The organism is Mycobacterium hainanense, assembly GCF_041890355.1.
Classification (GTDB): Bacteria; Actinomycetota; Actinomycetes; order Mycobacteriales; family Mycobacteriaceae; genus Mycobacterium; species Mycobacterium hainanense.
The window spans coordinates 910,896-968,566 of sequence record NZ_CP169059.1; the positions used below are offsets into that span (position 1 = coordinate 910,896).

51 protein-coding genes (2 of these 51 cut by a window edge) are annotated in these 57,671 nt (G+C 66.0%); 25 read left to right on the forward strand and 26 right to left on the reverse strand.

Features of this window, described 5'->3' with window-relative positions; genetic code table 11:
• The 4 genes in view from ACEL92_RS04370 to ACEL92_RS04385 are tightly spaced (at most 13 nt apart) and all read right to left on the reverse strand, a layout consistent with a single transcriptional unit that may run on beyond the window.
• On the reverse strand, window positions 1–884 hold the 5' portion of the coding sequence (locus ACEL92_RS04370; protein ID WP_374024414.1) for an amidohydrolase family protein. Its footprint begins 349 nt before the window's first position; 884 of the gene's 1,233 nt are visible here — the first part of the coding sequence; it begins with the start codon at window positions 882–884; its stop codon lies off the left edge, out of view.
• 3 nt (window positions 885–887) lie between these two features.
• Window positions 888–1,220 carry a hypothetical protein gene (locus ACEL92_RS04375; RefSeq protein WP_073876722.1) on the reverse strand — a complete coding sequence of 111 codons (333 nt, stop codon included), beginning with the start codon at window positions 1,218–1,220 and terminating at the stop codon, window positions 888–890.
• Entirely contained in the window at window positions 1,195–2,481 is a 1,287-nt protein-coding gene (locus ACEL92_RS04380; protein WP_374024415.1) for an aromatic ring-hydroxylating dioxygenase subunit alpha, read from the reverse strand. The genes ACEL92_RS04375 and ACEL92_RS04380 overlap by 26 nt, the downstream gene beginning before the upstream one ends.
• A gap of 13 nt (window positions 2,482–2,494) precedes the next feature.
• On the reverse strand, window positions 2,495–3,016 hold the full coding sequence (locus ACEL92_RS04385) for a carboxymuconolactone decarboxylase family protein (RefSeq protein WP_374024416.1): 522 nt from the start codon (window positions 3,014–3,016) through the stop codon (window positions 2,495–2,497).
• 435 nt (window positions 3,017–3,451) lie between these two features.
• Here ACEL92_RS04385 and ACEL92_RS04390 point away from each other — a divergent pair, with 435 nt between their 5' ends.
• The 9 genes from ACEL92_RS04390 to ACEL92_RS04430 all read left to right on the forward strand — a co-directional run bounded on the left by ACEL92_RS04390 (window position 3,452) and on the right by ACEL92_RS04430 (window position 11,144).
• The gene (locus ACEL92_RS04390; RefSeq protein WP_374024418.1) at window positions 3,452–4,750 is read left to right on the forward strand and encodes an amidohydrolase family protein; all 1,299 of its coding nucleotides are present in this window, start codon (window positions 3,452–3,454) and stop codon (window positions 4,748–4,750) included.
• Window positions 4,751–4,888: 138 nt separating this feature from the next.
• Window positions 4,889–6,055 carry an acyl-CoA dehydrogenase family protein gene (locus ACEL92_RS04395; RefSeq protein WP_374026074.1) on the forward strand — a complete coding sequence of 389 codons (1,167 nt, stop codon included), beginning with the start codon at window positions 4,889–4,891 and terminating at the stop codon, window positions 6,053–6,055.
• Window positions 6,052–6,861, forward strand: coding sequence for an enoyl-CoA hydratase/isomerase family protein (locus tag ACEL92_RS04400; RefSeq protein WP_374024420.1), 810 nt, complete (start codon window positions 6,052–6,054; stop codon window positions 6,859–6,861). Before ACEL92_RS04395 ends, ACEL92_RS04400 begins: the two co-directional genes overlap by 4 nt.
• Before the next feature lie 4 nt (window positions 6,862–6,865).
• Window positions 6,866–8,014, forward strand: a complete 1,149-nt coding sequence (locus ACEL92_RS04405; protein ID WP_374024421.1) for an acetyl-CoA C-acyltransferase — start codon at window positions 6,866–6,868, stop codon at window positions 8,012–8,014.
• A gap of 119 nt (window positions 8,015–8,133) precedes the next feature.
• Window positions 8,134–8,748, forward strand: coding sequence for a TetR/AcrR family transcriptional regulator (locus tag ACEL92_RS04410; protein WP_374024422.1), 615 nt, complete (start codon window positions 8,134–8,136; stop codon window positions 8,746–8,748).
• On the forward strand, window positions 8,745–9,260 hold the full coding sequence (locus ACEL92_RS04415; RefSeq protein WP_374024423.1) for a hypothetical protein: 516 nt from the start codon (window positions 8,745–8,747) through the stop codon (window positions 9,258–9,260). The genes ACEL92_RS04410 and ACEL92_RS04415 overlap by 4 nt, the downstream gene beginning before the upstream one ends.
• A gap of 124 nt (window positions 9,261–9,384) precedes the next feature.
• Window positions 9,385–10,656: a cytochrome P450 gene (locus ACEL92_RS04420; protein WP_374024424.1), complete on the forward strand. Its 1,272-nt coding sequence runs from the start codon at window positions 9,385–9,387 to the stop codon at window positions 10,654–10,656.
• A complete protein-coding gene (locus ACEL92_RS04425) occupies window positions 10,653–10,841 on the forward strand; it encodes a ferredoxin (RefSeq protein ID WP_067758425.1) in 189 nt (62 codons plus the stop codon). The genes ACEL92_RS04420 and ACEL92_RS04425 overlap by 4 nt, the downstream gene beginning before the upstream one ends.
• A 69-nt stretch (window positions 10,842–10,910) precedes the next feature.
• Window positions 10,911–11,144, forward strand: coding sequence for a DUF1330 domain-containing protein (locus tag ACEL92_RS04430; RefSeq protein WP_374026075.1), 234 nt, complete (start codon window positions 10,911–10,913; stop codon window positions 11,142–11,144).
• Between the two features lie 3 nt (window positions 11,145–11,147).
• Here the strand turns inward: ACEL92_RS04430 and ACEL92_RS04435 are convergent, their stop codons facing one another.
• The 8 genes from ACEL92_RS04435 to ACEL92_RS04470 all read right to left on the reverse strand — a co-directional run bounded on the left by ACEL92_RS04435 (window position 11,148) and on the right by ACEL92_RS04470 (window position 28,058).
• Entirely contained in the window at window positions 11,148–11,348 is a 201-nt protein-coding gene (locus ACEL92_RS04435; RefSeq protein WP_065031025.1) for a ferredoxin, read from the reverse strand.
• Between the two features lie 11 nt (window positions 11,349–11,359).
• Entirely contained in the window at window positions 11,360–12,565 is a 1,206-nt protein-coding gene (locus ACEL92_RS04440) for a cytochrome P450 (protein WP_374024425.1), read from the reverse strand.
• 113 nt (window positions 12,566–12,678) lie between these two features.
• Window positions 12,679–13,479 carry an NAD(P)-dependent oxidoreductase gene (locus ACEL92_RS04445; protein WP_374024426.1) on the reverse strand — a complete coding sequence of 267 codons (801 nt, stop codon included), beginning with the start codon at window positions 13,477–13,479 and terminating at the stop codon, window positions 12,679–12,681.
• Window positions 13,476–14,291 (reverse strand): NAD(P)-dependent oxidoreductase, encoded by an 816-nt coding sequence (locus ACEL92_RS04450; RefSeq protein ID WP_374024427.1) that lies wholly within the window; start codon window positions 14,289–14,291, stop codon window positions 13,476–13,478. The genes ACEL92_RS04445 and ACEL92_RS04450 overlap by 4 nt, the downstream gene beginning before the upstream one ends.
• On the reverse strand, window positions 14,288–15,181 hold the full coding sequence (locus ACEL92_RS04455) for an alpha/beta hydrolase (RefSeq protein ID WP_374024428.1): 894 nt from the start codon (window positions 15,179–15,181) through the stop codon (window positions 14,288–14,290). Before ACEL92_RS04455 ends, ACEL92_RS04450 begins: the two co-directional genes overlap by 4 nt.
• Window positions 15,178–16,833, reverse strand: coding sequence for an OB-fold domain-containing protein (locus ACEL92_RS04460; protein ID WP_374024429.1), 1,656 nt, complete (start codon window positions 16,831–16,833; stop codon window positions 15,178–15,180). Before ACEL92_RS04460 ends, ACEL92_RS04455 begins: the two co-directional genes overlap by 4 nt.
• 85 nt (window positions 16,834–16,918) lie before the next feature.
• Complete coding sequence (locus tag ACEL92_RS04465) at window positions 16,919–27,613, reverse strand: BTAD domain-containing putative transcriptional regulator (RefSeq protein ID WP_374024430.1); 10,695 nt, start codon at window positions 27,611–27,613, stop codon at window positions 16,919–16,921.
• Between the two features lie 121 nt (window positions 27,614–27,734).
• Entirely contained in the window at window positions 27,735–28,058 is a 324-nt protein-coding gene (locus ACEL92_RS04470) for a hypothetical protein (protein ID WP_374024431.1), read from the reverse strand.
• 189 nt (window positions 28,059–28,247) lie between these two features.
• Between ACEL92_RS04470 and ACEL92_RS04475 the strand changes: the two genes are divergently transcribed.
• Genes ACEL92_RS04475 through ACEL92_RS04485 form a run of 3 tightly spaced genes read left to right on the forward strand, consistent with a single transcriptional unit; the run spans window position 28,248 to window position 30,892 of the window.
• Window positions 28,248–29,168: an NAD-dependent epimerase/dehydratase family protein gene (locus tag ACEL92_RS04475; RefSeq protein WP_374024432.1), complete on the forward strand. Its 921-nt coding sequence runs from the start codon at window positions 28,248–28,250 to the stop codon at window positions 29,166–29,168.
• A gap of 11 nt (window positions 29,169–29,179) precedes the next feature.
• Complete coding sequence (locus ACEL92_RS04480; RefSeq protein ID WP_374024433.1) at window positions 29,180–29,923, forward strand: hypothetical protein; 744 nt, start codon at window positions 29,180–29,182, stop codon at window positions 29,921–29,923.
• Window positions 29,924–29,935: 12 nt separating this feature from the next.
• Entirely contained in the window at window positions 29,936–30,892 is a 957-nt protein-coding gene (locus ACEL92_RS04485; RefSeq protein ID WP_374024434.1) for an LLM class F420-dependent oxidoreductase, read from the forward strand.
• 20 nt (window positions 30,893–30,912) lie between these two features.
• Here the strand turns inward: ACEL92_RS04485 and ACEL92_RS04490 are convergent, their stop codons facing one another.
• A complete protein-coding gene (locus tag ACEL92_RS04490) occupies window positions 30,913–31,209 on the reverse strand; it encodes a ferredoxin (protein WP_374024435.1) in 297 nt (98 codons plus the stop codon).
• The gene (locus ACEL92_RS04495) at window positions 31,206–32,510 is read right to left on the reverse strand and encodes an NADH-ubiquinone oxidoreductase-F iron-sulfur binding region domain-containing protein (RefSeq protein WP_374024436.1); all 1,305 of its coding nucleotides are present in this window, start codon (window positions 32,508–32,510) and stop codon (window positions 31,206–31,208) included. Before ACEL92_RS04495 ends, ACEL92_RS04490 begins: the two co-directional genes overlap by 4 nt.
• Window positions 32,511–32,546: 36 nt before the next feature.
• Here ACEL92_RS04495 and ACEL92_RS04500 point away from each other — a divergent pair, with 36 nt between their 5' ends.
• A complete protein-coding gene (locus tag ACEL92_RS04500) occupies window positions 32,547–33,020 on the forward strand; it encodes a hypothetical protein (RefSeq protein WP_374024437.1) in 474 nt (157 codons plus the stop codon).
• Window positions 33,021–33,025: 5 nt separating this feature from the next.
• Here the strand turns inward: ACEL92_RS04500 and ACEL92_RS04505 are convergent, their stop codons facing one another.
• The 6 genes from ACEL92_RS04505 to ACEL92_RS04530 form a co-directional block, all read right to left on the reverse strand.
• On the reverse strand, window positions 33,026–33,892 hold the full coding sequence (locus tag ACEL92_RS04505) for an alpha/beta fold hydrolase (protein WP_374024438.1): 867 nt from the start codon (window positions 33,890–33,892) through the stop codon (window positions 33,026–33,028).
• Between the two features lie 14 nt (window positions 33,893–33,906).
• Window positions 33,907–34,305 (reverse strand): Rieske (2Fe-2S) protein, encoded by a 399-nt coding sequence (locus tag ACEL92_RS04510; RefSeq protein WP_374024440.1) that lies wholly within the window; start codon window positions 34,303–34,305, stop codon window positions 33,907–33,909.
• A 1-nt stretch (window position 34,306) separates the two neighbouring features.
• Complete coding sequence (locus ACEL92_RS04515; protein WP_374024441.1) at window positions 34,307–35,452, reverse strand: amidohydrolase family protein; 1,146 nt, start codon at window positions 35,450–35,452, stop codon at window positions 34,307–34,309.
• A 29-nt stretch (window positions 35,453–35,481) separates the two neighbouring features.
• A complete protein-coding gene (locus ACEL92_RS04520; RefSeq protein ID WP_374024442.1) occupies window positions 35,482–36,573 on the reverse strand; it encodes an amidohydrolase family protein in 1,092 nt (363 codons plus the stop codon).
• A 239-nt stretch (window positions 36,574–36,812) separates the two neighbouring features.
• The gene (locus ACEL92_RS04525) at window positions 36,813–37,697 is read right to left on the reverse strand and encodes an NAD(P)-dependent oxidoreductase (RefSeq protein ID WP_374024443.1); all 885 of its coding nucleotides are present in this window, start codon (window positions 37,695–37,697) and stop codon (window positions 36,813–36,815) included.
• Window positions 37,698–37,706: 9 nt separating this feature from the next.
• A complete protein-coding gene (locus tag ACEL92_RS04530; RefSeq protein WP_374024444.1) occupies window positions 37,707–38,087 on the reverse strand; it encodes a carboxymuconolactone decarboxylase family protein in 381 nt (126 codons plus the stop codon).
• Between the two features lie 187 nt (window positions 38,088–38,274).
• On the opposite strand from ACEL92_RS04530, the gene ACEL92_RS04535 reads away from it, so the two are divergent.
• Window positions 38,275–39,273 (forward strand): acyl-CoA dehydrogenase family protein, encoded by a 999-nt coding sequence (locus tag ACEL92_RS04535; protein WP_374024446.1) that lies wholly within the window; start codon window positions 38,275–38,277, stop codon window positions 39,271–39,273.
• Window positions 39,257–40,432, forward strand: coding sequence for an acyl-CoA dehydrogenase family protein (locus ACEL92_RS04540; protein WP_374024448.1), 1,176 nt, complete (start codon window positions 39,257–39,259; stop codon window positions 40,430–40,432). Before ACEL92_RS04535 ends, ACEL92_RS04540 begins: the two co-directional genes overlap by 17 nt.
• A 48-nt stretch (window positions 40,433–40,480) precedes the next feature.
• Here the strand turns inward: ACEL92_RS04540 and ACEL92_RS04545 are convergent, their stop codons facing one another.
• The 6 genes from ACEL92_RS04545 to ACEL92_RS04570 all read right to left on the reverse strand — a co-directional run bounded on the left by ACEL92_RS04545 (window position 40,481) and on the right by ACEL92_RS04570 (window position 44,917).
• The gene (locus tag ACEL92_RS04545; protein ID WP_374024449.1) at window positions 40,481–41,053 is read right to left on the reverse strand and encodes a hypothetical protein; all 573 of its coding nucleotides are present in this window, start codon (window positions 41,051–41,053) and stop codon (window positions 40,481–40,483) included.
• Entirely contained in the window at window positions 41,050–41,964 is a 915-nt protein-coding gene (locus ACEL92_RS04550) for a hypothetical protein (protein WP_374024450.1), read from the reverse strand. Before ACEL92_RS04550 ends, ACEL92_RS04545 begins: the two co-directional genes overlap by 4 nt.
• 55 nt (window positions 41,965–42,019) lie before the next feature.
• A complete protein-coding gene (locus ACEL92_RS04555; RefSeq protein ID WP_374026076.1) occupies window positions 42,020–42,415 on the reverse strand; it encodes a hypothetical protein in 396 nt (131 codons plus the stop codon).
• 144 nt (window positions 42,416–42,559) lie between these two features.
• Complete coding sequence (locus ACEL92_RS04560; protein ID WP_374024451.1) at window positions 42,560–43,924, reverse strand: cytochrome P450; 1,365 nt, start codon at window positions 43,922–43,924, stop codon at window positions 42,560–42,562.
• A 41-nt stretch (window positions 43,925–43,965) separates the two neighbouring features.
• Window positions 43,966–44,166 (reverse strand): ferredoxin, encoded by a 201-nt coding sequence (locus ACEL92_RS04565; protein ID WP_374024452.1) that lies wholly within the window; start codon window positions 44,164–44,166, stop codon window positions 43,966–43,968.
• 49 nt (window positions 44,167–44,215) lie between these two features.
• Entirely contained in the window at window positions 44,216–44,917 is a 702-nt protein-coding gene (locus ACEL92_RS04570) for an SDR family NAD(P)-dependent oxidoreductase (protein WP_374024453.1), read from the reverse strand.
• Between the two features lie 280 nt (window positions 44,918–45,197).
• Between ACEL92_RS04570 and ACEL92_RS04575 the strand changes: the two genes are divergently transcribed.
• The 10 genes from ACEL92_RS04575 to ACEL92_RS04620 all read left to right on the forward strand — a co-directional run.
• A complete protein-coding gene (locus ACEL92_RS04575; RefSeq protein WP_374024454.1) occupies window positions 45,198–46,712 on the forward strand; it encodes an aldehyde dehydrogenase family protein in 1,515 nt (504 codons plus the stop codon).
• On the forward strand, window positions 46,709–47,914 hold the full coding sequence (locus ACEL92_RS04580) for a CaiB/BaiF CoA transferase family protein (RefSeq protein ID WP_374024455.1): 1,206 nt from the start codon (window positions 46,709–46,711) through the stop codon (window positions 47,912–47,914). Before ACEL92_RS04575 ends, ACEL92_RS04580 begins: the two co-directional genes overlap by 4 nt.
• A 381-nt stretch (window positions 47,915–48,295) precedes the next feature.
• Window positions 48,296–49,114 carry an MlaE family ABC transporter permease gene (locus ACEL92_RS04585; RefSeq protein ID WP_374024456.1) on the forward strand — a complete coding sequence of 273 codons (819 nt, stop codon included), beginning with the start codon at window positions 48,296–48,298 and terminating at the stop codon, window positions 49,112–49,114.
• A 9-nt stretch (window positions 49,115–49,123) separates the two neighbouring features.
• Window positions 49,124–49,969, forward strand: coding sequence for an ABC transporter permease (locus ACEL92_RS04590; protein ID WP_374024457.1), 846 nt, complete (start codon window positions 49,124–49,126; stop codon window positions 49,967–49,969).
• 20 nt (window positions 49,970–49,989) lie between these two features.
• Window positions 49,990–51,252: an MCE family protein gene (locus ACEL92_RS04595; protein WP_374024458.1), complete on the forward strand. Its 1,263-nt coding sequence runs from the start codon at window positions 49,990–49,992 to the stop codon at window positions 51,250–51,252.
• A complete protein-coding gene (locus ACEL92_RS04600; RefSeq protein ID WP_374024459.1) occupies window positions 51,249–52,271 on the forward strand; it encodes an MCE family protein in 1,023 nt (340 codons plus the stop codon). Before ACEL92_RS04595 ends, ACEL92_RS04600 begins: the two co-directional genes overlap by 4 nt.
• Window positions 52,271–53,389 carry an MCE family protein gene (locus ACEL92_RS04605; protein ID WP_374024460.1) on the forward strand — a complete coding sequence of 373 codons (1,119 nt, stop codon included), beginning with the start codon at window positions 52,271–52,273 and terminating at the stop codon, window positions 53,387–53,389. Before ACEL92_RS04600 ends, ACEL92_RS04605 begins: the two co-directional genes overlap by 1 nt.
• A complete protein-coding gene (locus ACEL92_RS04610) occupies window positions 53,386–54,804 on the forward strand; it encodes an MCE family protein (RefSeq protein WP_374024461.1) in 1,419 nt (472 codons plus the stop codon). Before ACEL92_RS04605 ends, ACEL92_RS04610 begins: the two co-directional genes overlap by 4 nt.
• Window positions 54,801–56,159: an MCE family protein gene (locus tag ACEL92_RS04615; protein WP_374024462.1), complete on the forward strand. Its 1,359-nt coding sequence runs from the start codon at window positions 54,801–54,803 to the stop codon at window positions 56,157–56,159. Before ACEL92_RS04610 ends, ACEL92_RS04615 begins: the two co-directional genes overlap by 4 nt.
• Window positions 56,160–57,671: the 5' portion of an MCE family protein gene (locus tag ACEL92_RS04620; protein WP_374024463.1), read on the forward strand. The gene runs 246 nt beyond the window's last position; only the first 1,512 of its 1,758 coding nucleotides appear in the window; it begins with the start codon at window positions 56,160–56,162; its stop codon lies off the right edge, out of view.

Consider the following 57,671-nt stretch of genomic DNA (forward strand, 5'->3'; position numbering starts at 1 on the left):
GCCTTGGCCTGCAGCTCGGGCGGGGCGTGCGCGACGTCCATGGCGTCCCCGTCGGCCAGGCGCCGGGTGCTCACCAGGAAGGTGCCGTGCTCGACCAGGGCGGCGATCGCCTCGTCGTCGATCAAAAATCCGTGCTCGATGCAGTCGATGCCGGCGTCGACGGCGTGCTTGACCGCCTCGGCGCCGTGCGTGTGCGCGGCGACGCGCAGGCCGCGCCGGTGCGCCTCGTCGACGATCGCGCGCAGTTCCTCATCGGAATAATGTTGCGCACCAGGCGGACCGGTCAGGGACATCACCCCGCCGGAGCAACAGACCTTGATCAGCTCGGCCCCGTGCTTGATCTGGTAGCGCACCGCCTTGCGGATCTCGTCGATGCCGTTGGCGATGCCCTCCTCGACCGTCAGCTCCAGCGCGTGGGGGGCGAACGCCGCGAACATCGTGGGGTCCAGGTGGCCGCCGGTGGGCGTGATCGCATGCCCGGCCGGCACCACGCGCGGCCCGTCGATCCAGCCCGCGTCGATGGCCTTGCCCAGCGCGACGTCCAACAGGTAGCCGCCGGTCTTAACGAACAAGCCGAGGTTGCGCACGGTGGTGAATCCGGCGCGCAGCGTGCGCCGTGCGTTGCCGACAGCGCGTAACACCCGCGTCGGCGGGTCATCCTGCACCTGGGACAGTCCGGGCTTTTCGCCGCGGCCGCCCATCAACAGGTTGACCTCCATGTCCATCAGCCCCGGCAGCAGGATGTGGTCGCCGAGGTCGATGAGTTCACCTTCCGGCTCGCCGCCGACCCCGACGATCCGGTCGCCCTCGACCTGGACGACGCCGGGGGAGACGATCTCGCCGGCGTCGACGTCAAGCAGCCCGGCGGCCCTGAGCGTCAACACCGGTTAGATCACCGGCTCCCGGATGCACTCCACCCAGGCCGCGCCGCTGTCGGGCACTCTCGGCTGTTTCCACGCCTCGATCGGAAACGACACCATTACGAGCGACTGCATCATGTGCATGAGAGCCTTTGCGTCCTCGGGGAGATCGTCGAGTGGGTACTTGTCACAGTAGGCGATCACGTCGTTGAGGCGGGGGAAGGCCACGTCGTAGAAGGCCTGCATTTCGGCCATCGTCGAGGACAGCCGCTTGGCGTAACGCTCGGGTTCGGTGGCCAGGTCCCAATCCAAAAAGGGCTCGAGGTCGGCGAATTCAGCGGGCAGCAGCGACGTGGCCATTGTTCTGATACTCCTTCACGTAGTCGCCCGTGGTCTTGTGCAGGTGACGGATCAAGACTTCCTGGTCGCACAGCAGGAATTCCTTGACGGCCCGGGTGCCGATCATGGTCTGGGTGGCCTCCAGCGTGTTGGCGTCCTGCAGCGCGTACTCCTTGAACGTCACGGCGGCCAACTCCTGGGCCAGCCGCTCCCGCGCATTGCGCGGCGGGACGAAATACAGCGTGCACTCGAAGATGTGCTTGTCCACCGCGGTCGGCCAGTAGTGGTAGGTCAGGTACCAGCCCGGCTCCCAGATCAGCAGCATGAAGTTCGGGTAGAAGAGCCACGAGTCGATGCCCCACTGCGGCACCCGCTTCACGTTGACACCCGGTGGCAGCTCGAGGTTTTCGATGATCTCCGGCTTGTCCCAGGGGCCGAACAGGCCGCTGCGCAACACCTGGTCCATCGGCTTGACCATGGACATGTCCGGGGGCGGGGCCTGGCCGCCCCAGGTCGACTGCAGGTTGTGCGGGCCTGCCAACTCGTAGTGCAGCGCCTCGTAGCCGTACTTCTGGATCTTGGCGGCCTCCTCCTTGGTGTACTGCCCCTGGTGCAGGATCGGCGCGTGGTAGAACTCGACGAACGCGTCGATGAACAGCTTCCAGTTGCTGCCGACCTCGGCGCGGTAGGAGTAAGTCTCGGTCATCTCGCCGAAGGGGTAACCCTCGATGCTCTTGGCCAGTGGGCCGAGGTAGTCGATCAGCGGCGCCGCGCCCGAGTCGAAGTTGATGAAGATGAAGCCTTCCCACACCTCGCACCGCACGGGGGCCAGGCCGAAGTTGCCCTTGTCGAGGTCGAAGAACTCCTCTTCCTGTTGAACGAAGGTCAGGTCACCGTCGAGGCTGTAGCGCCAGGCGTGGTACTTGCAGGTGAACTGTCGGCAGGTGCCCGAGGTTTCCTCGTTGGGAAAGTCGTTCCACACCAACTTGTTTCCGCGGTGCCGGCAGACGTTGTGGTACGCCTTGACGGTGCCGTCCTTGGTCTTGACGATGATCACCGACGTGCCCTTGCCGGCCGACGGCAGCTCTTTGGTGAAGTAGCTGCCGGTGCGTGGGAGCCGGTTGACGCGGCCGACGTTGAGCCAGGTCTTCCTGAAGACGGCGTCGCGCTCGGCTTCGAAGAACGCCGGATCGATCGAGTCGGTGTAATCGACAGGCGCCGTGCCGAGTTCGGGGTAGTTCTCTGTCCAGCTGCCTGCGGCTGGCTTGGGGAAGTGGGGCACCTTTCTACCTCTCCTAGTGGTTCTGATCGGCGTGCTCGAGCTGTACGCCAAAAGTGTTGAAGGCCATGGCCAGCGTGGTGTAGCAGCCGACCGTGAAGACGAAATCCATCCGCTGCTGGTCGTCGAGGCGCTCGCCGAGCGCCGCCCAGGTCTCGTCGGACATCTGCGATTTCTCTTCGAGCTCGTCGACCGCGGTGATCACCGCACGATCGAAGGGATCGGCAGCCTTCCCATTTTTGACCGCCGCGATCTGGTCGTCGGTGATGCCCTCGTCCTTGGCCATGCGGACGTGGTGGGACCACTCGTAGGCGCAGTCGCGACGGTGCGCCACCCGCAGGATGGCCAGTTCGCGGACGCGCGCGGGCAGCGGGGACGAGGTCAAAAGATGAACGTTGAACCGCAGAAACGCCTTGGCCAGCGCCGGGTGGTGGGCGAAGGTGCTGAGCGCGTTGTTGGCGGCAGGGTCACGCATCGCCGAGAGCGCCTTGTGGGTCGCTTCGTCCCACTGATCGGCCGGCAGCGGCGGCAACCGCATCCGTGCTCCCCTCTCGCCATCCTCCCGGCCACCTCTCGGACTAGGAGAATCAGATTCTCATTTCCAACCAATAGAGTTGCACGAATCGCGCGGCGGGTCAATGCCGGCGGGCGACGCCGCGCCCGGCCAAGGTGCCGCGTGCGCGACCCGGTGTTGAAACGGCGGTGTGCCAGCGGAAACGTCGTAAGCCGGCCCGGGCGCGGTCGCGACGACGCGGGCTACCCCGGCGCATCCTGGCCCCGCTGCGGGGCCGAGGATGGGCGCGTTTCGTCGCCGGTGGGGCGGGCAAACGCCGGCCGGGCCGTCGGCTGGATGTTGATTCTCGCCTGGCGAGAAGATAGTTTTCAATTTAGTGATCTTGGCACGGGACAGCGATTCGCCCAGGCTGCGTGGGAGCGGAACCGGATAGGCGGACCCGACGGAAGGGCAACGGCCATGAACAAAGAAGACATGATTCTGATCAGCGTCGACGACCACACCGTCGAGCCGCCGGACATGTTCAAGAACCACTTGCCGAAGAAGTACCAGGACGACGCGCCGCGGCTGGTGCACAACGCCGACGGTTCGGACATGTGGAAGTTCCGCGACACGGTGATTCCCAACGTCGCGCTGAACGCGGTGGCGGGCCGGCCGAAGGAGGAGTACGGCATCGAGCCGACGGGTCTCGATGAGATCCGGCCGGGTTGCTACAACGTCGACGAGCGCGTCAAGGACATGAACGCCGGCGGCATCCTGGCGTCAATCTGCTTCCCGTCCTTCCCGGGCTTCGCCGGGCGGCTGTTCGCCACCGACGACAACGACTTCTCGATCGCGCTGGTGCAGGCCTACAACGACTGGCACATCGACGAGTGGTGCGGCGCCTACCCCGCGCGCTTCATCCCGATGGCGATCCCGGTGATCTGGGATGCCGAGGCGTGCGCCGCCGAGGTGCGCCGGGTGTCGAAGAAAGGCGTGCACGCGCTGACCTTCACCGAAAACCCCGCCGCTATGGGCTACCCGAGCTTCCACGACGAGTACTGGAACCCGCTGTGGAAAGCGCTGGTGGAGACCGACACCGTGATGAACGTGCACATCGGGTCCTCGGGTCGGTTGGCCATCACCGCGCCGGACGCGCCGATGGACGTGATGATCACGCTGCAGCCGATGAACATCGTGCAGGCCGCCGCGGACCTGTTGTGGTCGCGGCCGATCAAGGAGTACCCGGACCTGAAAATCGCGCTGTCCGAAGGCGGAACGGGCTGGATCCCCTACTTCCTCGAGCGCGCCGACCGGACCTATGAGATGCACTCCGCCTGGACGCACCAGAACTTCAAGGGCAAGCTGCCCAGCGAGGTCTTCCGCGACCACTTCCTGACCTGCTTCATCAGCGACAAGGTCGGCGTGGCGCTGCGCAACATGATCGGCATCGACAACATCTGCTGGGAAGCCGACTACCCGCACAGCGACTCGATGTGGCCGGGAGCGCCGGAAGAGCTCTGGGATGTGTTGTCCCTCAACAACGTTCCCGACGACGAGATCAATAAGATGACGCACGAGAACGCCATGCGCTGGTATTCGTTCGACCCGTTCACCCACATCTCGCGCGAACAGGCGACGGTGGGTGCGCTGCGCAAGGCGGCCGAGGGGCACGACGTGTCCATCAAGGCCAAGGGCCACGACAAGGACGCCAGAGGCGGCTCGTCGTTCGCGGACTTCGCGGCCAACGCGAAGGCGCTCACCGGCAACAAGGACTAAGGGCGTCGCCGGTCCCGCGAGCAGACGCGTACTCGCTTAACTCCGGTGGCGATGATGCGAGTTTGCGTTCCCCCGCAAGCGGGCGGTGTGCCCAGCTCGCGCTGAAGAAGAGGAGACCCAGCAGTGCCCGGCGCCGGAATGAACTTCGAGCTGACCGACGACCAGGAGTTGATCCGCCGGTCGGTCGCCGAGCTGGCGCGCAAGTTCGACGACCAATACTGGATGGAAAAAGACTCCGCACACGAATTCCCTTTCGAGTTCTATCAGGCCATCGCCGACGGCGGCTGGCTGGGCATGACGATCCCCACCGAGTACGGCGGCCATGGCCTCGGGATCACCGAAGCCACGATCCTGCTGGAAGAGGTGGCGAAGTCGGGCGGGGCCATGAACGCCGCCAGCTCGATCCACCTGTCGATCTTCGGCATGCAACCGGTGGTAGTGCACGGCTCCGACGAACTCAAGGCGCGCACGCTGCCGAAGGTCGCCACCGGCCAGGTCCACGTGTGCTTCGGCGTGACGGAACCCGGTGCCGGGCTTGACACCTCGCGCATCACCACCTTCGCCAAACGCGACGGCGACCGCTACATCGTCAACGGCCGCAAGGTGTGGATCTCCAAGGCGATGGAGTCGTCGAAGATCCTGCTGCTGACGCGCACCCAGAGCTATGAGGAAGTGACCAAGAAGACCGACGGGATGACGCTCTTCATCACCGACCTCGACCGCAACAGGGTCGACATCCGCCCCATTCGCAAGATGGGCCGCAACGCCGTCAGCTCCAACGAATTGTTCATCGACAATCTCGAGGTTCCGGTCGAGGACCGAATCGGCGAGGAGGGCAAGGGATTTCAATACATCCTGGACGGGCTGAACCCGGAGCGGATGCTGATCGCCGCCGAGGCCCTCGGCATCGGTCGGGTGGCGCTGGACAAGGCGGTGAAATACGGCAACGAGCGTGAGGTCTTCGGCCGGCCCATCGGCATGAACCAGGGCCTGCAGTTCCCGCTCGCCGACTCGCTGGCACGCCTCGACGCCGCCGAGTTGATGCTGCGCAAGGCCACCTGGTTGTACGACAACGGCAAACCCTGTGGGCGCGAGGCGAATACCGCGAAATACCTGTGCGCCGACGCCGGGTTCACCGCAGCGGACCGGGCGCTGCAGACTCACGGGGGCATGGGCTACGCGGAGGAGTACCACATCACGCGGTACTTCCGCGAGGCCCGGCTGATGAAGATCGCGCCGGTCAGCCAGGAGATGATCCTGAACTTCCTGGGATCCAACGTGTTGAAACTGCCGAGGAGCTATTGACCGCGCCCGACGAGCCCGTGCTGCTGGCCGAGGACCGCGACGGAGTACGCACGCTCACGCTCAACCGCCCGCGCCGCAAGAATGCGATCAACCCCGAACTCTGGATCGCGCTGCGCGATGCGCTGCATGCCGCCGGTCACGACCGCGGCGTGCGCGCGCTCGTGCTCACCGGCTCCGGCGGCAGCTTCTGCTCCGGAGCCGACATCTCGGTCCCCGACGACATTCATCCCAACTACAAGCTGCAGCGACTGACCGACGTGGCGCTGGCCCTGCACGAGCTTGCGATACCGACGATCGCCAAGGTCACCGGGGTGGCCGTCGGGGCGGGATGGAACCTCGCACTGGGATGCGACCTCGTCGTCGCAACGCCGGAAGCGACGTTCTGCCAAATCTTTTCCAAGCGGGGTCTGTCGATCGACCTCGGCGGATCGTGGCTGCTGCCGAAACTTGTCGGCCTGCAACAGGCTAAGCGGCTCGCGCTGCTCGCCGAGACGATCGGCGCCGAGGAGGCGCACGCGTTGAACTTGGTGACGTGGCTGGTGCCGGCAGCGGAGATCGACGCCTTCGTCGACGATCTCGCCGATCGGCTGGCGGCCGGCCCGCCGGTCGCCCTGGCCCACACCAAAGCGCTGCTGAACGAGGGCGCGCACAGCACGTTGCGCGACGCGCTGGCCAACGAGGCCCGCGCCCAGGTCGGCAATTTCGCGACCGCCGACGCGGCCGCCGCCTATGCCGCCTTCGCGCAGCGGCGCGAGCCGTCGTTTACTGGCCGGTGGGCATTGTCGAAATCCAAGGAGGCGGAGTAGCGATATGCGCGAAACAGTCATCGTCGAAGCCGTGCGCACCGCGGTGGGCAAGCGCAACGGCGGCCTGTCCGGAATGCACGCCGCCGACCTGTCCGCCGTCGTCCTCAACGAGTTGCTGGAACGCGCCGGTGTCGGCCCGGAAGTCGTCGACGACGTGATCTGGGGATGTGTGTCCCAGGTCGGCGACCAGTCCAGCAACATCGGCCGCTACGCCGTCCTGGCCGCCGGTTGGCCGGAGACCATCCCCGGGACGACCGTGAACCGCGCGTGCGGGTCCAGCCAGCAGGCGCTCGACTTCGCCGTGCAGGCGGTCATGTCCGGCCAACAGGACGTCGTGGTTGCCGGCGGCGTCGAGGTCATGAGCCGCGTCCCGCTGGGTTCGGCCAGGGCGACCGGCATGCCGTACGGCCCAGAGGTCCTCGCCCGCTACGACGACTTCTCCTTCAACCAGGGCCTGTCGGCGGAGATGATCGCCAAGAAGTGGGGTTTCTCCCGCACCCGGCTCGACGACTACTCCACCCAGTCCCACCAACGGGCCGCGGCGGCCCAGGACGCCGGCGCGTTCGCCGACCAGATCGTACCGGTGTTCACCGGCGACGACACCGTCGTCGCCGCCGACGAGGGCGTGCGGCGGGGGACCACGGTCGAGAAACTCAGCGGACTCAAGCCGGCCTTCACCGAAGACGGCGTCATCCACGCGGGCAACTCCTCGCAGATCTCCGACGGCGCGGCCGCGTTGCTCGTGACGACCGCGGAGATGGCGGTCGAGCTGGGGCTCACCCCGCTGGTGCGCTATCTGGCCGGCGCGGTGACCGGGGCCGATCCGGTGCTCATGCTCACCGGGCCCATCCCGGCGACCGAGAAGGTGCTGAAGAAGGCCGGGGTCGGCCTGTCCGAGGTTGGCGCGTTCGAAGTGAACGAGGCCTTCGCGCCGGTGCCGCTGGCCTGGATGGCCGAGACCGGGGCCGACCCCGACCGGGTCAACCCGCTCGGCGGCGCCATCGCGCTGGGTCACCCGCTGGGCGCGTCCGGGGCGGTGTTGATGACACGGATGGCGCACCACATGCGCGACAACGGAATCCGCTACGGGCTGCAAACCATGTGCGAGGGGGGCGGCACCGCCAACGCCACCCTGGTGGAGCTGGTGGGCTAGCTCCGGCGTTCACCGCACGCCGAAACGGCACCGCTGGGTGACCCTTGTCGCAGCGGCCAAATTAACCTACTGTGTGTTCACTAGGTTGGTTCGACCCGCCGATCGGTCAAAGGAGTCCGGTGCCCGACGCACGGCGTTACGACGCGTTGCTCGCCAAAGGCGAGGACCGTAAGCAACGGATCCTCGACGTCGCGCAACGGCTGCTCACGCGCAACGGCTGGCGGAGCACCACCCTCGCCCAGATCGCCGGCGAGGCCGGCGTCACCCCCGCGGGATTGCTGCATCACTTCGAGTCCAAAGAGCAGCTCCTGCACGCCGTCCTCGACGCCCGCGACCTCGACGACGACCTCCACGCCGACCGAACCGGCGATCTCTTCGCCCAGATCGCCCAGGTCGCCGACCGGTTCAGCCGGGCGCCCGAGCTGGTCGGAATGTTCACGGTGCTGCTGGTCGAGAACATCCTCCCCGACGCTCCACTGCACGACCGGATGCTGACGCGGCATCGCGCCGCGACGGACATCGTCGCCGACCTCATCCGCCGCGGGCAGGCCGATGGCCGGTACCGAACGGACATAGACCCCGCCGTTAAGGCGATAGAAATCCTCGCCTTCGTCCACGGAATGGAAACCACATGGTTGCTCGATCCATCGATACCGCTCACCGAGGTGTTCAAGCAGTACGCCGAGACGCTGGCGCGGGACTTCGCCCCGCAGAAGAGCCCCGCCAGGACATGAGATACCGGCTCGACGTGGTCGCCGCCACCGCGCTCGACGTGGTGCGGTTCGCCGGTGGCTGGCTCTTCGACCGTGCCATGGCGGGATGGGACGTCACCGTGCTGCTGGCCGACCTGGCCGGCCACGCCGACGATCGGCCGCTGCGGATCCTCGGCGCCCGGGTGGTCGACCTGGAAGACGCGTTGGCCTCGGCGCACTCCCGGCCCCGCCCGCAGGCCCTGGCGGCCGCGGCGGACTTGTTCGGCTGCGACTCGCGGGTGCGGCAGGGGGTGCTGCAGGCCCTCGACCATGGCGTCACCGAGGTCACGCTGTGGGGGGAGGCATGGCCGTCCGAACTCGACGACAGCGTCGGCCTGGTGCAGCACCGGCTGAGCATGGCCGCCCGCACGTTCAAGGCCCAGGCGCTGGCCGCCGCCGCTCTTCCCGACGGCTCGATCGGTCCCGTCGAGACCTTTCGCAGCGGGCTGCTGGCGTGGCCGTCGGTCGCCGCCGACCTGATCCCCGCCGGCTAACCCCGCGCAGGCGTCGCCCCGCGCTTCGATGCGCCCCCTCGTTGACGACCACCAGGCCGTGTGGAAATGTAATGCTCATCTTCGAGAGGCACGTTCTCACTAGCCGAGATTCAAGGAGCAGGAGATGGCTAACGAATTCTCCGAGATGGACTTCTTCCGCGGCAGCGAGCTCATCGAGGACCCGTACCCCTATTACGAGGCGCTGCGCCAGCGGTGCCCCGTCACGCGGGAGAGCCACCACGACGTCACGATGATCACCGGGTGGGACGAGGCGTGCGCGGTTCTCAACGACGCCGAGACGTGGTCCTCCTGCATCTCGGTGACCGGTCCGTTCCCCGGCTTTCCGGTACCGCTGGACGGGGACGACATCACCGAGCTGATCGAAAAGCACCGCGACGAATTGCCGTTCAGCGACCAGCTGCCCACCCTCGACCCGCCGACCCACACCAACCACCGCTCGCTGCTGATGCGGCTGATCACCCCGAAGCGCCTCAAGGAGAACGAGGACGCCATGTGGGTGCTCGCCGACCAGGTGCTCGACACGTTCCTCGCGCCGGGCCGCGGCGACTTCATCAAGGGCTTCGCCAGCCCGTTCACGCTGCTGGTCATCGCCGACCTGCTCGGCGTGCCCGACGAGGACCGCGACAAGTTCGTCAAGGGCATCCGCGACCACTCGGGTGGCGGCGTTGGCGGCACCAAGGGCTCGCTGGCGCACAGCCCGCTGGAATTCCTCTACGACCTCTTCTCCGACTACGTGCGGGACCGCCGGCGGGAGCCGCGCGACGACGTGCTGACCGGCCTGGCCACGGCCACCTACCCGGACGGCTCGACCCCCGACGTCGAAGACGTGGCCCGGGTTGCCAGCAACGTGTTTTCCGCGGGCCAGGAGACCACCGTGCGGCTGCTAGGCGCGGCCCTGCAGACGCTCGGGGAGCGGCCGGACATCCAGGCGCAGCTGCGCAAGGACCGCAGCCTGATCCCCAACTTCATCGAGGAGTCGCTGCGACACGAGAGCCCGGTCAAGGGCGACTTCCGATTGAACCGGGTGCCCGTCAACGTCGGCGGCGTCGACCTGCCGGCGGGAACCACGGTGATGGTGGTGCAGGCGGCCGCAAACCGTGATCCCCGTCGGTTCGAAGACCCGGCCACCTTCGACCCGGGCCGCAAGAACGCCCGGCAGCACATCTCGTTCGGGCGCGGCATCCACAGCTGCCCGGGCGCCCCGCTGGCGCGCGCGGAAACCCGGGTGGCGATCGAGCGGCTGCTCGACCGGACGTCGGATATCCGGATCGACGAGAACGCGCACGGGCCGGCGAATGACCGTCGCTACCAATACGTCCCGACGTACATCCTGCGCGGCCTGACGGAGCTGCACCTGGAGTTCACGCCGGCATGAAAGTCACAGTCGACGACCAGCGCTGCCGCGGCCACGGCGTGTGCACGACGCTGTGCCCGGAGGTGTTCAGCCTCACCGACGATGGCTATGCCGAGGCAATAGCGTCCGACGTACCTACGGAATTCGAAGCGGCCACCCAAGAGGCCATCGAGTGCTGCCCCGAGCAGGCCATCAGCAAAACCTAATCCAGTCAAGGAGATCCAGTGGCGAAAGGGTACGTCATCCTCACGGAGGCCATCAAGGATCCGGACGGCATGAAAGCTTATGCGCAGGCCGCCGGTTCCGCTATGGCCGGAGCCACCATTCTGGCGGTGGACACCGCCCCCAAGGTGATCGAGGGCACCTGGCACGGCGACCAGACCGTCGTGCTGGAATTCGAATCGGTAGACGCGGCCCGCGCGTGGTACGAGTCCGAGGGCTATCAAAAAGCGGCGAAACTGCGGCAGGCCGCAGCGGACTGCAATGCCGTCATCCTCTCCGGATTCTGATCGCTACTCGCCCACGATCGAAATGGCCTGCCGCGGGCACTGACGGACGGCCTCGCGGACGTCCGCCTCGTTCTCCGGGGTGACCTCTTCTTGGTGCACGGTGAGCATGTCGTCGTCGCCCAGCTCGAAGATCTCCGGGTTGATGCCCATACAGACGCCGTTGCTTTCGCAGAGCCCCCAGTCGACTTCGATCTTCTTCGTCACGGCAACCCCCTTTACCGAAATACCTTGACGGGCACGTTCTTCCAGCCCGCGACGTTTTGCATGGTCACCCGTTGGCAACCCGCCCAGTCCACCTCGTAGCGCGGCATGAAATCGAGGAGCCGCTCGAGCGCGATCCTGCTTTCCATGCGTGCCAGCGCGGCGCCAAGGCAACTGTGAATCCCATACCCGAGCCCGAGGTGCTGGGCCTCGGTCTGGTCACGCTCGATGTCGAACGTGTCGGCGTTTGTGAAGGCCTCCGGATCGCGGTTCGCCGCTGCGCCACACAGAAACACCGGCTTGCCCGCGGGGATCACGCCACCGCTGACGTGTGCCTCTTTGAGCGTGTAGCGGACGTTGTACTGCACCGGTCCCTCGTAACGCAGCAGCTCTTCTACCGCCCCGGGGATTTTGTCGCGGTCCTCCTGTAGCTTCTGCCACTGGTCGGGGTGACGGGCGAAGATCACCGCCGCGTTGCCGAGCAGCTTGGTGACGGTCTCGGCGCCCGCCCCGCCCAAAAGGGTGGCGAACCCGCAGATCTCGATGTCGTCGAGCTTGCGCAGCTGCCCGTCTTCGCCCGGGACCTCGGCCGCGATCAGGCGGCTGATCATGTCGTCCTGTGGTTCCTGGCGGCGCTCCTGCACCAGGCCGAAGTAGTACATCGCCGTGTCGATGTTGGCCTGCATGCCGGCTTCGCTGATCTCGATCTGCCCCGGTTCGTGCGACAGGCTGGTGTCGATCCAGTGCCGCACCTGCTGGCGGTATTCCTCCGGCACCCCGGCCATCCGGGTGATGACTTCCACGGGGAACGGCCCGGAGAAGTCCTGGACCACGTCGAAGTTTTCCGGGTCGGCGGCCCCCAGGTACTTGTCGATCACCTCGATGACGGTGTCGCGCTGCGATTGGATCGCCCGCGGGGTGAACGCCTTGTTGAGCAGGCTGCGCATGTGGCGGTGCTCCGGCGGATCCATGAAGATGATCGACTTCTGCTCGGGGGAGATGCCCCTGCGCACCATCGCCAGGTCGCAGCCGCGTGCCGAGGAATAGGTCTCGAAATCCTTGAATGCCGCCGCGACGTCCACGTGGCGGGTCAACGCGTAGAAGTCCTCTTTTTCGTCGTAGTACAGCGGCGCGTCCTCGCGCATCCGTCGATAGATGTCGAACGGATTGTTGTAGTAGTCCTCGGAGTACGGATCGAAGACGACCTTCGGTTTTGTCACTGAATCCTCCTCAGCGGCGAGGGCGGGGCTGAAACCGTTACAGCCGAGTCGTTGACTGTAACGGTAACGGTAATACCTTCGTGACGAACCGGAAAGACCGAAACGCTGGCATCTCAGACCCCGTTCGAGGCGCCGACGGCGTTGATCGCGTCATCCAGGGCGCCCAGTTCACTGCCGAGTTCCTGCGCGATGCGACGCGCCACGCTGACGTCTTTGTGGACGAATTCACCGGCGACCCCGATGAACGACGCGACGGAACCGCTCGCCGCCGCCAGGCTCAGGACCCGGCTGGTCGCACTGCCGTGCGACAACGCCGGCAGCAACGTCGACTCCGCCACGCCAAGTCGCTCACCCAACCGCACTGCCTCCGAGAGCAGCCCGATATGGCCCGCGAACAACGCGTTGTTGACCAGCTTCACCTTCTCGCCGGATCCGCACGGGCCCACGTGCAGAACCGGATCTCCGTAGCAGGCGAGCACCGGCCGGACCCGCGCCACGGCGTCTTCCGTGCCGCCGACGAACAGCGTGAGCCGGCCGGCCGCGATGTCATGCGGGCCGCCGCTGACCGGGGCGTCGACGACGTCGACGCCTTCGGCGTGTGCGGCGAGCGCGCCGACCGTGTTCGGGCCGGCGGTGGTGTGCACGACCAGCACGGAACCGGGCGGCATGGCGGCCAGCAATCCACCTTCCAGGCATACCTCCCGCACCTGCCGATCGGTGAACACGCACAGCACCACGACGTCGGAGCACCTACCCGCCTCGGCCGGCTCGGCGACCGCATGCGCGCCGAGCTGCTCGAGATCGCTTCGCTTTTCGGCGGTCCGGCCCACGACCCGGACGTCGTGTCCGGCCGCCACCAAACGGGCCACCATGGGGCGTCCCATCCGTCCCGCACCGACGAACCCGATCGTCACCTCGGATGGCCCATCAGGCCCAGCGCGGCGTCGGCCGCGTCCAGCACGGCGCCGCCGTTCGCGCCGGCCCGGTCGGCCAAGTCGACCACGAGGCGGACGTCCTTCTGCAGCAGCGTCCCGGCCACACCGGCGAGCCGGTCCAGTCCGCCGATGCCGCCGAGGGCGTTGAGCGCGAAGCTGTTCCCGCTGCTGCGCGAGACCACCTCGGTGAGCCGGTCCGGGTCGACGCCGAGGGCGCCGGCCAGCGCTAGCGTGGTGGCGGCGGTGGCCAGGTGGGCGGTGAAGAGCAGATTGTTGAGCAGCTTCGTGGTCTGACCGGAACCGAGCTCGCCGAGGTGCACGACCGGATCGGCATACGTGGCGAAGACCGGGCGGCACCGCTCGACGGCGTCGGCGTCGCCGCCGACCATCACCAGCAGACGCCCTTCGGACGCGGCCGAGCCGCCGCCGCTCACCGGGGCGTCGACGACCGAAACCCCGCTTGCCGCAGCGCGCTTCGCGAGTTCCCGGCAGGTGTTGGGGTGCACGGTGCTGTGGATCGCGATGACACCGCCCGGCTTCATCGCGGCCAGCACGCCACGGTCGCCCGACGTGATCTCGTCGACGTCGGCGTCGCCCACGACGCAGAGGCAGACCAGGTCGCTGGCGGCGGCGAGCTCGGCCGGCGACCCGGCGACCTTGGCCGAGGTGTCGGCGAACGCCTCGACGGTTGCGGGTCGGCGCGCCCACAGCGTCGTCTGGTAGCCGCCCTCGACGATCCGGCGGGCCATGGGGCCGCCCTGGCTGCCGAGGCCGATGAATCCGACTCTCATCCGGCCTCCAGGTCGCCTTGATTTTCAGCGGCATCCGCACGACCGGCCACACAGTCCGCGACGAACGCGAAGACCTTCGCGTGGTAGTCGGCAGCGGCGTGGCCGAGGCTCATGTTGTGTCCTGCATCGGGCTGCCGATGCACGGTGAACCGCGGCGCCCCGGAAAACAAGCTCTCGATCTCGGTTACCGCCGCAGCGTCGTTCTGCCAGACCTTTTCGTGTTCCGCGATGCTGAACTGCACCGGGACGCGGATAGCGGGGGCGAGTGCCGGAAAGTCCTGGCGCGCCCAGTCGGACACCATCTGATCCTCGTAGGAGGGCGCGGTCGGGGAGACCGTCGTCCCGCTGAGAACCTCGGGCGGATAGAGGTGGCTCGGATGCCACAGCAGCTCACGCAAGCCGGCCGGGCGGCGTTCGCGGGTCGCGGTTTTCAGGATCTCGCGGGCCGCCGGGTGGTAGCGCCGGCCCGTACCGGCCAGTTCGATGCCCAGCAGATCGGCGCCGCGTTCGTCGGCGCCCATTCGCATCACGAGTTCGCATCCGCCGGAATGGCCCATCAGGAACAGCCCGGCGCCGCGCGGGCGGTCCCCCAGGATGCGATCCACCGCGCCATAGGCGAGGTTGGTCCGCTGCTCGGGCAGGGTCATCGCCTCCGGATACGGCGCGGAGCTGCCGTAGCCCGGACGGTCGAGCGCCACCACGGTGAACCCGGCGGCCGCGCCCGCCCGCAACAAGGACAGCGACGGGTGGCCCGGGCAATCGAAATACGTTGCTGTGGTGCCGCCGCCGTGAATGGCCACGATCACGGCCTTGGGTTGGGCGACCTCGGCGATCAGCGCCGACATCGGCACCCCGTCGACGATCACCAACCGGGGCCGGGGGGCACTCATGTATCGGCCCGGAGCAGCAGCACACCGCTGGGCGTGAGGCCGCCGCTGCTGACGACCCCGACGCGGGCGTCGGCGACTTGGCGGTCACCGGCCTCCCCGCGCAGCTGTGTCACGGCCTCGTGCAGCAGGCCCATGCCGTGGGTGCGGCCATGCGACAGCTGGCCGCCGTGCGTGTTGAGCGGCAGCTGCCCGTCGCGGGCGATGTTCTTGCCGCCGTCCAGGAACTGCTTGGCCTCACCGATTCCGCAAAATCCCAGCGCCTCGATCCAGGACAGACAGTTCATCGTGAAGCCGTCATACAGCTCGGCGACGTCGACGTCGTCGGGGCGCAGGGAGGTCCGCGTCCACACGTGTGCCGCCTGGCCCAGCACCTGCGGTTCGTGGGTGAGAGTGCTTTGGTCCCAGTCGATTCGCTCGATGATCTGCGTGCCCACCGCCTCGACCAGGACGGGCGGCTTCGCAAGGTCACGCGCGGTGTCGACGGCGGAGACGATGACGGCGATCGCGCCGTCGCAGGGTATGTCGCAGTCGTAGAGGCCGAACGGCGTGGTGATGGGCCGCGCGTTCAGGTAGTCGTCCATCGTCATCGGCGACCGGTAGATGGCGGTCGGGTTGAGTTCGGCATTGGCCCGCTGATTCAACGCGATCCAGCCCAGGGTCTCTTTGGTGGTGCCGTAACGGTGGAAGTGCCGCTGCGCGTTCATCGCCAGGGTGTGCGCCGCGGATGTGGCCCCGAATGGCATCTGCCAGCCCGACATCCGGCTCATCGACGGGCTGATTTTGCCCTGCTTCATGAGCTCGCCGTGGGTGGCTTCCCACACCGTTCGGAAGCACAGCACGTGCCGCGCCAGCCCGCCGGCGATCGCCAGCATCGCGGCGATCACGGAGCCACCCGGGCCGAACGTTTCCATCGCGCCGTTGTGCCAAGTCGGCCGGATGCCCAACGCGGCTTCCAGGGCGGTGGTGCCCCCCTCACCCATTCCCGCCACGTTGAGAGCACCGGGGTAGGTGGACAGGCCGTCGATGTCGGCGAATGTCAGGCCTGCGTCGGCGATGGCCGCTTCGCAGGCCTGCACGGTCAGCGCCAATGGCGGCTGCATCAGCCGGCGGCCGATCGGCGACATGCCGATCCCGGTCAGCGCGACCTTGTCTTCGAACTTCTCCTGGGTGAGCATGGGGCGCACGTGTTCGGCGAAGCGCTCCGGCGCAATCTCGTCGGCCGGCAACGGGCCGGGGTTGGCATCCTGTACCGGGCGGAACAACGGAAACCAGACGTCCTCGACGTGTTCGAAGACCACCTCGACCTGTTGGCCGAGTTCGAGCCGATCGGGGTCGCATTCGATGATGTTGGTGGTCAACCGAATTCGCGGATCTTCGGCGATCGCCACCTGGGCGATCACGTAGGGTGCGACCAGCCCGGGCAGGCTGAACCGTTCGTTGATGGTGAACCCGGCCAGCGTTGCCCTGCCGGAGACCGCTCGCACCCCGACATCCAGTGAGCGGCAGTACCGGCACACCGGCGCGGGCGGATGGATCAGCGATTGGCAGGCCTGGCATTCCTGCAGTCGGAGCTTGCCGTCGGCTCCTGAGGTCCAGAAAAACTCGTTTTCCTGCGTGACCAGGGGCAGCGGTCGGCCCGGTGCTGCTGACACGTCACCTCCGGTGCGTCGCACGGCCATTCCGGTAGGGCCGTTATACGAATCGGAGAATCACGTTATCACTGCCAGCAGGCACGATCTAGACCGTAGGCGCCCGCCTTTCGAGCTCGCCGAATCGTGCGAGCGCGGTGTCGAGGTCCGTTTCGTCGAATATTTCGATGCGGTTGATCAGGGCGCCTTCGACCGTGACAACAATGATCTCCCGCCACTCTCCGTCGAAGCCCTGTTGCGAGGTCCCCCGCACTGCCTGTGTGACGACCGCTCCGAGGTTGTTCAGTCGATGCACAGCCTCGACGTAGCTATAGACGTCCGGGGCCATCTCCCACGTGGCGTGTATGTAACGGATCAGCTCGCCGGGCGCGAAGGCGATCGCGCGCCGATGGTCGATACTTACCCAGTCTTGCGTCGTCGGGGGTAACTCGCGCCGGTTGGTCGCGGTGTAACCAGCCAGGATGGCCGACCAGGCGTGCGCGTGGGCGGCCCCTTCGCCGGCAAGATACCGGGCGTCGAGTTCCGCCAGCGCGGCGTCCAGGTCAATGGCGTCGAACAGAACGCGTGCCAGGATCTGGTTTTCGGCGTTGACTTCAAGCACGCATAGTGTCTCAGACGCCGTGGACTCGGACCATTGGCCCCAGACGCTGTGACAACCGAGGAACAAGCGCTGCCCACGCACCGCGATCACGGTTAACGTTGCGTTGACGACGCCGACTGCGGCGATTGCCCTCTGGCTTGCGATCTCCGCATCTCGACCGTGCCGGGTGCCGGCGTTCACGGTGCGGCGACGGTCATCTACGCAGATGTCGTCGGCGACCAATTCCGCAACGTCATCCCAGTCGCGGGCCGCGAACGAGGCCAAGAAGCATTGCTCCACTTGACTTGCCGCGTTTTCCAGAGGCGGTGGCTGCGGTTGCAATTCATCGAAGCGGGCGAGCGCGGCGTCGAGGTCGGCCTCGTCGAAAAGCTCGGAGCGGTCGATCTTGCCGCCTCTATACATCGTAAGGTCGATCGTGCGCCACTCGGCATCAAACCCTTCCTGTGAGGTCCCTTGCACCACGTGGGTGACGACTGCGCCGATCTCGCTCAACCGATGCACAGCCTCGATGCGGATGTTGGATTGCGGCGACAGTTCCCAGGTTGCAAGAAGGTATGCGCTCAGATCGCCGGCTGCGATGGGTGCGAGTCGCCGATGATCGATATTCACCCAGTCCACCGTGGTCTCTGGGAGTTGGCGTCTGCTGAGCGCTACATATGCGCGTCTGACGTGCGACCATGTCTGCGCGTGCGGGGCGGCTTCACCGGCGAGGTAGCGAGCATCGAGCTCTTCGTAGGCGGCGTCGATGTCGTCGACGTCGAATGTGACTGTCGCGACAGCGCGCTCGTCGGCATCAATCTCGCCGATAGCGAGCGCCTCTGTGGCAAATGGCTCAGGCCCTTCATCGCGCTCCGACAGACCGATGCGCATGAGGACGAGGCGCTCCCCGCGGATCGCCATGACGGTGGATTCCAGATTCGTGTTCCACAGCTCGGCCCTCGCCCGCATGTCTGCGATGTGGGCGTCTCGACCATGTCGGACTCCCGAGCCGATAACCGGACGGCGATCGTCACTGGAATAGTTGTCGGCCAGCATCTGCGCCATCCCCTGCCAGTCGCCTGCCGCGTAGTACTCCAGGAACCGCTCGTGGACACGGCTTGCCGCGTTTTCCAGACACCGCGCAGGCAAATGGAGTTCTTCGAACCTCGCGAGCGCGGCGTCGATATCCGCCTCGTCGAACAGCTCGACGCGGTTGATCAGATCGCCTTCGACCGTTAGGAGTTCGATCATCCTCCACTCGGCGGCGAATCCCTCTCGCGAGCGTCCGTGCACCGCGTGGGTGATGATCGCTCCGACGTCATCCAGGCGATGGACGAGCTCGACGTAGTAATTGATGTTTTGGTGGATATCCCAACCCGCACGGAGATATTCGAGAAGGTCACCGGGAGCGAAGTTTGCCCCTCGGCGGTGGTCCACGTTAACCCAGTTCGATGTCACTCGCGGCAGCTCGTGCCGGTTGAGTGCGGAATACATCTGCGTGATGCTCGACCACGTCCGCGTATGGGCGGCCGCTTCGCCGGCGAGGTACCGGGCGTCGAGCTCCACGATGGCAGCCTCGAGGTCGTCGGCGTCGAACACGACGACCGCCGCCATCCGTTCGTCGGCGTCGACCTCGACGACCACAAGCATCTCGATGCCGAACGCGTCAGGCTGCAGGTCGTCGTCCGAAAATCGGTAGCGACTTAAAACGAGGCGCTGCGCGCGCGTAGCCACCACCGTTGCGGTCACATTCTGGGATCCGAGAGCGGCGTACGCATGCACGATGCGTTCAGCATCTCGACCCTGCAGGTTACCCGCATTCACGACTCGACGCCGATCGTCAACGGCAAAGCCGTCGGACAACATCTCGGCCATTGCATCCCAGTCGCGGGCGGCGAAACACCCCTGAAAGCGCTTATCCACTCGGCTTGCCGTGTTTTCCAGTTGTGTTGCCGCACGGCTCAGCTCTTCGAATCTCGCGAGTGCGGCGTCGAGGTCTTCCTCGTCGAAGAGTTCGCAGCGACTGACGAGTTCACCATCGACCGTCAGGATGCTGACGCCCCGCGATTCGGCCTCAAAGCCCTCTCGCGAGGTCCCATGCCCTGCCCAGGTGACAACTGCTCCGAGTTTGCGCAGCCGATCCACGGCCTCGATATAGATGCCGCTGTCGGGTGAGAGGTCCCACGCGGCCCGGATGGATGCCGTCAGATCACCCGCTTCGATCATCGCGAGTCGTCGGTGGTCGACGTTCACCCAGTCTTGCGTCGCCGCTGGGAGTTCGTGCCGATTGAGCGCGGCGTAGGCCTCTGCGATGACCGACCACGTGCCCGCGTGGACGGCGGCTTCGCCGACGAGGTAACGAGCATCGAGTTCCGCCACGGCGGCATCGAAGTCTTCAAGGTCGAACACGGCATTGCCCGCGATTCGCTCGTCGGCGTCGATCTCGACGACGTTGAAGGCGTCGTTCTGGATCGTGTCGGCGTCACGGCCGGATACGCGAACGCGCAACAGGGCGAGGCGCTCGCCGCGGGTCGCCAGGACGTCCAACATCTTCATGGTGAAGCCGACATCGACTGTTGCCCTTGTGCTTTCGATATTGGCCTCCCGGCCGTGCAGCACCCCGGCGTTCACCACCCGCCGACGATCGTCGACGGAAACATTCTCGGCCGTTATTTGAGTCACGGCGCTCCAGTCACCGGCCGCAATGTACGAAAAGACGTGCTCTTGGACACGCGTTGCGGTGTTCTCCAGCCGGGGCGTCCGACGGCTGAGTTCATCGAACCTTGCGAGCGCGGCGTCGAGGTCCGCCTCGTCGAATACCTCGCAGCGGTTGAGCATGTCACCTTGCACCGTTCCAACGGTGACCACGCGCCACTCGGCATCGAAGCCTTCTTGTGAGGTCTCATGCGACGCGTTGGTGACGACAGCTCCGAGGTCAGTCAGCCGATGCACACTCTCGATGGAGTGGCTGACATCCGACCAGGCAAGTAATGCGGGCAGTTGACCAGGCTCAAACGACACCCCACGCCGGTGGTCGATGTTCACCCAATCTGGCGTCGTCGGCGGCTGTTCGTGCCTATTGAGCGCGGCATAGGACCGAGTGATGACCGACCACGCGTGCGCGTGGGCGGCTGCTTCGCCGGCGACGTACCGCGCGTCGAGCTCGGCGCGCGCGGATTCCGAGTCGTCGGACTCGAACACGACGAATGCCACTATCCGCTCGTCACTGTCGATCTCGGTGACGACGAGAAAGTCCCCTCGAATCGCCTCGGGGTCGGGGCCCGAGGCCTCAAGGTGCGCAAGGACAAGGCGTTCGCCGCGGGTCGCGACGACGTTCGGCGTCAAGCTCGTAAAGCCGACATCGGCGGCCGCACGCCAGTTTTGGATCTCGGCATCTCTTCCGTGCCGGATTCCCGCGTTGACGGTCCGACGGCGATCGTCGGTGACGAAGTCGTCGGCCAGTATCTGACCAATCGCCTCCCAGTCGCGGGTCACGAAGTGGCCCAAAGCGCGTTCGTTGACTCGGCTTGCCCCGTTTTCCGGCCGCCGTGCCAGGCGGTTAAGTTCGTCGAACCTTGCCAGCGCGTCGTCGAGATCCGCCTCGTCGAATACCTCGCAGCGGTTGATCCTGTCGCGCTCGAACGTGAGAAGAGCGACGTCTCGCCACTCGGCGTTTAACCCCTCTTGCGTGGTCCCGTGCGCCGCATGTGTGACGACCGCTCCCGAGCTGCTCAGCCGATGTACAGCCTCGAGGTAAATGGTTGCTTGCGGTGCGAGCATCCATATGGCTCGAAGGGCTATGCCAAGATCACCCGGCTCAATCGCCACGACCGCTCGATGATCGAGATTGACCCAGTCCGGCGTTATCGGCGGAAGTTCGTGCCGGCCAAGCGCGGCGTAGCTGGTCGCGGTCAGCGACCACGTCTGCGCGTGGGCGGCAGCTTCGCCTGCGAGGTACCGGGAATCGAGTTCGGCCAGTGCTGCATCGATGTCGTTGGAGTCGAACACGATTGCTGCCACCAACCGCTGTTGAGAGTCGATCTCGCCGACGACGATACTCTCGTCGACGAGTGGCTCGGGCCAGTCGGGGTTAGTGAAGGAGTGACGTGAGAGGACAAGGCGCTCCCCGCGGGTCGCGATGGGGGTCGACGTTATGCCGACATAGCCGATCTCGGCGATCGCCTGCATGTTTGCAATTTCGGCATCGCGACCGCGTCGGATGCCCGAGTTCACCACCCGGCGACGATCGTCGCCCATAAAGTCGCCGGACAATACCTCTGCCAGCGCGTCCCAGTCACGAGCCGCGAAGTGCGCGAAATAGCGCTCGACCGCTCGGCTTGCCGCGTTGTCCAGCCGCTGCGCCCGCGGGCGCCGCTCCTCGAAGCGGGCAAGGGCGACGCTGAGGTCTGCCTCTTCGTAAACCTCCACCTTCGGTCCGTCGGAAAGATACAAAAAGGCGCGCCCCCACTGCAATTCGTTTCCGTGTGCGTCGGTGCCTTCGATAGCGAGGGTAGAGACGAGCCCGTGGGTGTCCAGCGCATGCACCGCCCGCATCCAATAGCGGGCATCGGGAACCAGTGTCCACAGCTCCTCGATCGCTCGCCCGTAGTTTTCCGCCGACCCAAACGGGACGCGTCGATGATCGGCAAACGAAAGCCGCTCGAGCATCGGCCCCGGCTTGTGACGATTGAGCTCCCCCACCGTGTCGATGACGGGTTGCAAGACGTGTGCGCACGATGCAGCCTCACCGGCAAGATATCGGGCGTTGAGCTCGGCGATGGCGGCTTCGAAGTCGTCGGGGTCAAACACGACGATTGTCGAGATCTGCTTCTGGAAATCGGTTTCGATGATGCCCAGCACCTCGTTGCGGAATTCCAAGGACCCACCTTCGCCGCCCGAGACGCGCGCGAGCACGAGTCGCTGCCCACGGACTGCGATGACGACCGACGTGAAGTAGGTGATCCCGACGTCGGCGGCCGCGCGCAGGTTTGCGATCTCGGCATCCCGACCGTGTGTGGTCCCTGCATTAACCACCCGACGGCGATCGTCGACACAAATGTGCTCGGACAGTACCTTCGCGAGCTCATCCCAATCGCGGGCAGCGAAGTGTGCCATGTAGCGCTCGGATGCTTGGCTTGCCGCGTTTTCCAGCCGCGGTGCCGGGCGGCTGAGCTGCTCGAACGTGGCAGTCGCGGCGTCAATCGCGGCCTCGTCGAATAGCTCCCAGCGGTTGACCAAGTCGCCCTCGACCATGAGAACGTTGATGCCCCGCCACTCGGCTTCGAAGCCCTCTCGCGAGGTCCGATACCCCACATAGGTCGCAACCGCTCCGAGGTTGTTCAGCCGGTGCACAGTCTCGATATACATGCCACCAGTGGTGCCATCCCACGACTCATGGACGTATGCAAACGCATCATCAGGTGCGACGGCTGTTGCCCGACGGTGGTCGATATTCACCCAGTCGCGCGTCGTCGCGGGGAGTTCCCGCCGGTTGATCGAGGCGACGATGCGCGTGATGGCAGACCATGTCTGCGCGTTAGTGCCCGCTTCCCCTGCTAGGTAACGAGTTTCGAGCTCTGCGATCGCAGTTTCAAGGTCGTCGGGGCCGAACACGACCCTGGCTATCATTAGTCCGTCGGTGTCGACCTCGGTCATCTCCAGCGTTTCAACGACGAACGCATCGAGCCGCGGGTCACGCTTCTCGAACCGCACACGGCTGAGGCAGAGCCGGTCGCCCCGCAGAGCGAGAGGCGTATTCGTGATATTCACGCCCAAGGCCGCGATCGCCAGGACATTGTTGACCGCTGTCTCACGGTCGTTGCTCTCACGGCGGAGCCCGTGCCGCCTGTCTTCGAGGCGGATGTCTTGGGCATACAGCGCGCTGATTTCATCGCAGCGGTTGTCGGCAAAGAGGGAGAACGCCTGGTCGGTTATCCGAGTCGCGGTGTTCTCCAGTTGCGCACGAGAACGTACCACCTCGAATCGTGCATGCGCCGCGTCGAGTTCAGCGACGGCGGCATACATGTCTTCGAGGTCGAACCACACCTGCAGCGCTATTCGGCCTTCCGTATCCAGGCCTGCGAGATGGAGGAACTCGTCTTGTGGCGCGCCAGAACTCAGATCTTCAGTGCTTATCTCTAGTCGTGTGAGAGAGAGACGTTCGCCACGCACGGCGACAGCCGTGTGACGGTAGCGGACCATACCCGTCTCCAAATAGCGCCTCATATCCTGGGGCCACTGGCTCGCCGGGAGGTCGATCCGTGGGAAGCCGACAATCTTCCGGCGACTCTCGACGGACACGTATGGGGCTAACAGCTGCTTTACCTCGTCCCAGGCCGCGCGATTGACTGCATCGATCAACCGGCTGCCCGCCTGCACACAAGCGTTAGTTGGCTCGACACTCGGCGCTACGGGAGGAGCTACCGGCGCAGGACGCTGACCGACGACACGCCGCGCTCTGTCCGCAAGCGCCGCAGCCCCTTTCCGCTCATACAGATCAACGGCCCGCTCGGCAGCAGCGCGCGCACCCGCAGCATCACCTCCAGCGTCCAAAACCGTTGCCAGTGAGGCACATGCGTCGCCGTGATCGACCAATGCGTCGGTTCGCTCGGCCAGGGCGACGGCGGCCTCGGCGATGCGCCGAGCCTCGCCGTGTTCACCGCCGTGCGAAAGCAGCCGCGCGCGAAGAGTGCGCCACGCTATCGATGCCTTCAATGCGTGCCCGGCAAGTCGCTCACTCTCCGTGCATAATTCCTCGGCCTCGGCGTGCCGGTCGAGCGTTAGACACGCGCGGCCCAGCAGCGCGGCCGTCTCCGCGGTATCGGCGTCCAGGCCCATGCGACGAAAACCGTTGTAGGCCTGACGCAAATGCGGTTCGGCTGCGGCCGGATCGTCGGCGATCAACTCGACGATACCGGCAAACTGCTCGACCTCAAGCAGCGCGTGCCGCAGCCCGAGCTCGGTGACGGTACGCCGTGCCGAGTCGATCATCCGCCGCGCTGCCTCGGCGCGTCCCCGGAAGGCCTCCAACACGGCCTGGCACCGCGTCGACGTCGCCTCGACCGCGGGCGACTCGGTCGTGATTCGCAACAGCCGAACCACGTCGAGACACCGCCCACCCGCACGCGGAACCGGGTTGGGGCCCCACAGCGCGGCAAGTGGTGCGCCCGCCAGCACCGCGTTGACCCGCCGGTGATCACGCGCACGCCGCGCCGCCGTGAGGGCATCGTCCAGCGCGACCTCGCCGTCGCCGATTCTGCCGAGCCGGGCCAGGCACGCGGCCCGCACGGTATGAGCGTTGGCTTCGCCTGCGGCATCGCCTAATTCGGCCAGTTTCTGCGCGGCCAAGCCTAAAGCGGTTTCAACTTCGTCGAGTCGCTCGGGATGGATGAGCATCGACAGCTGGCCGTCGAAGCACGTCGCCCACGCCGCCAACCGCGCCGAATTGACCGTCGCTTCCTGCAGTTTGGAGACCGCGCCTGCCGCCGAGGTCACGTCACCAGCCGCCAATAAAGCCTCGCAACGCGCGACTAGCAGTTCGGCCGCCTGGTCGTCGCGGTCGGGCAACTCGTCGTCGATCTCGTCCAGCGCGTGTAGGGCTTGGCCGTAGAGATCGGCGGCGCCTTCGTAGCCGAGTCGGGCCACCGCCTGGTCCCCGGCACGCCGGCAGTATTCGACGGCCTTGGCCGCGTTTCCCGCCCACGCACACTCGAAGTAATGGTGGGCCAGTTCGGCCAGCAGCTCATCGTCGGCGCCGGGCTGGGTCTCCAGCGTCGTGGCGATGCGCTGGTGCAGCCGCATCCGCCGCACGGACGGCAGCTCGGCAAGCAGCGACTGCCGGACGAGAGCGTGGTTGAACCGGTAACGGCCGCCCGGCTCCTCGATGACGATGCCGGCCTTGCAGGCTTCGTCGAACGCGTTGACGAGATCATCCTCGACCACGCGCTCGACCAGTTCTACCGAGAATCGGCTGCCGACGACCGCCGCCGCCGCAAGCGCATCGTTCGTCTCTGCCGGAAGCCGAGAAAGGCGGCGGCTCACGGTTTCCCGGACACCTTGTGGCAACGTGGTCGGATCCCACACACCGCCGGTCTCGTCCACATGGCGTAGCGCTTCGATGAGGAAGAACGGGTTGCCACCGGTGACCGACGCCAACGCCCGGGCCAGTTCTTCGTCGTGGTAACCGGCCTCGGTCACATACGCGCTCACGTCGTCTTCGTCGAGGCCACTGAGCGTAAGGCGGTTGAAAGTGCCAGAACCGGCGCCGCGGTGCAGGTCTGCGAGCATCGCCGCCAGGGGATGCGAACGGTCGAGATCGGTGCTGCGGTATGTGCCGACGATCTGCACCCGCGCGCGATCGCCGAACCGCAGCAGATGCCGCAACAACAGCAGCGTGGGCTTGGCGGCCCAATGCAGGTCGTCGAGGATCAGCGCGACGGGTGCGTCGGCGGAGGCGACTTCCAACAGTGCGACGACGGCGTCGAACAATGCGTAGCGCTCGGTTTCCGGGTCGGCGCGGGTTGGCGCGGCGAGATCGGGTAGAAGTTCGGTCAGCCCTGGAACCAGAGGAAGCAATGCTTCGGCGCCGCGCATTGCGCGGAGCCTGGTGCTACCGAGGCATGGCATGAGCGAACGCAGCGCCTCCGCGAAAGGCTGGTAGGGCGCGCCGAGATCTTCATCGCAGCGGCCGTAGAGCACGATCGCTTCTAACTGGTAGGCCTGCTGCGACCACTCGCCGGCCAACCGTGTCTTGCCCACTCCTGGCTCACCCGCAATAAGCACCAGATGGGTGCCGCCCGCCGTCGCGGTTTGCCAGGCGGACACCAGCCCTGCGAGCTCAGGGCCGCGTCCGACGAACGGTCCGGGGCCGGTCAGCACCGCCGGGAGGTCTGGGCGCTCAATCGGTGCGTCGTTTGCCTTTTGCGGCGGTGCGGCGGTCTCCAGCCGCAGCTCGAAAACATGCTCCGGGCGCGCCAGGTTCTTGAGCTGACGCATCCCCAGATCGGCGAGCACAACATCGTCGGGCAGTGAGTCGATGACCAGTTCGGCGATCGCACCCGAGCACAGGATCTGGCCACCTATTGCCAGCGATCGCAGGCGCGCGGCGCGGTTGACCGCCCGACCGAAGTAGTCGCCGTCGCGCAGCTCGACCTCGCCGGTATGCAGTGCCACGCGGATACGCATCGGGGCTTGGAGGGCCCACGGTTCGTGGAAGATTGCGTCCTGCAATTCGATTGCGGCGTTGGCCGCCGCCGAGGCCCGTTCGAAGACGGAAAAGGTGGCGTCGCCCTCACCGCGCGTCTTGATCAGCCGTCCGCCGCGGGACGTGACAACCTGTTCGACAAGCTCATCGTGACGCGCGAGTGCCACCGCCATGGCGTCCGCGTCGGCCTCCCAGGCGGCAGTCGATCCTTCGATGTCGGTCAGCAGGAACGTGACGGTGCGAGTTACCGTCGGAAGATCTCGCGCGGCGAGTATTTCCAGCGCATCATCCTGAGCGACGATCGCGGCCTCGAGCCGGCGAAGCTCCCGTCCCGGGTCGACTCCGAGTTCGTCGGCGAGCAGCGCCCGGGCCCGCTGATAAGCGCCAAGGGCTTCACCCTGCCTGCCGGCGCGGTAGAGGGCGAGCATCAATTGGCCCCAACGCCGCTCACGCAGCGGCGCATCGCCCACCGCGGCCTCCAGCTCGCCGATGATCTCCGCGGCGCGCCCCGTCGCCAGCAACGCGTCGGCCCGATCCTCCACTAGCGCCGCATGCGCTTCGATCCAGCGCGTTTTCTCGGATGTTCCCCGCCGGCTATCGGGCAGTTCGGGAATTCCGCGCCAGAGTGCAAGCGCCTCCTGGAACCGGACGACGGCTTGGCTGGTGTCGCCGGCGGCAGCGGCGTCGCGTGCCAGGCGGGCGGCCGACTTGTAGCGCGAGGCATCAACCTCACTGTCGGCGAGGGACCAACCCGCTCCTTGGGTCAAAACGAAGCCGTCGCCCAGCGCCCGGCGAAGCGAGGAAATGTGGGTCTGCACGGCCTTTGCGGCGGTGCGCGGCGGATCGTCGCCCCAGAGCAGCTCGATGAGCGTGTCGGCCGGTACAACGGAACCGCTGTGCAAACCCAGCAGCGTGAGAATGGCACGTGGCTTTGCGCCCGGAATCGCGACGGGCGCTCCGCCTTGCCGGACCTGCAGAGGCCCTAAAACCCCCAGTTCCACAGATGGAAGCGTACTCACGTGGTCTATCGTCGGCGAGGCGATTCAATACTTGGTCAAGATCGGGTAAAGCTACCCGCCCGGCTACCTAGCTAACTTCAGCATCGGCAAAGAAGTGGCACCGTCAGTAGGGCACCCAGGTGCCGGTGAAATAGGTGCCCCATTGGTGAAAGCCGGCATTCCACATCGGTTCGTTCGGTGACCACCAAGGCCGCGGCGGTGGCGGCGGCGGCACATCCTGTGCGGCGAACGGCGGCGCATATACCGGCGGAGCGGTGTACCAGTCCGCTAGGGCCGGTGGCGGCGTGCACGACCGCGTCGTCGGATTGAACGACATGTTCGATTCGCAATCCGCCGAGCTTATCGCCGGCGTCGCCATCGCAGTGACCGCCATGAACGCGAACGCGACCGCTATGACGGCGGTTAGGCGAGCAGTAAACCACCTCATGGTGTGCCTCCCGAGAGGCCATCGTGATCCTGGCGGGTTCAGTTTATTCCGTTGAAGCCGCCACGACCATGGTCGAAAGGTTCGCAGAACCCTGCCGGCGGCGCGCGAGATTTCCTTTCATTCGGGCGTTATGCTGCCCAACGGAATATCAAGTACTTCACTTTGCCTCGATCAAGATCGGAGGGCTGATTGCTCGAAGCGGAGAAGATCCTGATCACCGGGGCGACGGGCAAGATCGCGTTTCCCATCGGGCGCGCTCTGGCGGCATCGAACGAGGTATGGGGCGCCGCGCGCCTCAAAGACCCCGCCGGTCGCGAGAGGCTGGTCGCGGCCGGCATCAAGCCCCTCGCGCTGGATGTCGGGGCGGGCGACTTCGCCGGTCTCCCAGACGATTTCACCTACATCTTCCACGCCGCGGTGGACCCCGGTGCGGACGATTGGAACCGCTGCCTCGAAACGAACGCGCAGATGTCCGGCGAGCTGCTCTACCACTGCCGTACCGCCAAGGGTTTCGTGTTGTGTTCGACCGGCTCGATCTATGCCTACCAGGGACAGCGCCCATTGACCGAGGCCGACCCGCCCGGCGTGCCCCTGCGCGCGAATTACAGCTTCTCCAAGGTTGCGGCGGAGGCCGTGTGCACCTGGGTCGCCAGGCATTATCGAATCCCGCTGACCATCATCCGGATCTGCTCCACGTACGGGCCCGAGGGCGGCGCGCCCGCCGACCGCCTCGATGCGATATTGGCGGGCACGCCCATCCGCCTGCACCCGGACAAGCCGAACAATTACAACCCGATCTACGAAGACGACTACGTGGAACTCGGCATCCGCGCCATGGAAGTCGCCGCGGTGCCGCCCGTCGTGGTGAACTGGGCCGGCAGCGACACGGTCAGCGTCGAAGAGTACTGCGCCTTCATGGGCCGGTTGGTGGGTATCGAACCGCTCTTCGAATACACGCCCGCGGCGCACACGCCGCTATGGCCGGACGTCACCCGCATGCACGAGGTGCTCGGCCGCACGAAAGTTCCCTGGCGCGAGGGCTTCCGGCGCATGATCGCGGCCCGGCACCCCGAAATCGCGCTGGCTGACCACGATTCGACGACATCGTGAGGACCTGAGCCATGCAGCTTCCCGGCACGCCATCGGACGAGGTCGCCGAGATCCTCGCCGCCGGACGTGGCCACATCACCACGCTGTTCGTGTCCATGGCGACCCGCCACCCCGACGGACGAGACGCCGAGTACCTGCGCTGGCACACCCTCGACCACCGGCCCGAGCAGCACCGGCTCGCCGCGGTGCGCGCCTCGCTGCGCCTGGTGTCGACGCCCGCCTGCCGCTCCGCCCGGACGATCGACGGGGGACCGTTGGACGCGGTCGACCACGTGATGACGTACTTTTTCACCGACCCGGCCGGACTGCGCGGATTCAACGAGCTGTCCACGGCACTCGGGAACGCCGCCCGCAAGATCCCGCTGCTGCCTCCGGTGGAGCGCGGCGTCTATGAGGTGCGGGCCAAGGCGGCGGCGCCGCGAGTCAAAGTGGGATCGGACGTCCTGCCGTGGCTGCCCGTGCGGGGCGCGTTCCTGTTGCTCGAGCGGGGATCGGCATCGCCGGACCGACTGCTGGAAGTGGCCGGCGTCGCCGGTGTCTGGTCGGCCGCGTCGCGACAGGTCGACGCGAATCTGGCCAACGCTCCTGGGGGACAGCGGATCACGTATTGCTTCCTCGATGACGATCCGGTCGGCACCGCGGAGCGGCTGCGGCCGGTGCTGTCGGACCGCTGGGAAGCGCCGGGTGTCGAACCGCTGTTCGCCGCACCCTTTTTCGCGGTGGTGCCGTTCGAGTGGGACCGCCATGTGCCGTAGGCGTGGGGGCGCATGCGCGTCGGCATGATGGTCGGCTCCGACAAGGAGCGCCCGCGGGCCGAGCGGCTAACCGGGGTGGTCGGCGACGCCGTCGCCGCCGAGGCGGCGGGTTTCACCACGTTCTGGATGCCCCAAGTCCCCGGGTACCTCGACGCGCTGACCGTGGTGACGCTGATCGGGCAGGCCACCGAGCGTATCGAGACCGGAACGGCGGTCGTGCCGATTCAGACCCGCCATCCGATGATCATGGCGCAGCAGGCGATGACGACCCAGCTCGCCTGCGGCGGGCGGTTCACGCTCGGGATCGGGCCATCGCACGACTGGATCGTCAACGGCCAACTCGGATTGCCGTACGACCGCCCAGCGCGCGTGATGCGCGACTATCTCGATGTGCTCGATGCGTCGTTCGCCGGTCCGGGTTCCGTCGATATCGACAACGACACCTACCACGTCCACGCTTCGGTGGATGTGACTGACGCGCAACAGGTTCCGGTCCTGTTAGCCGCGCTCGGGCCGACGATGCTGCGACTTGCCGGCGAGCGAGCCGGCGGCACGATTCTCTGGATGGCGGACGAGCGGGCGATCAGCGACCACATCGCGCCCCGCATCACCGCGGCGGCCGGCCGGGTCGGGCGGCCCGCGCCGCGAATTGTGGCGGGTGTGCCCGTCGCGCTCTGCTCGGCCGACGAGACCGACGACGCCCGCGCGTACGCCAGCGAGGTGCTCGGGCATGCGGAATTCTCCCCGAACTACGTGCGACTGCTCGAGCACGGGGACGCCGAGGACGTCGGCGACACCATGGCGGCGGGCGACGAGTCGGCCATCCTCGCGCGGCTGCGCCGGTACCGCGATGCGGGCGTCACGGATCTCGCGGCGCGGATCGTCCCCCTTGGCAAGGACGCAACCGACCGTGCCGCGTCGCGGCGGCGGACGCACGACTTCCTGTCGTCGCTCTGTCCTGCCCTGTGATCATCGCGACGGGGCAACGTTCAGCGGGTGAACCCCCACTCCGCCTCGTTCTCTTCGGTTTTGAGATGCTCGGCCGGATCTTCGGAGTCGGTGAGCGGCGGGTGCGGGGCGGGGGAGGTGCGTTCCCCGATCTCGGCGATGGCGTGCACCGGGCAGTCGAGCAGCGCGCGCATGACCGCGTCGCGATCCGCCTCCGCCACGGTCCCGTCCCCGATAAGCGACGCATAGCCCCAATCGTCCAGCGAGAAATAACCCGGCGCGTGCTTGGCGCAGATGCCGAAACCGTCGCACACGGTGCGGTCCAAGCGGATTTTCATGCTTGCCTCACAGCCTCCGCCTCGTAGGGACGGTCGGCGCGGAACGCGCCGCGAGAGCAGTCCGGGCACGCGCCGTCCAGGTGCGCGGTCACTTCGCCCGGGAACTGCGCCAGCAGGCTGGCGGCCATATTCGTGGCGGCATCCAGCGTCGCGCAGGCGCCCCGGCCGCGCAACAGCACCGACCAGCGGCGCAACCGTTGCAGGTCTTCCGCCGTCGCGGCGCCGTCACGCAACGCACAGGCAACGGCGGCCATCGCCGCCGTTCCGTTGAAGCATGACCCGCATTGCCCGGCGTTTTCGCGGTCGAAGTAGGCCAGCACCGACGCCGCGACCGCAACCGGGCAGTCGTCGGTGATCACCGAGACCGCACCGCAGCCAAGGCCGCTGCCCAGGCGGCGCATCGCCTCATGATCCAGCGTTGTGTCGAGCACCGAGCGGTTGAGCAGGCCGGCGAAATAGCCGCCCATCAGGGCGCCGCGCACATGGTCCGGCGAAACGCCGTGTAGGGCAAGGAGTTCGACGAACGGCAGGCCGAGCGGGAGCTCGTAGAGAACCGGCGGCCGGCCGGCCCCGGTGATGGTGGCCAGAAACGTCCCCGGGGATAGCGATGTGCCTTGCCCACGGAACGCCGCCGAGCCGTGGCACTGCAGGAACGGCAGGTTGGCCAGCGTCTCGACGTTGCTCACCAACGTCGGCCGGTCGTCGACGCCGGATTCGAAGGGGCGTGGTGGCTTGTCGGTCGGCTTGGCCGGACCGCCGTTGAGCGCGCGCACGGCGGCGGTCTCCTCGCCGGCCACATACCCGGGTTGCACGGCCGACAGGCCGACCGTGACGCCGACGGCGTCTGAGTCGAGCTCGCCGAGCGCGGACTGGACACTGTGCTCCGATTCGGGGTCCGACACGTAGACGTGGGCGCGGTCGGTGCCCACGATCGCCGCCGCCAGCCGCAGGCCGTCCAGCACCAAGTGCGGGCGATTGCGCAGCAACCACCGGTCTTTGACCGAGGCCGGTTCTCCCTCTTCGCCGTTCGCGACGACGACGGCGCCGCCGGCAACCCGACCGTTATCACGCACCGCGCGCAACTTGATCGCGAGCGGAAAGGCCGCACCGCCCCGACCGACCAGTCCGCTGGCCTGCACTTCGCTCAGCAACCCAGCGGCGTCGGCGAGCGGCCGATATCCGCCCCGCTCTCGATACGCCGCGAGGTCCTCGTGCGCCTGGCCGGTTCCCCCGAACAGCAGCCGGGGTTCACAGCCGGGCGCGGTGGCGGTGGTGATGGGGGTGGACTGCGCGGTGCTCACGGCCGGCCCGCCATTGCCTTGGTTACGCTTGCGCACATGCGAACTGCGGTGGTGCGCGTCAACGTCGACCCGGAAAGCGTGTCCACGGCGGAGCGGCTACGAGACGGCATGGCGGCGCTCCTTGAGCTCGCGGCGCACGCGGGCGCCGGCGTGGTCGAGAACGATCTCGCGGCCATGCCCGCGGACCGCCGGGAAGTCGAATTGCTGATCACCGCCGAAGACGGTGACGCGGCGAAACACGTCGCAATGGAACTGTGCGGCAAGGTGTTCGGCGGCGCCCCCGTGCCCGGGGTCGTCACCTTCATCAGCCGGGGCACCGACGACGACGCCCACGGTGTGCTGTCCGGCTTGGGGCTCACCGGTGATATCGAACGGGCTGCGGGCGATGACGGATTCGACATCGTGTACGTGACGCTGCGCGAGCAGGACCTGGAACGCATCCCGGAAAGCCGGGTCCACACGGCTCTGGAGGCCTCGCTCAACTGCGAGGTCCACATTCGCACCGTCTGACGCCTTCACGAGCCCAGGAACTCGAGGATCGCGGGCGCCGCCTGCACCCACGTGTCGAACATGTTGAAGTGCTGCACCCGGCCCGCCGCGCGGTCTTCGGATGCGCGTTCCCACGCATCCTCCGGCCACGGCGGATCGATGAGCTTCGATCCCTTGATCAGGCAACTGACCTCGAGCGACGTCCGCTTCGGGTGATCCATGTCGTTCTCGCCGCCGCGAATGATCAACGTGGGGACCTTGATTCGGTCGAACATCTCGTCCTCGACGCCCGGGATCGTCTGTCCCGGCTTGGAGACGAACGCGTTCAGCCAGCGCAGCATCACCTTGAGGAACTCGTCTTTGTCGAAGTCGAGGAACCGCTGCTTGTTGTTGGGGTTCTCCTCGATGCGGTCGCGCCATTCGGCCACCTTGACCACGCCGTCCATGCCGGCGCCGCGCACGGCGAGGATGCTCGGGATGATGTAGAACGAGCCGAGTACGAACGTGCCGTAGATGCCGCCGACGATGTTCCACACCACCAGCTTGGTGACCATTTCGGGGTAGAGCATCGTGGTCAGCATGGAATCCCTCGCGCCGCCGGATCCTCCGGCGAGGATGCAGCGCTCGAAGCCCAGCCCCGTCACCAGCTTGTGCAATGTCTCGGCGCGCATGTGTGATTCGCTCTGCCCATAGAACTGCACGTCGGAGGCGCCGCAGTTGGGCCGGTCCCACAGCAACACGCGGTAGCCGCCGGCCGCCAGCGCGTCGGCGAGCGGCCGCAAGCCCTCGATCTCCTTGCTGAACCGGCCGCCCGGCGTCAGGGCAATGAGATCGCCTGAGTCACCGAGGATCTCGTAGACGACGTTTCCCCCGTTGATCTCGATAGAAGACACGCGATTCTCCTGTGTTAGGCCTGCACCAGAACGTCGTTGCCGACGACGCGCACCGGATAGGTGCGGATACTCCATTCCGGTTTGACCGCGGTCGTCCCGGTGGCCAGCTCGAAACCCCATTGGTGCCAGGGGCAGTAGATGTACTCCAGGTCGCGCACCATCACCGAGTCACCCGGAGCGGTTTCGTCGACGACCGTGCGCCCCCTCGCGCGGCCCGAGCACAACGGACCGCCTTGGTGCGGACAGTAATTCGCGATCGCGTAGAAGCTGCCGTTGACGTTGTAAACCCCAACGCCGTGCCGCCCGATGGGAACCAGCTTGTGTTTGCCCGGCGGGATCTCGTCCACGGTTGCAACGACATGCTCACGGCCCTGGGCGAGACGGGGCTCGGGCCGTTTGGTCTGTTCGGTCAATTCAGAGCACCCGGGCCTGACCCTCGAGGACCGGGACGGTCTCCGGCAGGTGGTAGGTCGCAATGCCGTTCTTGTACATCACCGCGTCGCGGGCGTGCTTGGGAAGGTGCTTGACCAACCAGCGGGGGTCGTCGAACGTCCAGTGTGGGTAGTCCGAGGAGAAGAGCAAGATCTTCTCGCACTCCATCCATTCCAGCGCTCGGGTCAGCTCCGTCTTGTCTTCGGGGTAGTCCAGCGGCTGGGTGGTGAACTTGATGTGGTCCTTGACGTACTCCGACGGCTTGCGCTTGATGTCCACCCACGACTTGCGCGCTTCGTAGATCGCATCCATGCGCCACATCAGCGGCAGGATCCAGCTGAATGCGTGTTCGACGAAGACGATTCGCAGCGTCGGGAACCGGTCGAAGACGCCGTCGAAGATCAGGCTCATCACCTGATTCGCGGCCAGCAGCGAGTAGGTCACCATGAAGTCGTGGTTGTAGCTGGGGAAGCCCACCGGGGGGATCGGTAGCTCGTCGTACTGGCTGCGCGACAGGTGGCAACTGACGGTGATGTCGTGCTTGGTGGCCGCGGCCCAGATCGGGTCGTATTTGGGATGTCCCCAGGACGGCTTCGGCTCGGCCTTGATCAGTATCTGCGCCATGAACGGATGCCCGGCCCACCGCTCGATTTCGCGCACGGACGCTTCCGGCTCCTCGATGGCGAGACAGATCGACCCACGCCACCGTTCGTGCCAGTTGTTGTGGCTGTCCAGCCAGTGATTGGCCTGCCAGTCGTTCAGCGCGTACGACATCGCGTGCTGGGCCTCGGGCAGCCGTGCCGGGTAGGCGGCCGGTTCCAGGATCGCGATGTCGGAACCCGCCTCCATGATGAGCTGACGGAACGCCATATCCGGGTCGCTGCAGGGGAATTCGCCGTTGGCGGGGAACGAGTCCACGCGCATCGCGTAGGAGTGCGCGTAGTCGGGCGCGTCGTAGTAGATCAGCTCGCCCACGTTGCGGTTGAGGAAGTACTTGCTGCGCCAAGGCTCAGGGATGTAGGGAACCAGCTCACCCCGCTTGGGTGCGGGGTGGACATCCGAGTCGACGCAGCGGACGGCTATGCGCTCGGTCGCGGGAACCCGCTCCTGCGAATGGGTCAACGTCATGTGGAACTCCTCGGTCTAGCGTCCTGCTTCTACTGTGCGCCCACTTCGGCGGGGATGTCTATGCCGTAGAGCTGCGCCGCGTTGCGCCAGCAGACCTTCTCGCGCTGCTCGGCGGAGAGCGCACTCGGCAGCTTCTTGGCGTCACCGAACTGCCAATGCGGGTAACTGGAGCCGAACATCACCATGTCATCCTTGCCGGTGAAGCCGAACCACTCGCCGGCGAAATCGACGTCACCGGGCCCATCGAGGCTGCCCTGGACGAAGTAGACATGCCCCGGGAGGTAGTCGCTGGGGATGCGCGGCGCCCAGGGCGTCTGCTCCAGGTGCGGCCGGCCGAACGTGTCCATTCGCCAGATGAACGGTGTCAGGAAGTCGGCGGCGCCGTCGGCCCAGACGAACTTCAGGCCGTCGAAGCGCTCGAACACGCCCTCGGCAATCATGTTCATCTGGTGGTAGATGTAATTCAGCGCCATGAAGCTGACGTATTGCTCATACGTGCGGGTGTTGCCGGACGGCGTCGGCGGGAACATGATGCCGTTGCCCACTTCGATGTGCGCGGCCACCGGAAGGGCCGCGTCGGCCGCGGCCTCCCACAGCGGCCAGAACTGCGGCTTGCCGTAGAGCTCGCGGGATTGCAGGGGCACGCCGATTTGGACGACGCGAGGATGCGCCCGCCACTTCTCGATCTCGCGCAAGGCGCCGGGGATGTCGTCGGGATTCACCCGGATGGTCCCGCGGAATCGCTCGCCGAACTCGCTTGACTCCAACCAATCCGACACCATCATCTCGTTGTGCGCCGCGTGCAGCGCGCTGCCCAGGTGCCGGTCGGGCATGATGCCGCGCCCCATCGGATGCAGCACCGCCACGTCGACTCCGCGCTTCGAAAACAGTTCGTGGGCAACAAATTCCGGATCGGAGCCGGGGTACTGCCGGTCCGGTCCCTCCGTGTTGGGTGCGTACTCCCCGCCCGGGGCGCCGTACCAGTCCATCTCGTAGTCGGGGAAACCGCGGCTCTTGAACGGCTCGCGCAGCACGCTCCGCAGCGCCTTGTTGGACCGGAAGAAGATGTGCACGCTCGCGTCGATCAGCGGCGTGCGGGTTCCGTCAACGTGTTCGATCACGAAAGCCGCCCTTCGGCTCGGGCAGCCAAAGGGAGCCCGGTCGGGTCATAGGATAGATAACCTAACATTCTTCTCAGTGGCCGATCAATGGGTTTCCGGTAAGCGTTTCGTTTATTCATTGTCGCTGGTAACGGGCGGTTTCGGGCGCTTCGTGCAAGTATGGTTCTTAATTCCGGATAATACCATTCTCCGATCGGTTGATGGGTGGCATCCACCCCCGGGCCGCCAGGAATGCGCGGCTAGGCGGGGGACGGGCCCACGGTCACCCCGGCGGCCTTCTCCAGCGGTCTGATCACCGTCGTAAAGTCCGAATCGGGTCCCTGGTCCTGCGCGGTGGTCTCCCACAGTCGACCGATCGCTGCGGCGACCTCCGTGGGCACGCCGAGCTCTTGCGCCTCGTCGAGATACAACCGCACGTCTTTGACCATCAGGCCGGTGGCGAACCCGTAATCGAACGTCCGCGGGAGGATCGCGCGGGGGAACTTGTCCCGGCTCGCGCTCGTCGCGCCCGAGCCGGCGTTGAGCACTTCGATCATCACGGCGGGATCGAGGCCGGCCTTGACGCCCATCACGACGACCTCCGCGGTGGCGGCAAGCACGTTGGCCGCCAGGATGTTGTTGGCGAGCTTCATCGTTTGTGCCGAGCCGGGTTTGGCCCCGACATAGATGGGCCGGCCGATCGCCTCGAGCGCGGGCCGGATGGCCTCGTATGCAGCCCGCGGACCCGACACCATGACCGCGAGCGCACCCTTCTCGGCCCCACCCACGCCGCCGCTGACCGGGCTGTCGATCGCCGCGATGCCTCGTTCGGCGAGCCGCTGATGGATCTGCGTCGCCGTTGCGCTGCCCACCGTGGACAGGTCGACATAGCGCTTGATCCGCGCGCCCGCGGCCACGCTCGTTGCCACCTCCAGCGAGGCGATCGGCGTCGGGAGGCTGGCCAGGACGGTCTCGGCGCCGTCGGCGACCTCCTTCGGCGACGACGCGGCGCGTGCCCCCGAGGCCACGATGCGCTCGAGCGCGGTGCTGCGCGTATCGAAGGCGATGACGTCGTGGCCGTGCTGAATCAGGCGGCGCGCCATGGGAAGACCCATGTTTCCCAGGCCGATGAATCCGACCTCCATGACGAACTCCTAGTCCCGCTCGAGATCGGCGAACGCCTCGCGCGCGATGCGGAAGCTGTCCACCGCGGCCGGCACGCCCGCGTAGATGGCGACCTGCAAAAAGATCTCGCGCATCTCGTCGCGGGTGACGCCGTTGGTCAACGCCGCCTTGACATGCGTGCGCAATTCGTTGGGCCGATTCAGCACCGAGATCATCGCCAGGTTGAGCATGCTGCGCGTCTTGCGGGGCAGTTCCTCACGGCCCCACACCGCGCCCCAGCAGTACTCGGTGACAAGGTCCTGCAGAGGCTTGGTGAAGTCGTCCGCGTCGGCCAGGGCGTGGTTGACGTACTCCTCGCCCAGCACCTCGGAGCGGATTTGTAGCCCCCGCCGGTAAGTTTCGCGATCCAATGGTCTTCTCCTTCGTCGTGGGAGCATCGTCTGAGCGCAGTCTCGCATCGCCTCCCCTGGGCACGGTTTTCAGTCGGGGATCCCCGCGAGCCCTCCGTGGTCAGCTCATAACCCATTTCCGAGATTATTACTTCCGCGTGCGAGAATGATATTCTCGCAGCGACGGTGGTGACAGGAGGCGGCCTTCATGCTGTTGGAGTTCGATGCCGATCAACGGCTGTGGCAGAAGACCGTTCGCGACGCCGTCGGCAAGCAATGTCCGCCCTCGCTGGTGCGCAGCGTGGCCGAGGACGGCGTCGACCCCACCCCATTGTGGAAGTCCTACGTGGATCAGGGCTGGACCGAGTTGAGCGATCCCGAGAGCGCCGTCGAGCTGGCCATCGTGCTCGAAGAACTGGGGCGGGCGACCGATCCCACCCCCTTTCTGGCGACGATGAGCCAGTACGCACCGTTGGCGGCCGAACAGTTCGACCCCCACGAGTCGGGCACCGCCGTCCACGCCGGGGTGGCGGCGCACCGCGACGCCGAGGGCTGGGTGTTGGACGGCACGGCCCGCCATGTGCTCGACGGCGACCGTGTCGACCGCCTGGCGGTGGTCACCGACGCCGGGGTGTTCATCATCTGGGCGAACCAGGTGTCGGCGCGGCGCGCCGCGGTCTTCGACCCTGTCCTGCACGTCGCCGACCTGTCGTTCAACGAAGTCCGCGTGCCGGACACCGCTCGGCTCGCCGTCGACTCCGAACGCGCGCACCAGATCGCCCTGACGGGCATGGCGATCACCATGGTGGGCGCATGCCAGCGCATCCTCGACCTGGTGCTCGAACATGTCGGGAGCCGGCAGCAATTCGGGGTGCCGATCGGCTCGTTCCAGGCCGTCCAGCACAAGGCCGCCGACATGCACGTCGCGGTGGAACGCGCCCGGGCGCTGGCGTACTTCGCGGCGCTGACAATCGCCGCCGACGATCCCCGGCGTCGGCTGGCGGCGGCGATGGCCAAGGCATCGGCGGGGGAGTGCCAGTCGCTGGTGTTCCGGCACGGCCTACAGCTCCACGGCGCAATGGGATTCACGTGGGAGAACGATCTACAGTTCGCGCTGAAACGGGCCAAGGCGGGTGAGCTGATGCTCGGCGGCGCCGCCGAGCACCGGGCGCGGATCGCGGAGGAGTACCGTGCAGCTGACTTTTGATGCCGACGTCGAGGAGTTCCGCGCCGAGTTCTCCGTCTTCCTCGACGAGAACCTGCCTGTCGCAAGCGAAACACTCGAGCGGCCCAGGTCGGTTTCGCACATGCCGCAGTGGGCGCGCGACTGGCAGCGGCTGCTGTTCGACAACGGGTGGCTGTTGCCCAGCCAGCCGCCGGAGTTCGGTGGGCGCAACGCTACGGTCATCCAGCAGTTCGTCTACCTCGAGGAACTCAGCCGCCGTCGCATCTACCACAGCTTCAACCCGCAGGGCGTGAACATCGTTGCGGCGTCGCTGTTGTCGTTCGGCAGCGACGAGCAGAAGCGGCGCTGGGCGGTGCCGATCCTGCGGGCCGAGATCACCGCGTCGCTCGGGATGAGCGAACCCAGCGCGGGCTCCGACCTGGCGTCGTTGCGCACCCGCGCGGTGCTCGACGGGGATCACTTCGTGGTCAACGGGCAGAAGGTGTGGACCTCGGGCGCCCACGACGCCGACGTCCTGCTGACCTTCGTGCGCACCAACCCGGATGCGCCGAAACACAAGGGAATCAGCGCGCTGATCATCCCCACCGACACCCCGGGGCTGGTGCGCCGGCCGTTCCCGTCTATCTGCGGTGCCGACGACCTGGACTTCAACGAGGTGTTCTTCACCGACGTGCGGGTGCCGGCGGAAAACCTGGTCGGTGAGCTCGACCAGGGATGGCGGGTGGCCAACGGATCGCTGGGGCACGAGCGGACCATGATGTGGCTGGGTTTCGCCGATCGACTCGAGAACATGATCGACGACTTCCATCCCGGCAACGACGTCGAGCGCGACCAGTACGCCAGCACGATCATGGACAAGCAGGCGTTGCGCCTGTTGGGTTCGGTGGCCCTGGCCCGTGCGGCGCGCGGCGAAGACGACGTGGCCGCGATCTCCGTGCTCAAGCTGCTCGGCTCGGAGGCCGAGCTGCGTGGCATGGAGCTGGCGCTGACGTCGGCGGGATCCGACGGGCTTGTGCATCCCGGGCTGACCGGACCGTACGCGCACATGAACTTGGACCACTACTTCGCCAGCTGGTTTGAGCGTTACGCCCGCAGCTTCTCCGGGACGATCGCCGGAGGCACGTCGGAAATCCAACGCAATATCATCGCGCAGCGGGTGCTCGGCCTCCCGCGGGGCTAGCGAATCGTAGCGAGTCGCCTTACCGGCGGAATCCTGTTCGCCGGACTGCTAGACGGGGTCGAACTTGGTGATCAGCCAGGCCTGGTTGACTCGAGACAGGCTGACCAACACGCTGCTGGAGGCCATCGCGGGGTCGGGGTTGTCCTTGCTGGTGGTGCTCTGATCGACCAAAACGAGCACGACCGCCGAATCCGGATGTAATTCCTGTACTGCGGCCCCCAGCACCCGGGCGTTGGTCTTCAGTGCCTTCTGTTTGGCTGCCGGAGCCACGATTTGTTCGGTGAACTGGTTGTAGTACGACAAAAAGTCGCCGGAGAGGTGAGTCTTGGCGTTGGCAAAGTCTTTGTCGAGCGACTCGGGCGAATAGGACAGCAACGCCACCGTTCCGTCGGAGGCCGCCTTGGCGACCGTGTTCGCGACGCTGGTGTCGGTCTGCTTATCCGGGCGGTACTGCTTGAAGTACAGCCACGTCGCCGCGCCGCCGGAAAGCAGCAGCAGCACCACCAGGACCACGGGAAAGACTTTCACCCTGCGTCGGCCGCCTGCAGCGCCACTTTCATTGCGGTCGGTTTGTTCGGCGGAGTCGTCGGCGGTGCCGGTGCTGGGCTCGTCCTGGCTCATGGAATGAACTCCACGTTCGACATTTTGTATTGGCCGCCGTCGTCTTTGACGGTCACCTTGAGCCGCCAATTGCGGGGCGCGTCTTTGGCGCCGGCGGCGTTGGTGACATGCGATGTGGCTGCGACGAGCACCAGCGCGAAGTCCCCGTTTATGGCTTGCACGGCTGCCGCATTCACGGTTCCTTGGGTGACCACTTTGGACTGTTCGACGACGGTCGTGAAATCTTTTGCACGCGCCTGAAAGTCGTCGTGGAACTGGCCGGTCGAGCTGTCGATGACCCGCTGGACGTCCTCGTTGGCCTTGTTGAAGTCCATGGAGATCAGGTTGACGACACCCTGCCGGGCCCCCGCGACGAAGTTCGCGGCGCGCTGGTTGCGTTCGACGGTTTCATGGCGGTTCCACATCATGTATCCGCTGGCCGCGACGAAAGCACAGATGAGGACGATGGCGGACGCCTTCCACGCCACCGACCACGACGGCAACCGCAGACGTCTCCGCGTGCGAACCCGCGTGCCTTCCGCTTCCGCCCCTTCGTCGGCTTTGTCGGAGGCTTCGTCGGCCTCTGTCGAATCTTCGTCGGTTGCATCGTCATCGACGACGCTGTGGGTCTCCGCTTCGGCGCTCTCCGCTTCGGCGCTCTCCGCTTCGGCGCTCTCCGGCTCGACGCTCTCCGGCTCGGTGGCGGCGGCCGCCTTCTCGCCGGCGTCTGAGCCTCCTTCGGCGGCCTCGGTCGTGGCCTCCGCCTCGGCTTGGGCCAGAGCCTCACGCCGGAGCCGGGCGGCACGGGCGCGTGCGCGCGCTGCGGCCGCCAACGCTTCGGCTTCGGCGGCTTCCGCCTCGGCTTCCTCGAGCAACGCCATCACGTCGGTTTTCGCGGTGGCCGAATCTTGCGGTTCCTTCGCCTCAGCCATCGTGCTCACTGCCCGTCGCCCTCATGATGGACCGACTCCCATACCCCTCACGCGGCTACCATCGCACGAGCGAGAACGGCCAACTGTTGGAGCCCCCCGGCCCGCCGCCGCAACCGGTGTCGAACGTCGAGTCGACCTGACCCGCCAGCGTCACCGCATCCCACGAGTAGACGTCATGCGAGGGAAAGAACTGGACCACGCAGCGCACACCGAAGGGATCATCAACGGTCAAGGTGTATCGGCCATCGGATAGGTGTGCGTCTGCCCGCCAGGGCGCCGCTTGCCCGTTGGGCTGCGGAGTTGCGTAAACAGAGAGGCATCCCGGCGCTGGGTGGGTGCACGGATTGATCGACCAGATCCAGCTGTGGCCGGAGTCCCGGTTCGTGTCCACCCTGTAGTTGGAATAGATCATGTCAGCGTGGGCGCTCGGCACGACAGTCAGCGCGGCCATGGCGAACGCAACGCTCACTGCGAAAGTCTTCACCGTTGCGTCTCCCTTCCTGCGCAGGTGCTGGCCTGAATATAAGGCGCTGTCACGCTGAACAGGCCTACTCGGAAAAATTGCGGGAGTCAACGACCGTTTTGTCCAGGCCTTCTAGTCGATGACGGCGGCTTCCTTGCGCTCGGTGATCGGCCGCGCGAGTTCTTGCTCGTCACAGATGCGTTGCAGCTTTGCCAGCGTCTCGTCCAGTCCGGCTCCGACCTTGCGGCCGGGGGTGAAGGTGGCCGGCAGTTTGCGCATGCCCTGGATCACGCCGATGGTCTCGTAGTGCACGGTGCCCTCCGGGTCGCAGCGGTAGTCGGGCATCCGGTCGAGGACCGCGGTGAGCATGGACTTGAACACGGTGCGCGCCACGTTGGAGCCGATGCAGCGGTGCACACCGAGACCAAAGCTGAAGTGCCGGTTACCTTTGCGGTCGAGCACGATGTCGTCCGGTTCGTGGAACACCGACGGGTCGCGGTTGGCCATGGCCCACGAAATCCACAGCCGCTCACCCTCTTTGAAGTGCGTGCCGTCGAGCTCGACGTCGTCGGAGAAGGTCCTGCCGTCACCCGGCGCCGGGGTGAAGTAGCGCAGGAATTCTTCGGTCGCGGAGTCCAGCAGCGTCTTGCGCTGGTCACTGAGCAACTGTCGTTGTTCGGGGTGCTCGGAAAGCCACTCCAGCGAGTGGGCGGTCAAAGCGGTCGTGGTGTCGAAGCCACCGCCGATGACCAAACCGAGGTTGCCCAGGATTTCCAGATCGGGAGCCGGCTCGCCGTCGATGCGCATCTGCAGCAGGGCGTTGACAATTCCGGGGCGGGGATTTTCGCGGATCTCGATCATGTTGTTGACCATGTCGAGCCCCATCTGCCGGTGCATCTCGGTCACCCGCTCGATGTCCGGCGAATGCTCCGGGGTGTACACGGCGGCGTGGACCGGCTCGCTGTATAGGTTCCACTTCTTCAGCGGGATGCCCAGCATCGCGAGCGTGAGGACGGCCGGGACGATGTTGGCCAGGTCGTCGACGAAGTCGATATTGCCCGTCTCGATCTTCTCGTCGAGGCAGGCGCGCGTGACGTCGTCGATGAACGGTTCCCAGCGCTTGACCGCGGCCGGTGACAGGTAGGGGTTGAGCACATTGCGGTAGGTGCGGTGCTCGGGGTCGTCCATCTCCAGGATGCCGCCGCGCACGGCGCTGACTCGGCTGGCGGTGGGAATCGAAATTCCTTTGTAGCCACGGCGTTCCCCGTGGATGTCGTGATCGTTGGAGACGGCGGGACAGCGGGCCAGCTCGAATACCTCGTGACTGCCGGCCGCCACCCAGTGGCCGCCATACGTTTCGCTCCATGCGATGGGGCACTTGGCATGCATCTCTTTGGTGATCGCCTTGAACTGCGACCGGTATTCCGGGGAATGCCGATCGAAATGGAACTGGTTTTTCTTGCGGTCGCCGTCGCTGACCACGTCGTCTGCACTCAAGTCTGTAGTCTCCCTACCTGTTTCGTCGGTCAGCACCGGGCTCAGGCGTCGTCGGTGATCATGATGGCCTGCTCGGGGCACGATTGCGCGGCTTCGCGGACCTGGTCCTGCTGATCGGCGGGTACCACTTCGTTGACTGCCGACGAACTGCCGTCGATGTCACTGAGCTGAAACGACTCCGGCGCGATCATCGAGCACAGGGTGTGGCCCTGGCAGCGTTCTGAATCAACCCAGACCTTCACGGTGTCTCCTTGCGGTTGTTCGTTGCGGGTGAATCACTGTTGTCGCCGCTCAGGTGTTTCGTCCGCCGTTGACGCCCAAGATCTGGCCGGTGATGTAGCCCGCTTCCTCAGAGACCAAGAAGGCGCATGCCGCGGCGATGTCTTCCGGCTTGCCCATGCGGCGCACCGGGGTCCGCGCGATGGTCTCATCGATGTCGCCCAGGAACCCTTTCTCCGCGGCTGCGCGCAGCATCGGGGTGTCGATGAAACCCGGGGGCACGGCGTTCACCGTGATGCCGCTGGGACCGTACTCGAGGGCGAGCGATTTCGTGAGTCCGTTCACCGCGGACTTGGCTGCCACGTAGTGACTCATGTACGGCGCGCCCGAATGTGTGCTCGACGAGGAGATGTTGACGATGCGGCCCCACTTCGCCTCGACCATGTCGGGCAGCACCGCCTGAATGGTGTGGAAAACGCCGTTGAGGTTGACGTCGATCACGCGCTGCCAGTCGTCGAACGTGATGTTGTTGAAACGCTTGAATCCGTCCAGGCCAGCGGCGTTGACCAGAACAGTGATCGGCCCCAGCTTGGCGCGGATCGCCGCGAAGGCCGCGTCCACCTGGGCTCGATCGGTGACATCGGCGGTGAACGAGTGGTCGCTGTCGGACGGTCGCAGGTCGACGGTCGCAACGTCCAGACCGTCGGCGCGCAGGCGTTGCGCGACGGCAAGCCCGATGCCGGATCCACCGCCGGTGACCACCGCAGTCTTCACGTCGAGACCTCTAATCGATAGGTGACCGTCTCAGCCACAAAGAATGTCGCTTGCAATTATGAGAACCTTACTCTCACGGCAAAGCGCGTCGCAACAAACCTGGGAAACACTGTTTGGCCTGCGTTGAACTGCCTGGCCCGGCAACCCACTGGCACTTACGTCGCTGGTCAGGGGCTCGGTTGCATTCCTGAGAGTTTGTTGAATTATCGAGATGCGAATGTAAGATTCGCCGGGGAAGAGAATGAAATTATCGTGACCGTCACCACACGAGGGGGTTGGAATGCCTGCCCAGGACACGGCAGAACCCGCAGCGACCATCGCGGATGCCGCGCCCGAGTCACGCGTCGACCGTCGACTTCTGATCGGTGGCCGACTGGTCACGGCGGGCAGCACCTTCCCGTCCAGGAATCCCGCCACCGGCGCGGTGATCGGGCATGCCCCGGACGCCGGCGTCGCGGAGGCCGAAGCGGCGATCGCGGCGGCCCGGCGCGCGTTCGACACCACCGGTTGGCCGACCGACGTCGAGTTGCGCGTGCGCTGTCTCGAGCAACTGCATCAGGCGCTGATCGACCACGCCGAAGAGTTGCGTGAGCTGACCATCGCCGAGGTCGGCGCCACCCGAGCGCTGACACAGGGCGCCCAGCTCGACGAACCCATCGGCATCGTGCGCTTCTACGCCGACCTGCTTCGGCGCTATGAATTCTCCGAAGACCTCGGCGAGAGAGAGTCGCGCGGCATGCTCCATCACCGCTGGGTGGAGAAAGAGGCCGCGGGGGTGGTCGCCGCGATCATCGCCTACAACTACCCGAACCAGCTGGCGCTGGCGAAGCTGGCTCCCGCACTGGCGGCCGGATGCACTGTGGTGCTCAAGGGCGCACCGGACACGCCGCTGGTGACCTTGGCGCTCGGCGAGTTGATCGCCACTCACACCGACATCCCCGGCGGCGTGGTGAACGTGCTCAGCTCCTCGGGCTCCGAGGCGGGCGAGGCCTTGACCACCAGTCCCGACGTCGACGTCGTCACCTTCACCGGTTCAACGGCGGTGGGGCGCAAGATCATGGCCGCCGCGAGCGAGACGGTCAAGCGCGTGTTCCTGGAGTTGGGCGGCAAGTCCGCGGCGATCGTCCTCGACGATGCCGACTTCGCCGGGGCGGCTATGTTCGCGGCGTTCAGCATGGTGACCCATGCGGGCCAGGGCTGCGCGTTGACCTCGCGGCTGTTGGTGCCCCGGTCGCACCACGACGAGATCGTCGAACTGATCGCGCAGAACTTCGCCAAGGTCCGCCACGGCGACCCGGCCGATCCCAAGACCTATATGGGGCCGCTGATCAACGAGCGCCAGCGGGACAAGGTCGACGGGATGGTCCAGCGGGCCGTCGCCGCGGGGGCAACCCTGGTCACCGGTGGCAAGCGGTTGGATCCGGGCTACTTCTATGCGCCCACGCTGCTCGTAGGCGTCGATCCCGACAGCGAGATCGCGCAGGACGAGATCTTCGGGCCGGTACTGGTGGTGATCGCCTTCGACGATGACGACGACGCCGTGCGCATCGCCAACAACTCGATCTACGGCCTTGCGGGCGCCGTCTTCAGCCGCGACCAGGACCGGGCGCTGGCGGTGGCGCGCCGGATTCGGACCGGCTCGTTCTCGATCAACGGCGGCAACTACTTCGGCGCGGACAGCCCGTTCGGCGGCTTCAAGCAGTCGGGCGTGGGTCGGGAGATGGGGGTGGCCGGTCTCGAGGAGTTCTTGGAGCGCAAGACGTATGCCGTGCCGGCGCTGGGGGCACCGGCGTGAGGCCGCTCGAGGGCATCCGCGTCCTGGAAGTCGCCATGTACGGGTTCGTCCCGTCGGCGGGCGCCGTGCTCGCCGAGTGGGGCGCAGACGTCGTCAAGGTCGAGCACGCGGTGACCGGCGACCCCCAACGCGGCCTGCGGCAGACCGGAATGTTGCGCGTGGAAGGGGACCCCAACCCCAACATCGAGCACGCGAACCGCGGCAAGCGCAGCATCGGGCTGGACATGTCGGTGCCCGAGGGCAAGGAAGTGCTCTACGAGTTGGCCCGCCGAGCCGACGTTTTCCTCACCAGCTTTCTTCCCGGTCACCGGAAGAAGTTCGGCATCGACGTCGACGACATTCGTACGGTCAACCCGAACATCGTCTACGCCCGGGGCAGCGCGCTCGGCCCGCGCGGCGCCGAGTCGCAGAAGGGCGGCTACGACATGACCGCCTTCTGGTGCCGGGCCGGAACCGCCGCGACCATCACCCCGGCCGGGACGCCGGGGATGATCGCGCCGCCCGGACCTGCCTACGGCGACACCATCTCCGGTACCAACCTTGCCGGGGGCATCGCGGCGGCATTGCTCAAGCGCGAACGCACGGGTGAACCGTCCGTTGTCGATGTGTCGCTGCTCGGCAGCGGTCTGTGGTCGATGGGGCACACGGTCGCGCTGACGAACCATCTGGGGCAGCGACTCGAGACCCCGCCCCCCGGCGTGCACGGCGCACCGAACAATCCGTTGGTGGGCCTGTACCCGACATCGGATGGGCGCTACATCTCCTTCGTGATGATGCAGCCCACCAAGTTTTGGGCGGACGTGTGCCGGCACGTCGATCTGCCGGAGCTGGCCGACGACCCACGCTTCGCGACCATCGAGGACATCGCCGCCAACACCGCGGAGGCGGTTGAGCTTTTGACCAAGGTCATCGCGACCCGCACGCTTGCCGAGTGGAGCGACCGGTTCGCCACCCTGGCGGGACCGTGGGCCCCGGTGCAGGACACGCTGCAGGCGGCCGAGGACGCGCAAATCCGGGCCAACGAATACCTGGTCCGCGCGGGCGAGCTGGAGCTGGTGGCCAACCCGGTCCAGTTCGATGTCACGGCGCCGCAAACCGGTCCCGCGCCCGGATTCGCTGAGCAGACCGACGAAATACTGCTGGAACTCGGCCTCGATTGGGATCGCATCATCGAGCTCAAGACGGCCGGCGCCGTCACTTAAGACTGGAGCTGCTTGTCTATGTTGGTGTTACAGCCCGCCGTCGTTGTTGCCGCGACCCGCTCGCGGCGCCATGAGCTTGCGGTTACGGGCTGTTGCATAACGGTTAAGCGTTTTTTGCTCCACCTGGACTCGGCATGAGTCATAATCGCCGAACGCTTCAAGGCGCGGAGCACTCTGCCTTGCAGCGTCAACTCACGCGACTGAACGGAGGCACCGGCGTGAGGATCAGAAGCGCTACCACGCCGGCCGAATTTCGGCTGTCTGCTGGGCGTTTCGCGGTCGGCGGCATCTCGATGGAATCGCCGGTTCGGCTGAATCTACCGCAGTCCGTGCGGCACAACAAGACTGTCAGTCTCGTAGCGTTGGAAGGGGCTGGCGCCGATGGCAACTAAGGGCGCCGACCATTGGTCAGCGGGATTGCCGCAGCTGAAACTGAAGTGGGACATGTCGGGGTCGATGCAGGCCGTCGGGGCCCTGTTCGCCATGTCGGCCGACGCCTTCAAGTATCTGTTCCGCCGGCCCTTCCAGTGGCGGGAGTTCTTGGAGCAGTCCTGGTTCGTCGCGCGGGTGTCGCTGGCTCCTACGCTATTGGTCGCAATCCCCTTTACGGTGCTCGTCAGCTTCACGCTCAACATCCTCCTGCGCGAACTGGGTGCGGCGGATCTATCCGGCGCGGGCGCCGCGTTCGGCGCGGTGACCCAGCTCGGGCCACTGGTCACGGTCCTGATCGTTGCCGGCGCGGGGGCGACAGCGATGTGTGCGGACCTGGGCGCGCGGACGATTCGTGAAGAGATCGACGCGATGGAGGTGCTGGGCATCAACCCGGTGCAACGGCTGGTCACACCGCGCATGTTGGCTTCCGGTCTGGTCGCGTTCTTGCTCAACAGCCTGGTCGTCATCATCGGCGTGCTCGGCGGCTATGTCTTTTCGGTGTTCGTCCAAGACGTCAATCCCGGGGCGTTCGCCGCGGGTATCACCCTGCTTACTGGCGTGCCCGAGGTGATCATTTCGTGCATCAAGGCGGCACTTTTCGGCCTCATCGCCGGCTTGGTGGCCTGCTATCGGGGCCTGTCGATCACCGGCGGGGGCGCCAAAGCCGTCGGCAACGCGGTGAACGAAACCGTGGTCTACGCCTTCATGTCCCTGTTTGTCGTCAACGTGGTCGTCACCGCGATCGGCATCAAGATGACGGCGAAGTAGGCACTGGCGATGGCGCTGAGGGCAACATATCCGCGGCTGGTCCGCCAACTCGAGAGGCCGGTCGCCTTGATGGGCCGGATCGGCGACCACACCCTGTTCTACGGCAAGGCGCTCGCCGGAATGCCGTTCGCGGCTACCCGGTACACGCGCGAAGTCATTCGTCTGGTCGCCGAGATCAGCATGGGTGCGGGCACTTTGGCGATGATCGGCGGAACCGTGGTGATCGTCGGGTTCCTGACGCTGGCGGCGGGCGGCACATTGGCGATTCAGGGCTACACGTCGCTGGGGAATATCGGCATCGAGGCGCTGACGGGCTTTCTCGCCGCGTTCATCAACGTGCGCATCGCGGCACCGGTGGTGGCCGGGATCGGCCTGGCGGCCACCTTCGGCGCCGGGGTGACCGCCCAGCTGGGTGCCATGCGGATCAACGAGGAAGTTGATGCGTTGGAGAGCATGGCAATTCGGCCGGTCGCCTACTTGGTGAGCACCAGGATTCTGGCGGGAATGCTGGCGATCACGCCGTTGTACAGCATCGCCGTGATCCTGTCGTTCGTGGCCAGTCAGTTCACGACGACGTTCTTGCTCGGACAGTCGCAGGGTTTGTACCAGCACTACTTCAACACGTTCCTCAACCCGATCGACCTCTTGTGGTCGTTCCTGCAGGCGATTTTGATGGCGCTCACGATCCTGCTGATCCACACCTATTACGGCTACTTCGCTTCGGGGGGCCCTGCGGGCGTGGGCAATGCGACCGGTAACGCGGTGCGCACCTCGCTCATCGTCGTGGTGTCGGTAACGCTGTTGGTTTCGCTGTCTATTTACGGTACGAACGGCAACTTCAACCTGTCCGGTTAGCTTCAGGAGGTGGTAGGGCAGTGACGCAGAGTGTTCCGGCGGGTCGCGGCGCGGTCGCGGGCCAACCGCCGCGTACCGGCCATGCGCGGCCGCCGGCCGGGCGGAATTACCTGCCGCCCCTGCTCGGGCTTGCCACCGTCCTCATCATCGGATTGATTTTCGCCGTGGCGGTCGGCCTGTTTCAGGGCTCCTTCACCGAAACCGTTCCGGTGACCGTGGTCTCGCAACGCGCCGGCCTGGTCATGAACCCGGACGCCAAGGTGAAGCTGCGAGGGGTGCAAGTCGGCAAGGTCGCCTCGATCGAGCCGCTGCCCAACGGCGAGGCCGCCATTCACCTGGCGATGGACCCGTCGCAATTGCGGTTCATTCCCAGCAACGTGCTCGTCGACATCGCGTCGTCGACGGTATTCGGCGCGAAGTCCGTCCAGCTGGTGGAGCCCGCCCAGCCCTCGGCCCAGCGTCTGCACGGTGGCCAGACGCTGCAAGGCCAGCATGTCATGGTCGAAATCAATACCGTGTTCCAGCAACTGGTGTCGGTGCTCAGCCACATCGACCCGCCGAAGCTCAACGAGTCACTGGGCGCCCTCGCCCAAGCGCTTAGCGGGCGCGGCCCACAGCTTGGCCAATCCCTTAGTGACCTGGATTCGTTTTTGGCCAAGCTGGAGCCGAGCCTGCCCGCGTTCCGTCATGACTTCTCGGTCTTACCGGCGGTATCCAACGCCTATGCCGACGCGGCGCCCGACCTGGTGAGGACCGCGGCCAACGCGACTCGGATCAGCAAGACGATTGTCGACGAACAGCACAACCTGGATGCATTGCTGATCAGCGCGATCGGCTTGGCCGACATCGGCAACGACGTCTTGTCGACGAACCGCCAACCGCTGACGGACGTCATGCATCTGTTGGTGCCAACCACCGATCTGACGAATGAGTACAACCCCGCACTGACCTGCGCTCTTGGCGGCCTCGTACGCCTATCGCACGGGGCGCCGTTGTCGGAACCGAGCATCAACATCTCGGCGAGCCTCACGTGGGGCGCCGAGCGTTATCGGTATCCGACGAACCTGCCCAAGGTTGCGGCGACGGGCGGCCCGCGCTGCGTGGGTCTGCCGGCGCTGCCGTTCAATACGGCGCCACCGCAATTGATCGCCGATATCGGCGCGGACCCGGTGGGGTACGGAAATCCGCAGCTGCTGATCAACTCCGATCTCCTCAAACAGCTGTTGTACGGCCCGATCGCGGGCCCACCGCGCAACTCTGCGCAGATCGGCGAGCAGGGATGAGAACGCGCGCAACACTGGTCAAATTCGCGATCTTCACGGTTGTGATGTCGATGCTGACCGCCTTCCTGTTCTTCATCTTCGGCCAGTACCGGACGGGTGCGACCACCGGGTATTCGGCGGTGTTCACCGACGTGTCGCGCCTGAAGACGGGGCAGTCGGTGCGGGTAGCCGGTATCCGGGTCGGCACCGTCAACGGCGTCTCGCTGCAGCCGGACAAGAAAGTGGTGGTGGATTTCGACGTCGACCGCAGCGTCGTTCTCACCGAGGGCACCAGGGCGGCGGTGCGTTACCTGAACCTGGTGGGCGACCGCTACCTCGAACTGGTCGATGGTCCGGGCTCTCCCAAGCACCTGCCGGCCGGCGGCCAGATCCCGGTCAACCGGACGGCGCCCGCGCTCGACCTCGATCTGCTGCTGGGCGGACTGAAACCCGTCACCCAAGGTCTGAATGCGCGTGACGTCAACGCGTTGACCGCGGGATTGTTACAGGTCTTCCAGGGCCAGGGCGGGACGCTCGACTCGCTGTTCGCCAAGACGACGTCGTTCTCGAATGCGTTGGCCGACAACGATCAAACCGTGCAGCAACTGATCGACAACCTCAACATCGTGATCGGCACGGTTGCCAAGGACGGCAAACAGTTCTCTGGCGCGATCGATCGGCTCGAGGGGCTTGTCAGCGGCCTGTCGAATGACCGCGACACCATCGGGTCCGCCATCGACGCCCTAGATAAGGGAACCGCTTCGTTGGCGGATCTGCTTGCCGAGGCCCGCCCGCCGCTGTCTGGCACGATAGCTCAGCTGAATCGGCTCGCGCCCATACTCGATGGCGACAAGGACCGCCTCGACGCCGCACTTCAGAAGGCGCCGAAGAACTACCGCAAGCTGGTCCGGCTCGGCGTGAACGGCGCCACCATCCCGTACTACCTCTGCCAGTTCGGACTCCGCGGCACGGATCTGAACGGTAAGACAGTGCGCGCCAATATCTATCGGTCAGATGCAGGAAGGTGCACGGAACCCTGATGCTCAAGTACCGCGGCGCTCAGCTCGTCAAGCCTGGCTTCATCGGCGTCATCCTGGCGGTGATGGTCATCCTGGTCGGCCTGTCACCCGACCGATTCATCCAATGGGCGACGATGGTCAGGTACCAGGCGCTGTTCACCGAAGCCGGCGGCCTTGCGACGGGCAATCCGGTAATCGTGTCGGGGATGAAAGTCGGCACGGTGTCGGATGTGAAGCTGCGCCATGGCGACGCTCTGGTGACGTTCGCGATGAAGGGCAGCGTCCTGCTCGGTTCGGAGACTTCCGCCCACATCCGCACCGGCACGCTGCTCGGCGAGCGCATGCTGACGGTGGAGTCTGCCGGCACCGGCACGATGCACCCGATGGCTCTCATCCCCGTCTCGCGCACCTCTTCTCCGTACTCGCTGACGGAAGCGGTCAGCGACTTGACGTCGGACACGGCTGGAACCAACACCGCCGCGCTGAATCAGTCGTTGGACACGCTGGCGGCCACGCTCGACCAGATCGCACCCCAGATGGGTCCGGCCTTCGACGCGCTCACCCGGTTATCGCGGACCCTCAACAGCCGCAACAAGAACCTGGGCGAGTTGTTCAAGAGTGCTGGTGATGTCACCGGGATACTTTCCGAACGCAGCATGCAGGTCAACAAGCTCATCCTCAACTCCGATTCCCTGCTGCAAGTGCTGGTCGCACGCCGGCAGGAAATCGTGGACCTGCTGGCCAACACCTCGACAGTGGCCAAACAGCTGACTACGTTGGTGCACGAAAACGAAAGCACCTTGGCACCGACGCTGGAGCGGCTGAATCGGGTGACCGGGGTGCTCGAAAAGAACCGCGACAATATCGGCAAGGCGCTGCCGGGCCTGGCCAAATTCCAAATCACGGTCGGTGAGGCCATCTCTGGTATGTACGCCTACCAGGCGTTTGCCCCGAACTTCCTTGTCCCGCAACTCTTTCAGGAGTTGGTCGACTACCTCTGGGGATTCCGCACCTTCGATACGTCCAAGGGTCCGGGCTTCCCGTCACCGGTACCTCGGGCGCTGACCCCCTGGCCGTACAACTCCATTCCACAGTGCCCTGGCTGCACCCTGGGCGGACGGATCGGGGGATCACAATGACCGCCCGGATTCCGCGCAAGCGGCTGGCGGCCGTGACGGCGGTCGTCCTGGTCGGGCTGGCCGTTGCGGGCGCCGCCATGGTCGTCCGTAATACGTTCTTCGGGCCACGGACGATCACCGCCTACTTCACCACCGCCACCGCGATCTATCCCCACGACGAGGTGCGGGTCTCGGGTGTCAAGGTCGGCAGCATCAAATCCATTCAGCCGCAGGGCACCCAGGCCAAGATGGTCTTCAAGATCGACCGCGACGTGCCCATTCCGGCGGACGCCAAGGCGGTTATCGTCGCCCCGAATCTGGTGGCCGCCCGCTACGTCCAGCTCACACCGGCCTACCGCGACAGCGGACCGGTCATGCGTGACGGGGCGGTCATCCCCGTCGAACGGACCGCGGTGCCGGTCGAGTGGGACGAGGTCAAAACCCAGTTGATGCGGCTGGCAACGGATTTGGGACCCAAGAGTGGGGTATCGGGCACGTCGGTGGGCCGCTTCATCGACAGCGCCGCCAACGCGCTGGACGGCAACGGCGACAAGCTGCGGCAAACACTCGGTCAATTGTCCGGCGTGGGCCGGATCCTCGCCAACGGCAGCGGCAACATCGTCGACATCATCAAAAACCTGCAGACGTTTGTCAGCGCGCTGCGCGACAGCAACGTCCAGCTCGTGCAGTTCAATGACCGACTGGCCACGCTCACCAGTGTGGTCAATGACAGCAAATCCGAACTGGACGCGGCTTTGACTGATCTGTCGACGGCGGTCGGCGAGGTGCAGCGATTCATCGCCGGGACGCGCAACCAAACCAGCGAGCAAATCGCCAGGCTGGCCGATGTCACGCAGAACCTGGTCGATCACCACATGGCCCTGGAAAATATCCTGCACGCGGCGCCGAACGCGTTCGGCAACTTCTTCAACGACTACAACGCCGACACCGGAACCATCGTGGGCGGATTCGGGCTCATGAATATGGCGAATCCGACATGGGGCGGTCAGGTTCTGCTGTCCGTGCCGGGCTGCACGCAAATCGGCGCCATCGAGAACATCACCGCGGTCGAATCGGGCAAGCTGTGCTCACTGTTCCTCGGCCCCGGGTTGCGGCAGACCAACTACAACAATTCCCCAATTCCCCTCGACCCATTCATAGCCAAGTCGGTCGACCCCTCGAAGGTTCTCTACACCGAACCGCGCCTGGCGCCCGGCGGCGAGGGTCCCAAACCCGGGCCTCCCGAGATGCCGCCCGCGGTGTCGGCCTACACCGGCCTGCCGGGTGATCCGGTGGGTCCGCCGGGGGCGGTGCCGCCGGAGCGGATACCGGGCGCGGCGATGCCGCTGCCGCCGCCGCCGTCGACACCGGTGCCACCACCACCGGTGCCCAGCGCCTCGGGCATGCTGTTGCCGGCAGACGGGCCACAACAATGAGCGCGCGGGTTGCGGCCAAGCGGGTATTCGCCACTGGCTGTTGCGTGGTGGTGACGGCAACGGGATGCGCATTCCACGGCCTGAATTCCCTACCGCTGCCCGGCGCGGTCGGACGCGGGCCGGGGGCCAACATCTACCACGTCGAGCTTCCGAATGTCGGTACGATGGAATCGAATTCGCCGGTGATGATCGACGACGTCGTCGTCGGCAGTGTTGGTGCGATGCGGGTGCGAGGCTGGCACGCGGACGTCGAGATCTCGGTCAAGCGCGATGTGGTGGTCCCGGCCAACGTGTTCGCCACCGTCGGCCAGACCAGCTTGCTGGGCTCGATGCATGTGGAGCTCAATACTCCGCCGGGTCAGCAGGGAAGCGGACGGCTGCAGCCGGGCGCCACCATCCCGCTCAGTCGGTCATCGGCATACCCCTCCACCGAGCAGACGCTGTCGTCGCTGGGCGCGGTCGTCAACGGCGGTGGACTGGGACAGATCGGGGAGGTCATCCACAACTTCTCGGCCGCCCTGTCCGGGCACGAGGGCGCCGTGCGTGATTTGATTACCCGCCTGGACACGTTCGTCGGGACTTTGGACGACCAGCGCGACGACATCGTCGCCTCCATCCAGGCGCTGAATCGGCTGTCGGCCACTTTCGCCGATCAACGCGACGTTCTTACCGATGCGCTGCGCAAGATACCGCCGGCGCTCGAGGTGTTGATCAAGGAGCGGCCTCGTCTGACGACCGCCCTGGACCACCTTCGCGTGTTCAGCAACACCGCCACCCGGCTGGTCAACGATGCCCAGGCCGACTTGGTCACGAACCTCAAGAACCTGGAGCCCACCATCAAGGCGCTCGCCGACGTCGGACCGGAGTTCGGCGCGGCCATCGCGGCGTCGTTCGTGTTCCCGTTCACCCAGAACTTTGTCGACCGAGCGGTTCGAGGCGACTTCTTCAACCTGCATTTCGATTTCGACCTCACGATTCCCCGGCTCAAGAAGGGCTTGTTCCTGGGAACCCACTGGGGACAGCTGGATATGCCCGTGCCACCGGTACCCGGCGACCCGTATCGCATGAATTACACACTCGATCCGCTGCATAACCCGCTAAGGCCACCGTGGGTCGATCCCAACGCGTTGCCACTGCCCCCACCACCGCCGGGTGCGGTACCGGGACAGGGATCGCCACCGGGGAATTTTGGACCCCCGCCTGGGCCGCCGCCCAGTGCGGCCCCGCTGCCGGGGCCCCCGCCTGGTGCGGTCCCGCTGCCCGGACCCCCACCGGCTGCGGCCACGCCGCCCGACGCGGGTCCTGGTCAGACGCCGGCGCCCGCAGAGGCGCCCGGAACGGGAGCCGGTGGATAGATGCTGACGCGCTTCGTTCGGATCCAGCTGGCCATCTTCACGATCGCCGGAACCATCGGCGTGATCGCGATGGTCCTGTTCTACATCCAAGCGCCGACGCTACTGGGCATCGGCCGGATGACGGTGACGCTGGAGCTGCCGGCCACCGGCGGCCTGTATCGGTTCTCCAACGTGACCTATCGTGGAGTTCAGCTCGGCAAGGTCACCGCCGTGGGGTTGACGCCGACCGGTGCGAAAGCGACGCTGTCGCTTAGCACTTCACCCAAGGTCCCCGCGGACTTGACCGCCGCGGTGCTCAGTGTCTCGGCGGTGGGTGAACAGTACGTGGACCTTCGGCCCAGAAACGATTCGCCGCCCTACCTGCACGACGGCTCGGTTATCGCCATGCGCGACACGACAATTCCGCAACCGGTTGCCCCCATGCTCGAGCAGGTCAATGCCTTGGTCCAAAGCATCCCGAAGACCAAACTCGGCCAATTACTCGACGAGTCGTTCCAGGGCTTCAACGGTGCCGGTTACGACCTGGGGTCACTGCTCGACTCCTCACAGACGTTGTCCCGCGACGCCAACGGCGTGGTCGATCGCACCCGAGCCCTCACCGAAGACACCGGGCCGTTGCTGGACACCCAGGCGCGCACCACCGATTCGATAAGAACGTGGGCGCGTAGCTTCGCGGGCATCTCGGATACGCTGGTGACCAACGATTCTCACTTCCGCACCATCCTGCAAAAGGGCCCGGAGACTGCGAACGAAGCTTCCCGGCTTCTCGAACAAATCAAACCGACGCTGCCGGTGTTGCTTGCCAACCTCACCACCATCGGCCAGATCGGCGTCACCTACCACCCCTCCATCGAGCAGCTACTGGTCTTGCTCCCGTCGGGTGTCGCGGTCGAGCAGGCGGCCGCGGGTGAAAATCATCCCGACGGCAGGGCATACGGCGACTTCGCGGCCACGGTCGACGACCCACCCATTTGCACCGTCGGCTTCATGCCGCCCAACACCTGGCGGTCCCCAGACGACCTGTCCGACATCGACACACCGGACGGGTTGTACTGCAAACTCCCGCAGGATTCACCGATCGCCGTTCGCGGCGCCCGCAACTATCCGTGCATGGGTCACCCGGGTAAACGTGCGCCAACCGTCGAAATCTGCAACAGTGACAAGCCGTACATGCCGCTGGCGATGCGTCAGCACACCCTCGGCCCCTACCCCCTGGATCCGAATCTGCTCGCCCAGGGCGTCCCGCCCGATGACCGAATCACCACCAACGACAGGATTTTCGGGCCGGTCGAGGGAACGCCGCTGCCGCCCGGGGCGGTGCCGCGCGGCGCGCCCGCGGGGCCCCGGGGAGAAAATCCCCTACCGGGCACGGTGGGAGCCGCTGTACCGCCCATGCCGTCATCCGGACCCCCTGCGCTGGCGCCCATGTCGAGAATGTCGGCGGAGCTCCCGCCCTTCGCGCCACTCGACGTCCCCTCACCGGGAGAGCTTCCCGCACCGCCCGCTGCGCCG

Coding starts and splice junctions, on each gene's coding strand:
- ACEL92_RS04375 (WP_073876722.1), bottom strand. CDS start 1,220: ATGGCCACGTCGCTGCTGCCCGCTGAATTCGCCGACCTCGAGCCCTTT.
- ACEL92_RS04385 (WP_374024416.1), bottom strand. CDS start 3,016: ATGCGGTTGCCGCCGCTGCCGGCCGATCAGTGGGACGAAGCGACCCAC.
- ACEL92_RS04390 (WP_374024418.1), top strand. CDS start 3,452: ATGAACAAAGAAGACATGATTCTGATCAGCGTCGACGACCACACCGTC.
- ACEL92_RS04395 (WP_374026074.1), top strand. CDS start 4,889: ATGAACTTCGAGCTGACCGACGACCAGGAGTTGATCCGCCGGTCGGTC.
- ACEL92_RS04405 (WP_374024421.1), top strand. CDS start 6,866: ATGCGCGAAACAGTCATCGTCGAAGCCGTGCGCACCGCGGTGGGCAAG.
- ACEL92_RS04415 (WP_374024423.1), top strand. CDS start 8,745: ATGAGATACCGGCTCGACGTGGTCGCCGCCACCGCGCTCGACGTGGTG.
- ACEL92_RS04420 (WP_374024424.1), top strand. CDS start 9,385: ATGGCTAACGAATTCTCCGAGATGGACTTCTTCCGCGGCAGCGAGCTC.
- ACEL92_RS04425 (WP_067758425.1), top strand. CDS start 10,653: ATGAAAGTCACAGTCGACGACCAGCGCTGCCGCGGCCACGGCGTGTGC.
- ACEL92_RS04430 (WP_374026075.1), top strand. CDS start 10,911: ATGAAAGCTTATGCGCAGGCCGCCGGTTCCGCTATGGCCGGAGCCACC.
- ACEL92_RS04450 (WP_374024427.1), bottom strand. CDS start 14,291: ATGAGAGTCGGATTCATCGGCCTCGGCAGCCAGGGCGGCCCCATGGCC.
- ACEL92_RS04455 (WP_374024428.1), bottom strand. CDS start 15,181: ATGAGTGCCCCCCGGCCCCGGTTGGTGATCGTCGACGGGGTGCCGATG.
- ACEL92_RS04470 (WP_374024431.1), bottom strand. CDS start 28,058: ATGAGGTGGTTTACTGCTCGCCTAACCGCCGTCATAGCGGTCGCGTTC.
- ACEL92_RS04480 (WP_374024433.1), top strand. CDS start 29,180: ATGCAGCTTCCCGGCACGCCATCGGACGAGGTCGCCGAGATCCTCGCC.
- ACEL92_RS04485 (WP_374024434.1), top strand. CDS start 29,936: ATGCGCGTCGGCATGATGGTCGGCTCCGACAAGGAGCGCCCGCGGGCC.
- ACEL92_RS04490 (WP_374024435.1), bottom strand. CDS start 31,209: ATGAAAATCCGCTTGGACCGCACCGTGTGCGACGGTTTCGGCATCTGC.
- ACEL92_RS04500 (WP_374024437.1), top strand. CDS start 32,547: ATGCGAACTGCGGTGGTGCGCGTCAACGTCGACCCGGAAAGCGTGTCC.
- ACEL92_RS04515 (WP_374024441.1), bottom strand. CDS start 35,452: ATGACGTTGACCCATTCGCAGGAGCGGGTTCCCGCGACCGAGCGCATA.
- ACEL92_RS04525 (WP_374024443.1), bottom strand. CDS start 37,697: ATGGAGGTCGGATTCATCGGCCTGGGAAACATGGGTCTTCCCATGGCG.
- ACEL92_RS04535 (WP_374024446.1), top strand. CDS start 38,275: ATGCTGTTGGAGTTCGATGCCGATCAACGGCTGTGGCAGAAGACCGTT.
- ACEL92_RS04545 (WP_374024449.1), bottom strand. CDS start 41,053: ATGAGCCAGGACGAGCCCAGCACCGGCACCGCCGACGACTCCGCCGAA.
- ACEL92_RS04550 (WP_374024450.1), bottom strand. CDS start 41,964: ATGGCTGAGGCGAAGGAACCGCAAGATTCGGCCACCGCGAAAACCGAC.
- ACEL92_RS04555 (WP_374026076.1), bottom strand. CDS start 42,415: ATGGCCGCGCTGACTGTCGTGCCGAGCGCCCACGCTGACATGATCTAT.
- ACEL92_RS04575 (WP_374024454.1), top strand. CDS start 45,198: ATGCCTGCCCAGGACACGGCAGAACCCGCAGCGACCATCGCGGATGCC.
- ACEL92_RS04585 (WP_374024456.1), top strand. CDS start 48,296: ATGGCAACTAAGGGCGCCGACCATTGGTCAGCGGGATTGCCGCAGCTG.
- ACEL92_RS04590 (WP_374024457.1), top strand. CDS start 49,124: ATGGCGCTGAGGGCAACATATCCGCGGCTGGTCCGCCAACTCGAGAGG.
- ACEL92_RS04600 (WP_374024459.1), top strand. CDS start 51,249: ATGAGAACGCGCGCAACACTGGTCAAATTCGCGATCTTCACGGTTGTG.
- ACEL92_RS04605 (WP_374024460.1), top strand. CDS start 52,271: ATGCTCAAGTACCGCGGCGCTCAGCTCGTCAAGCCTGGCTTCATCGGC.
- ACEL92_RS04610 (WP_374024461.1), top strand. CDS start 53,386: ATGACCGCCCGGATTCCGCGCAAGCGGCTGGCGGCCGTGACGGCGGTC.
- ACEL92_RS04615 (WP_374024462.1), top strand. CDS start 54,801: ATGAGCGCGCGGGTTGCGGCCAAGCGGGTATTCGCCACTGGCTGTTGC.